At 32.7% G+C, this 57,671-nt stretch carries 58 protein-coding genes (2 of these 58 cut by a window edge); 17 read left to right on the top strand and 41 right to left on the bottom strand.

The features are described from left to right. The 24 genes from BM024_RS00835 to BM024_RS00720 form a co-directional block, all read right to left on the bottom strand. Positions 1-344, bottom strand: the 5' portion of a protein-coding gene (locus BM024_RS00835) for a CatB-related O-acetyltransferase (protein ID WP_090677560.1). It extends 193 nt beyond the left edge of the window; 344 of the gene's 537 nt are visible here — the first part of the coding sequence; it begins with the start codon at positions 342-344; the stop codon falls past the left edge of the window. Next, positions 341-1,459, bottom strand: coding sequence for a glycosyltransferase family 4 protein (locus BM024_RS00830; RefSeq protein ID WP_090677559.1), 1,119 nt, complete (start codon positions 1,457-1,459; stop codon positions 341-343). The genes BM024_RS00835 and BM024_RS00830 overlap by 4 nt, the downstream gene beginning before the upstream one ends. Then, positions 1,459-2,574 carry a hypothetical protein gene (locus BM024_RS00825; RefSeq protein ID WP_090677558.1) on the bottom strand — a complete coding sequence of 372 codons (1,116 nt, stop codon included), beginning with the start codon at positions 2,572-2,574 and terminating at the stop codon, positions 1,459-1,461. Before BM024_RS00825 ends, BM024_RS00830 begins: the two co-directional genes overlap by 1 nt. Then, positions 2,543-3,340 carry a glycosyltransferase gene (locus BM024_RS00820; RefSeq protein ID WP_090677557.1) on the bottom strand — a complete coding sequence of 266 codons (798 nt, stop codon included), beginning with the start codon at positions 3,338-3,340 and terminating at the stop codon, positions 2,543-2,545. The genes BM024_RS00825 and BM024_RS00820 overlap by 32 nt, the downstream gene beginning before the upstream one ends. A 113-nt stretch (positions 3,341-3,453) precedes the next feature. Continuing rightward, positions 3,454-4,842, bottom strand: a complete 1,389-nt coding sequence (locus tag BM024_RS00815) for a hypothetical protein (protein WP_090677556.1) — start codon at positions 4,840-4,842, stop codon at positions 3,454-3,456. Between the two features lies 1 nt (position 4,843). Continuing rightward, positions 4,844-5,926, bottom strand: a complete 1,083-nt coding sequence (locus BM024_RS00810) for a polysaccharide pyruvyl transferase family protein (protein ID WP_090677555.1) — start codon at positions 5,924-5,926, stop codon at positions 4,844-4,846. Next, positions 5,919-7,304 (bottom strand): lipopolysaccharide biosynthesis protein, encoded by a 1,386-nt coding sequence (locus BM024_RS00805; RefSeq protein ID WP_090677554.1) that lies wholly within the window; start codon positions 7,302-7,304, stop codon positions 5,919-5,921. The genes BM024_RS00810 and BM024_RS00805 overlap by 8 nt, the downstream gene beginning before the upstream one ends. A 100-nt stretch (positions 7,305-7,404) precedes the next feature. After that, on the bottom strand, positions 7,405-8,697 hold the full coding sequence (locus BM024_RS00800; protein WP_090677553.1) for a nucleotide sugar dehydrogenase: 1,293 nt from the start codon (positions 8,695-8,697) through the stop codon (positions 7,405-7,407). 12 nt (positions 8,698-8,709) lie between these two features. After that, a complete protein-coding gene (locus tag BM024_RS00795; RefSeq protein WP_090677552.1) occupies positions 8,710-10,113 on the bottom strand; it encodes a UDP-glucose 6-dehydrogenase in 1,404 nt (467 codons plus the stop codon). A gap of 137 nt (positions 10,114-10,250) precedes the next feature. After that, on the bottom strand, positions 10,251-11,174 hold the full coding sequence (locus BM024_RS00790; RefSeq protein ID WP_143077693.1) for an NAD-dependent epimerase/dehydratase family protein: 924 nt from the start codon (positions 11,172-11,174) through the stop codon (positions 10,251-10,253). 7 nt (positions 11,175-11,181) lie between these two features. Beyond that, positions 11,182-11,625, bottom strand: a complete 444-nt coding sequence (locus BM024_RS00785) for an adenylyltransferase/cytidyltransferase family protein (RefSeq protein WP_090677550.1) — start codon at positions 11,623-11,625, stop codon at positions 11,182-11,184. Positions 11,626-11,841: 216 nt separating this feature from the next. After that, on the bottom strand, positions 11,842-12,459 hold the full coding sequence (locus BM024_RS00780; RefSeq protein ID WP_090677549.1) for a hypothetical protein: 618 nt from the start codon (positions 12,457-12,459) through the stop codon (positions 11,842-11,844). Positions 12,460-12,550: 91 nt separating this feature from the next. Beyond that, positions 12,551-13,345 (bottom strand): glucosamine-6-phosphate deaminase, encoded by a 795-nt coding sequence (gene nagB, locus BM024_RS00775; protein WP_090677548.1) that lies wholly within the window; start codon positions 13,343-13,345, stop codon positions 12,551-12,553. 268 nt (positions 13,346-13,613) lie between these two features. Continuing rightward, entirely contained in the window at positions 13,614-14,486 is an 873-nt protein-coding gene (rfbA, locus tag BM024_RS00770) for a glucose-1-phosphate thymidylyltransferase RfbA (protein WP_090677547.1), read from the bottom strand. 147 nt (positions 14,487-14,633) lie between these two features. Further along, on the bottom strand, positions 14,634-14,996 hold the full coding sequence (locus BM024_RS00765; protein ID WP_090677546.1) for a four helix bundle protein: 363 nt from the start codon (positions 14,994-14,996) through the stop codon (positions 14,634-14,636). A gap of 115 nt (positions 14,997-15,111) precedes the next feature. Then, a complete protein-coding gene (rfbB, locus tag BM024_RS00760) occupies positions 15,112-16,167 on the bottom strand; it encodes a dTDP-glucose 4,6-dehydratase (RefSeq protein ID WP_090677545.1) in 1,056 nt (351 codons plus the stop codon). A 138-nt stretch (positions 16,168-16,305) separates the two neighbouring features. Next, positions 16,306-17,514, bottom strand: a complete 1,209-nt coding sequence (gene wecC, locus BM024_RS00755) for a UDP-N-acetyl-D-mannosamine dehydrogenase (protein ID WP_090677544.1) — start codon at positions 17,512-17,514, stop codon at positions 16,306-16,308. A 63-nt stretch (positions 17,515-17,577) separates the two neighbouring features. Beyond that, entirely contained in the window at positions 17,578-18,696 is a 1,119-nt protein-coding gene (gene wecB, locus BM024_RS00750) for a non-hydrolyzing UDP-N-acetylglucosamine 2-epimerase (RefSeq protein ID WP_090677543.1), read from the bottom strand. Between the two features lie 511 nt (positions 18,697-19,207). After that, entirely contained in the window at positions 19,208-20,473 is a 1,266-nt protein-coding gene (locus BM024_RS00745) for a type II toxin-antitoxin system HipA family toxin (protein WP_090677542.1), read from the bottom strand. A gap of 2 nt (positions 20,474-20,475) precedes the next feature. Continuing rightward, positions 20,476-20,754: a helix-turn-helix transcriptional regulator gene (locus BM024_RS00740; protein ID WP_090677541.1), complete on the bottom strand. Its 279-nt coding sequence runs from the start codon at positions 20,752-20,754 to the stop codon at positions 20,476-20,478. Positions 20,755-21,044: 290 nt separating this feature from the next. Then, positions 21,045-21,416: a four helix bundle protein gene (locus BM024_RS00735; RefSeq protein WP_090677540.1), complete on the bottom strand. Its 372-nt coding sequence runs from the start codon at positions 21,414-21,416 to the stop codon at positions 21,045-21,047. 437 nt (positions 21,417-21,853) lie between these two features. Next, positions 21,854-22,066 (bottom strand): hypothetical protein, encoded by a 213-nt coding sequence (locus BM024_RS00730; RefSeq protein WP_090677539.1) that lies wholly within the window; start codon positions 22,064-22,066, stop codon positions 21,854-21,856. Beyond that, on the bottom strand, positions 22,063-22,503 hold the full coding sequence (locus tag BM024_RS00725; protein ID WP_090677538.1) for a DUF5675 family protein: 441 nt from the start codon (positions 22,501-22,503) through the stop codon (positions 22,063-22,065). The genes BM024_RS00730 and BM024_RS00725 overlap by 4 nt, the downstream gene beginning before the upstream one ends. Then, positions 22,503-23,258, bottom strand: a complete 756-nt coding sequence (locus tag BM024_RS00720; protein WP_090677537.1) for a hypothetical protein — start codon at positions 23,256-23,258, stop codon at positions 22,503-22,505. Before BM024_RS00720 ends, BM024_RS00725 begins: the two co-directional genes overlap by 1 nt. Positions 23,259-23,456: 198 nt before the next feature. Here BM024_RS00720 and BM024_RS00715 point away from each other — a divergent pair, with 198 nt between their 5' ends. After that, positions 23,457-23,696, top strand: coding sequence for a hypothetical protein (locus BM024_RS00715; protein WP_245753838.1), 240 nt, complete (start codon positions 23,457-23,459; stop codon positions 23,694-23,696). A gap of 492 nt (positions 23,697-24,188) precedes the next feature. Here BM024_RS00715 and BM024_RS00710 read toward each other — a convergent pair whose 3' ends face one another. Then, positions 24,189-24,914 carry a hypothetical protein gene (locus BM024_RS00710; protein ID WP_090677536.1) on the bottom strand — a complete coding sequence of 242 codons (726 nt, stop codon included), beginning with the start codon at positions 24,912-24,914 and terminating at the stop codon, positions 24,189-24,191. Positions 24,915-25,300: 386 nt separating this feature from the next. Here BM024_RS00710 and BM024_RS00705 point away from each other — a divergent pair, with 386 nt between their 5' ends. From BM024_RS00705 to BM024_RS00695, 3 genes are read left to right on the top strand one after another with little or no spacing between them, the layout of a single operon-like run. After that, positions 25,301-25,753: a hypothetical protein gene (locus tag BM024_RS00705; RefSeq protein WP_090677535.1), complete on the top strand. Its 453-nt coding sequence runs from the start codon at positions 25,301-25,303 to the stop codon at positions 25,751-25,753. Then, positions 25,737-26,375 (top strand): hypothetical protein, encoded by a 639-nt coding sequence (locus tag BM024_RS00700; protein ID WP_090677534.1) that lies wholly within the window; start codon positions 25,737-25,739, stop codon positions 26,373-26,375. The genes BM024_RS00705 and BM024_RS00700 overlap by 17 nt, the downstream gene beginning before the upstream one ends. Positions 26,376-26,425: 50 nt before the next feature. Next, positions 26,426-27,226: an RteC domain-containing protein gene (locus BM024_RS00695; RefSeq protein WP_090677533.1), complete on the top strand. Its 801-nt coding sequence runs from the start codon at positions 26,426-26,428 to the stop codon at positions 27,224-27,226. A gap of 140 nt (positions 27,227-27,366) precedes the next feature. Here the strand turns inward: BM024_RS00695 and BM024_RS00690 are convergent, their stop codons facing one another. Then, positions 27,367-28,494 (bottom strand): helix-turn-helix domain-containing protein, encoded by a 1,128-nt coding sequence (locus BM024_RS00690; protein ID WP_143077691.1) that lies wholly within the window; start codon positions 28,492-28,494, stop codon positions 27,367-27,369. Between the two features lie 1,962 nt (positions 28,495-30,456). Between BM024_RS00690 and BM024_RS00680 the strand changes: the two genes are divergently transcribed. Together BM024_RS00680 and BM024_RS13780 are read left to right on the top strand one after the other, a co-directional pair. Then, positions 30,457-30,849, top strand: coding sequence for a hypothetical protein (locus BM024_RS00680; RefSeq protein WP_090677530.1), 393 nt, complete (start codon positions 30,457-30,459; stop codon positions 30,847-30,849). Between the two features lie 230 nt (positions 30,850-31,079). Beyond that, on the top strand, positions 31,080-31,487 hold the full coding sequence (locus BM024_RS13780) for a hypothetical protein (RefSeq protein ID WP_143077690.1): 408 nt from the start codon (positions 31,080-31,082) through the stop codon (positions 31,485-31,487). 226 nt (positions 31,488-31,713) lie between these two features. Here the strand turns inward: BM024_RS13780 and BM024_RS00670 are convergent, their stop codons facing one another. After that, positions 31,714-32,541, bottom strand: coding sequence for an anti-sigma factor (locus BM024_RS00670; protein WP_090677528.1), 828 nt, complete (start codon positions 32,539-32,541; stop codon positions 31,714-31,716). Between the two features lies 1 nt (position 32,542). Further along, the gene (locus BM024_RS00665) at positions 32,543-33,031 is read right to left on the bottom strand and encodes an RNA polymerase sigma factor (RefSeq protein WP_218148697.1); all 489 of its coding nucleotides are present in this window, start codon (positions 33,029-33,031) and stop codon (positions 32,543-32,545) included. A 174-nt stretch (positions 33,032-33,205) separates the two neighbouring features. Here BM024_RS00665 and msrB point away from each other — a divergent pair, with 174 nt between their 5' ends. The 4 genes from msrB to BM024_RS00645 all read left to right on the top strand — a co-directional run bounded on the left by msrB (position 33,206) and on the right by BM024_RS00645 (position 36,070). Then, positions 33,206-33,724, top strand: a complete 519-nt coding sequence (msrB, locus tag BM024_RS00660; RefSeq protein WP_090677526.1) for a peptide-methionine (R)-S-oxide reductase MsrB — start codon at positions 33,206-33,208, stop codon at positions 33,722-33,724. 186 nt (positions 33,725-33,910) lie between these two features. Continuing rightward, a complete protein-coding gene (locus tag BM024_RS00655; RefSeq protein ID WP_090677525.1) occupies positions 33,911-34,480 on the top strand; it encodes a fasciclin domain-containing protein in 570 nt (189 codons plus the stop codon). Positions 34,481-34,513: 33 nt separating this feature from the next. Continuing rightward, the gene (locus BM024_RS00650; protein WP_090677524.1) at positions 34,514-35,224 is read left to right on the top strand and encodes a ferritin-like domain-containing protein; all 711 of its coding nucleotides are present in this window, start codon (positions 34,514-34,516) and stop codon (positions 35,222-35,224) included. Positions 35,225-35,248: 24 nt separating this feature from the next. Continuing rightward, the gene (locus BM024_RS00645) at positions 35,249-36,070 is read left to right on the top strand and encodes a ferritin-like domain-containing protein (RefSeq protein WP_090677523.1); all 822 of its coding nucleotides are present in this window, start codon (positions 35,249-35,251) and stop codon (positions 36,068-36,070) included. A 149-nt stretch (positions 36,071-36,219) separates the two neighbouring features. On the opposite strand, the gene BM024_RS00640 is transcribed toward BM024_RS00645, so the two are convergent. The 6 genes from BM024_RS00640 to BM024_RS13665 form a co-directional block, all read right to left on the bottom strand. Further along, entirely contained in the window at positions 36,220-37,626 is a 1,407-nt protein-coding gene (locus tag BM024_RS00640) for a UDP-glucose 6-dehydrogenase (RefSeq protein WP_090677522.1), read from the bottom strand. Between the two features lie 139 nt (positions 37,627-37,765). Continuing rightward, positions 37,766-38,203: an adenylyltransferase/cytidyltransferase family protein gene (locus tag BM024_RS00635; RefSeq protein WP_090677521.1), complete on the bottom strand. Its 438-nt coding sequence runs from the start codon at positions 38,201-38,203 to the stop codon at positions 37,766-37,768. A 143-nt stretch (positions 38,204-38,346) separates the two neighbouring features. Then, positions 38,347-38,712 (bottom strand): four helix bundle protein, encoded by a 366-nt coding sequence (locus BM024_RS00630; RefSeq protein ID WP_090677520.1) that lies wholly within the window; start codon positions 38,710-38,712, stop codon positions 38,347-38,349. Positions 38,713-38,785: 73 nt separating this feature from the next. Beyond that, positions 38,786-39,292: a helix-turn-helix domain-containing protein gene (locus BM024_RS00625; protein WP_090677519.1), complete on the bottom strand. Its 507-nt coding sequence runs from the start codon at positions 39,290-39,292 to the stop codon at positions 38,786-38,788. 194 nt (positions 39,293-39,486) lie between these two features. Continuing rightward, entirely contained in the window at positions 39,487-40,692 is a 1,206-nt protein-coding gene (locus BM024_RS00620; protein ID WP_090677518.1) for an NAD(P)/FAD-dependent oxidoreductase, read from the bottom strand. Positions 40,693-40,760: 68 nt separating this feature from the next. After that, positions 40,761-40,916, bottom strand: a complete 156-nt coding sequence (locus BM024_RS13665; protein ID WP_177190132.1) for a hypothetical protein — start codon at positions 40,914-40,916, stop codon at positions 40,761-40,763. A gap of 308 nt (positions 40,917-41,224) precedes the next feature. On the opposite strand from BM024_RS13665, the gene BM024_RS00615 reads away from it, so the two are divergent. The 5 genes from BM024_RS00615 (at position 41,225) to BM024_RS00595 (ending at position 48,035) form a co-directional block, all read left to right on the top strand. After that, the gene (locus BM024_RS00615; RefSeq protein ID WP_090677517.1) at positions 41,225-41,650 is read left to right on the top strand and encodes a hypothetical protein; all 426 of its coding nucleotides are present in this window, start codon (positions 41,225-41,227) and stop codon (positions 41,648-41,650) included. 95 nt (positions 41,651-41,745) lie between these two features. Continuing rightward, on the top strand, positions 41,746-43,134 hold the full coding sequence (locus BM024_RS00610) for a TolC family protein (protein WP_090677516.1): 1,389 nt from the start codon (positions 41,746-41,748) through the stop codon (positions 43,132-43,134). Between the two features lie 8 nt (positions 43,135-43,142). Continuing rightward, a complete protein-coding gene (locus BM024_RS00605) occupies positions 43,143-46,322 on the top strand; it encodes an efflux RND transporter permease subunit (RefSeq protein WP_090677515.1) in 3,180 nt (1,059 codons plus the stop codon). 11 nt (positions 46,323-46,333) lie between these two features. After that, positions 46,334-47,458, top strand: coding sequence for an efflux RND transporter periplasmic adaptor subunit (locus BM024_RS00600; protein WP_245753837.1), 1,125 nt, complete (start codon positions 46,334-46,336; stop codon positions 47,456-47,458). A gap of 10 nt (positions 47,459-47,468) precedes the next feature. Continuing rightward, positions 47,469-48,035 (top strand): TlpA family protein disulfide reductase, encoded by a 567-nt coding sequence (locus BM024_RS00595; RefSeq protein WP_090677514.1) that lies wholly within the window; start codon positions 47,469-47,471, stop codon positions 48,033-48,035. 201 nt (positions 48,036-48,236) lie between these two features. Here BM024_RS00595 and BM024_RS00590 read toward each other — a convergent pair whose 3' ends face one another. From BM024_RS00590 to BM024_RS00575, 4 genes are all read right to left on the bottom strand, one after another. Further along, entirely contained in the window at positions 48,237-48,674 is a 438-nt protein-coding gene (locus BM024_RS00590; RefSeq protein ID WP_090677513.1) for a carboxymuconolactone decarboxylase family protein, read from the bottom strand. A 39-nt stretch (positions 48,675-48,713) separates the two neighbouring features. Continuing rightward, positions 48,714-48,908, bottom strand: coding sequence for a hypothetical protein (locus tag BM024_RS00585; protein WP_143077689.1), 195 nt, complete (start codon positions 48,906-48,908; stop codon positions 48,714-48,716). 96 nt (positions 48,909-49,004) lie between these two features. Continuing rightward, complete coding sequence (gene pnuC, locus BM024_RS00580) at positions 49,005-49,586, bottom strand: nicotinamide riboside transporter PnuC (RefSeq protein WP_090677511.1); 582 nt, start codon at positions 49,584-49,586, stop codon at positions 49,005-49,007. Positions 49,587-49,965: 379 nt separating this feature from the next. Further along, on the bottom strand, positions 49,966-51,381 hold the full coding sequence (locus BM024_RS00575; RefSeq protein WP_090677510.1) for an aminotransferase-like domain-containing protein: 1,416 nt from the start codon (positions 51,379-51,381) through the stop codon (positions 49,966-49,968). A gap of 86 nt (positions 51,382-51,467) precedes the next feature. On the opposite strand from BM024_RS00575, the gene BM024_RS00570 reads away from it, so the two are divergent. After that, on the top strand, positions 51,468-52,349 hold the full coding sequence (locus BM024_RS00570) for a DMT family transporter (RefSeq protein ID WP_090677509.1): 882 nt from the start codon (positions 51,468-51,470) through the stop codon (positions 52,347-52,349). Between the two features lie 152 nt (positions 52,350-52,501). On the opposite strand, the gene BM024_RS00565 is transcribed toward BM024_RS00570, so the two are convergent. Beyond that, complete coding sequence (locus BM024_RS00565; protein WP_090677508.1) at positions 52,502-52,828, bottom strand: hypothetical protein; 327 nt, start codon at positions 52,826-52,828, stop codon at positions 52,502-52,504. Between the two features lie 276 nt (positions 52,829-53,104). Between BM024_RS00565 and BM024_RS00560 the strand changes: the two genes are divergently transcribed. After that, positions 53,105-53,653 (top strand): ferritin, encoded by a 549-nt coding sequence (locus BM024_RS00560; RefSeq protein WP_090677507.1) that lies wholly within the window; start codon positions 53,105-53,107, stop codon positions 53,651-53,653. Between the two features lie 71 nt (positions 53,654-53,724). On the opposite strand, the gene bshA is transcribed toward BM024_RS00560, so the two are convergent. Together bshA and BM024_RS00550 are read right to left on the bottom strand one after the other, a co-directional pair. Next, positions 53,725-54,855, bottom strand: a complete 1,131-nt coding sequence (gene bshA, locus BM024_RS00555; RefSeq protein WP_090677506.1) for an N-acetyl-alpha-D-glucosaminyl L-malate synthase BshA — start codon at positions 54,853-54,855, stop codon at positions 53,725-53,727. Positions 54,856-54,985: 130 nt separating this feature from the next. After that, positions 54,986-57,671 carry the 3' portion of a serine hydrolase domain-containing protein gene (locus BM024_RS00550; protein ID WP_090677505.1) on the bottom strand. 194 nt of this gene lie beyond the right edge of the window, so 2,686 of the gene's 2,880 nt are visible here — the last part of the coding sequence; its start codon lies off the right edge, out of view — the gene reads right to left on this strand; the stop codon is at positions 54,986-54,988.

Raw genomic sequence — 57,671 nt, 5'->3', positions numbered from 1 at the left:
GTAACCCCTTGTTTTATAATAGATCCTGCAGCTATCCATACATCATTACCTATATTTGTTTTTTTATTAGCAATTGCTTTATTACTAAGAAATGTTGATGTTGAATGCCACCAAAAAGGATGCTCCATACCTCCTATTTGCACACCAGGAGCAATTGAACAATAGTTTCCTATATTAGTGTTATTCATAACAATATTACATGCTAAATAACAATACTTACCAATACATGTATTTGAAATTTTATTGTTATTTGAAACTCTAGTAGAATAATGAATTCTATTCTTTTTTATATAATTTAAAGGAATTCTTAAAATATATAATATTAGAAAATAGTATTTTCTCATTTTATAATTTCTTTATATATCTGTTTATATTTTAAAGCAATTTCACTCCACGTAAAATTATTAAAATCAATCTCTCTAATTGATTCATATTTTTTTGAAACTAATTTTTCTAATTGATTTGAAATATTCTCTATACTTTTAGAATCTACACTTTCTCCTACTTCAAAATCAAACATACCGTCGACACCCTGATTTTTAGTAAATAAAATAGACTTACCTTGACTTAATGCTTCGATAAATACTAAACCAAAAGTCTCCATATGTGAAATCATTGTAAAATAATTGCTGTTCATGAAAATTTTATGTAATTCAGTTTTATCATAAACCTCACCATAATACTTAATCCACTTATTTGCTTCAATTACTTTTAAAACTTTAAAATGATTTACTCCTTGACCACCCACCACATTCAATCTAATTGCAAGATTATGTTTTTCTTTAAAAGATTTTAACCCTTTAATTAAATTCTCAATATTTTTATTTTTGTCAAACCTTCCAATAAATAAAAAAGTATATTCACTTTGGTTATTTTTATAAGGTTGAATATTCTTAATCCAAAAATCATCTATCCCATTATTCAACACAATAATTTTAGAAACAATTTCAGAATATATACATTTAATAGGATTTAAATCTAAAAAACTTTTTTTATTTGATTCACTTATAAAGATAATTTTGTTAGCATTTTTAAGAATATCTATTCCAAGCGCCGTTAATTCTTTTCTTCTCTTAAAATAAAAATTGATATCTGTGTTTCTAACAGCAACTATATAAGGAATATTAAAATTTTTAAATAATTTATATGCTACTGCGCCATCACTAAATAAAGTAGTCGCGTGTACTAATTCAATTTGTTTAACATCAATTTGCTTGATTAAGCACTTATATAAATTCAATATTTTCCATGGAAAAATTATCTTATGTAAAATATTAATTTTTTCAGAATAAACAAAAGATGAATTATTGCAATTAAATTCAAAATGATTTTTACCAATCTTATTATTATCCCTTAATGGAATGTAAACTTTCTGCTCAAAACCTAAGAGATCTAAATTAGTATATAGTTGCTTATGAACCTTTGTTAGATTATAATCATTAGTAATATGTAAAATCATTATAAATAAATCGAATTAAATTGTGATTCAAGAAAAGAATTCTTGATATTATTTTGATGAATTTTTAAACTATTTTGAAAAATTGGATATAAAGATTTATCCATATAAATTAGTTTATACCATCCATCAGATATTTTCCAGCCTGTACTTTTTCCATTATTTTCAAAAGTTCCATCTACATTATCTGATATATTGTGCGGTTTTAAAATTTTTATTTTAAGTGTATTAATTAAATAACTGAAATTAAATTCTGTCCAATTCCTATTTTTTAGTTCTTTAGATTTAAGCAAATATAATACCACATGATTACCATGTGACACATCTTGTATAAGAGTGCTATAGTTTTTAATGTTTTTTAAAGCCTTACAAAACTTCTCTGGATAAGAACTACTCCATACATAAAATTTTTGTCCATTTTCTTCCTTTAACTGCAAAGCTTTTTCTAACTGATTATCAAATATATTTATAAAAGTCATGTAGTCTTTACTATTTTTAGAATCGAATTTATTCAAATATAAAGCCACGATAGCCCAATTTGCTCCAATGTGTAATCGTTGGTGGAATAGCAATGAATAATCACCATACTGTTTAAAACTTTTATCTTTCCATTTACTAAAAGAATTTATCAATCCACTACATATAGATGATTGATATTGAATGAAAATATTATTTTCCGAAATAATATCTAAAAACTCACCAATGTATCTAAAAAAATAACCTTCAGAAATTAAATGCTCCCGTCCATTTACTATTGCATTTTGATTATTCTTTGACACATTCATTTTCCATTTATTTTTATTGTAATTATTTACACTACTACTATCTATAAGAATTGGCTTTATTATCTCAAGATTATTATATAAATATAATATATCACCCGATTTTAGGTACATGTTATTATTTGCATTTATAAAATAACCTAATGTCATAAAATTATATGCATTGTTACTTTTAGACATTTCTTTAAATTTATCTAAATTAAAATTTAAAGAATTATTTAGATTTGAATCAAAAGTATTTTTATTTTGTGAATAAATAGATAGACTTACGAATAAAAAAAACACTTTCAAAATATGATTGGATTCATTCAAAAACTTTATCTTCATTAATTTCATAATACTTAATTAAATTTTTCAATTGGATATCATTACCGTTTTTACCCAGATTCTCAACACTCAATTTAAATATAGCTTTTTTGTCATAAATAGGAATTAGATTTGAAAAATAATTTGTTTTAATTGTTTTAGTACCTGACAATTGAGCCATTATATTTAACCAAACATCATCAGCATAAAAGCTTAATTTTTTAAATACTTCTTTATTTAATACTTCTTCATTAAACATTTCTTTTTTATATAATGTACCACCTCCGCTCGTATGAAAAATTTTAAAAGACGGACCAAATTTTCCATAATTTTTTTCCCATAAAGTATAACTTTCTAATTTATTATTTTTATTTTTTGTTACTGTGTGTGCTCTGTGGCAACAAATTGTATTAGGGTGTTTTTTATGTGTTTTTAATAAGTCAGATATAATATTTGAAGGATAATAAATATCATCATCAAGTGTTATAATTACATCTTTTGGAAATTTTTGAAAAGCATAATAGTACTTTTTATGTGACCTAATATCTTCATCCAAAAATACAATTTCAAGAACATTGCTTTCCACGTATTTTGTTAAACTTCTTGGTAGATCTTCCATTTCATTAGGAAACTGTCCTTTAGAAAGCCATAGAATAATTTTATTTGGTAATGATTTTTGTTTTAATATACACTCAATAACCAACCAAATTTTTGGTATCCTTTGCGGAAAGGATGTAATAGAAACAATTATCTCTAATCCATCGTTTTTAGGCAAAATAATTTCCTTTTTCTTCATTTGAAGATAAATTGGTAATATTATATTACAAATACTTCGTGTAAGATATCTTAAAAAGGATTGTTGTCTGTTTTTTTTTCTCAATGAAGAGTAGTAATGATCAAAAAAATCTATCATAATTTCAAATAAAATATAAAAATACTTATTAGTACATAAATTAAAAAATACACAGTTAAAACCTTTTTCTTATAAGAACTACTCAATTTATTATAAATAAATATAAAGTAAATATACATTATTGGATAAACAGGCAATAAACGTCTAAATTCAGGTGAAGAACTGGAAGTAGCAAATAAAAAAACAAGAGAAATTATAACAAACACTCCTAATAAAGAATTTGTTTGTTTTAAAAATTTTCTTTTATAAAAATTTAACAAAATTATTATATCAATATAAATCCAAAATATTGTTGAAAAAATCAAAGGAAATAATAATAATTGATTATCTCGAATAGTATTTACAAAAATAGCCTGAGTAGCAGGTAAAGGTGTAATTTGAGATAGAAATATAAAAGCAAATGGTCTGACTATTACTGGTAGGTTATAGACTGTTTTTGCAAATCCACTTCCTTCTTTTAGAACTTGGTCATGGTAATCTGAATAACCCTCGGCTTTACGCTCAATTTCGCCTAAATCAATCAAGCTACTACTAGAAAACACTACAGCAATACCAATAAGCAATATTAGAACAGTTAATATCTTTTTTTGTGTTTTATTCTTTTTCCTTAATATAAATTTATAAAAAAAAGTCAGAATAAATATTAAAGAAAATATTCCATTAACTATTCTAAACTGAAATATTAAAAAACAAATTAAAATTAATACTATTAAATTAAATATACTATTTTTCTTCGTCAATATAATAAATGCTAGTAAATATAAAAATACAATATGTATATCACGAATTAATATTGCAGAAAAAACAAAAAAATGAGATAATAATGCAAAAATAAATATATAATTAAATAATATTACCACATCTATTTCGCGCAATAACCTCTTAGCTAAAATATAAGTGTATACTATTACAGAAGAGTTTAGAAAAACAATATGTATTTTATGTAGAAAAGATGTAGGGTAACCACCTAATATATTTGAAAATAAATTGAAAAAATAAACTAAATATCCATAACCAAATGAAAACCTATATTCAAATAAATAAGAATCTAAACCAGCTTTAGCATTATTAAGATCATAAGCTAAGCCAAAAAACTTAGTACTATCTAAAGCATAAAAAAAGTCTGTTCTAAAATCTACTATATAGACATAATCAGTTACAAACGCATATAAATAATAAATCAGGAAAATGAATGAGAATAATGAAACATCATCTTTAGACCTTCCATTTAATCTATTTATCAAAAATAATCCCATCATAAAAAATAAAACAGTGAAACCTAAAACTGCTAAATTTTCAGTAAACAATGATATTAATGTTGATATAAAAATTAATATTAACTGAAATAATATTTTATGTTTTATTAAAAAAGTATGTATCACCATTTTAAAAGTAAATATCTAATTGCTTTTTAATCTTTTGCTTAAATAATCCAGGGCTAGCGCTGCTAGAAATATATTCTTTATTAAAAGTTTTTAATTTATCTGAAATCTCAAATACTAAAAGCTCCGAATGGCTTTTATAGGCAATTAATAAAGCGTGCATCCTAGCAGATAACACCTTTCTTGACCTTTGAAAAAGTTTAGAAAGTTTTTCCAAATCTGTAATATCGTGAACTACAATTTTTCGATCATTAAATAATCCTTTTTCTTTTAAATGCTCAAGAAAACAAATATTTTCGTTATAATCTGTTGATGTAGTAGAAAACAAATGAATTTCCTCATCTTCTTTTAATTCATTCTGAAGTATTTTAATCCATTTATAATAGTATTCTTCCTTATTTATTTTTTCTTTATTAAAGTTCGAATCAAACTCACTGTAGCAATATATACTCAAAGAGAAAAATTCCTTAACAGTTTTAGTAGAATCTATTAGTTCATAATCATAAAAAGCAACGTCAGGTAGAATCTCGGAAATTATGTTAAAATCATTTAATAAAGCTCTGCTACTATAAATATCTCTACAAATAACTTTTGATGCTTTATTCAGAGATTTTTTATAAAAATATCTCTCTAAAAAATTAAATTTATTATTACAACCAATACCTAAAAAAATAATTTTATTTTTATATTTTTTTGAAAAAAAAGTCCACAAAAAAATACTATAAGAAAATGAATGTGGGTAATAACTATTAGATGAATTAAATAATTGACCTCCACCTATTATTACATAATCATATTCATTTTTACATTTTCTTTTAATATGTGAAATATTTAAAAGAATCCATTTAATTATTCCAGCAACTACAAATAATATGTTAGTAACTCTTTTTTGCGTTTCAACCCTTTCATTAACAATATAATTTTCTTTTGGTAATGCTTCTTTAATACTACTTGGCTTAGTCAAAAAACTCCATTCAATTTCATAGTATTTCTCTTTAAAATATTTATTTAAAGCTACTCTTATTGCTTGATCCCCTAAATTATTTCTAATATATCCCTGATTAATTATTAATATTTTCTTACACATATTTTTTAATAAAAATGTTAATTAAATGTTTGTTAACAATAAAGAAAATAATAGCTGAAAGTGTAATCAAGAAGATTATAAAAATATTGTTATCAAAACTTATTATAAATGAAATAATAACAATTATTACTGTAGTTAACATAATTATTTTTTTCAAGTTCACTAAAAAAAAGTATTTTCTATTTAAATATAAATATCTGTAATAAAATAATACAAAAAAACTTACTATAGATCCTAATGCGCATGCTAATACCCCAAGATATTTTATAAATAACAACACAAATAATACATTAATAACACCACCTATTAAACTTGATTTTAAAATTTCTTTTGTACTTAACTCTCTCATTAAATAAACACCCAAATAACTAGATAATGAAGAAAATACAACTCCTACAAAGAGGAACATCATTGCTTCATATGCTTTAATATAATCAGAGGCAACTGTAAATAAAACCATGAATTTAGATAATGTAATAAAAAGTAAAGCTAATGAAAATTGAAAATTAATGTATTTATCAAACATTCTACCTTCATTAATCAAATTAGAATTATCCTTCTCAAGGAGCTTTTCATCTTGAAAGGCTAAAATAAATATTGAATTAATGAGAATTAATATTATTGGATATTTAGATGATATAGCGTAGATTCCATTATCATCAATACTTAAAAAAGCAAGTATTAAAAATTTATCAGATGAATTAATAAGCCACCAACTCAAGGAATTTGGTACCAAAGGAATTGAATATTTTAATAAATTATTAATAAGATTCTTATCAAAAGATTTCAAATTAAAATCACCAATAACATTTGTTCTAAAAACTAATATTAATATACATATCATATTAGAGAAAATTAGAGACAAAAAAAGAGAAATTAACCCAAAATTAAAAAACTTTAATAATATAATATTTACAATTAAAATTATTGAAGCATTAAGTAATCCAATTATAGTAAATAATTTATTATTTCCTAATGCTCTTGCTAGTTTTTGGAAAAAGGGAAATAATATTGAAGTAACTAAACAAATTGAAAAGTAATAAAAATATTCATATTCTACAAATATATTTATTATAAAGAAAACTATTTCAAACAATAAAATTGATAAAAATAATAAAATAATAGAATTAGATACAATTTCTCTAATTTTAATAGTTTCTTTTTCTAATCTTATAAATTTATAAATACTTTCAGATAGTTGAAATGAGACTATTGGACTTAATAAAAGAATTAATGTCATAAGTAAATCATAAGTTCCCAAATCACTTTTATTTAAATAAAATGTCAAAAAAGGAACCAAAAGAAAAGAAACAGCTTTTGAACCGATAGTTCCAAAAGAATATATTAGGGTGTTTTTTAATAATTTGGAATTAGTCATTCGCTTTTAAACATTATAAATATTTTTAATAAAATCTAGCATTAGTGTTATTTTATTAGTTAAAAAACAACATCTATTACTATTGTTTGTTATTATTTAACTAAAGTCTACTATCTACTAATTCCCTATCTAAACAAGCTTTTGTATCAAATACAACTGCGTTGGGTTTCATCAATTGTTTCAAATCCAATTTTAAAAATTGTTTATGAGCAACTGCAACAATAACAGCTTCATATTGTTTAGAAGGTTCCTCATTAAGTATATCAATATTATACTCTGCAGCAACTTCTAATGAATCTGCCCATGGATCATATACATCAACTTCAACACCGTATTTTCTAAGTTCTTTATAGATATCCGCTACTTTAGTATTACGAACATCTGGACAATTTTCTTTAAATGTAACCCCCATTATTAGAACATTTGCTCCCTTGATATGATGATCTTTTTCTATCATCAATTGAACCGTTTTCGACGCAACAAATGAAGCCATTCTATCATTAACTCTACGTCCTGATAAGATTACCTCTGGGTGATATCCTAGTTGACTTGCTTTGTGTGCTAAATAATAAGGATCTACAGATATACAATGTCCCCCTACTAAACCTGGTTTGTATTTTAAAAAATTGAATTTAGTACCTGCCGCATCTAAAACATCATTAGTATCTATTCCTACTCTATCAAATATCAATGCCAATTCATTCACAAACGAAATATTCACATCACGTTGTGCATTTTCAATAGCTTTAGAGGCTTCTGCTACTTTTAGAGACGGTGCTAAATGCGTTCCCGCCTTGATAATAGTCTTATATAAATTATCTATTTCAATAGCTTTCTCTGGTGTAGAACCAGAAGTCACTTTTACAATCGTAGTTAAGGTGTTCACCTTATCTCCTGGGTTTATACGCTCTGGTGAATAACCCACATAGAAATCCTCATTGAATTTTAAACCTGAAAATTGCTCCAATAGAGGAACACATACTTCCTCCGTACAGCCAGGAAAAACAGTAGACTCATATATTACGATATCCTCCACTTTCAAAATTTTACCCAACATGCTAGATGCTGACCTCAATGGTCGTAAATCTGGTGCGTTAAATTCATCAATTGGCGTTGGAACAGTAACAATATAAACATTCGCTGTTTTTAGAACCTCTAAATCATATGAGGCTTGATATCCTAAACTAAAAGAATTTTCTTTAGCTATTTTTAAAGATTTGTTCAATTGCTCTAAATCAGCTTCTAAAGTATGATCTTCACCTATATTCAATTCGGCGACTCTTACTTCATTGATGTCAAACCCTATAACAGGAAAATGTTTTGAAAATTCAATAGCCAATGGTAAGCCTACATACCCTTGCCCGATTACTGCGATTTTATACTGTTTATTCATCTACTTTATTAATTATAAACTTCCTTTACCAATTGAATACACTTCAAATCCAATTTCTTCTAATTGCTTTCTATCTAAAATATTACGTCCATCAAAAACAAAAGCTGGCTTTTGCATTTTGTCATAAATTCTCTGCCAGTCATAGGTTTTGAACTCATCCCATTCTGTTAGAACAGCAATACCATGTGCATTTTCTAATGTGGTATACGGGTCTTGGTGAACGGTTAAATGCTTTCGGTTTGCTCCACTGCTACGTGTATTTAGATAATCTAAATCAGTCAGCATTTGTTGTTCCGTTACCTTTGGATCAAACACATGTATCTGGGCTTCTTCTTCCATTAAATCATTCGCTACATAAATAGCCGCAGATTCTCTGGTATCGTTAGTGTCTTTTTTAAATGCCCAACCTAAAAATGCTATTTTCTTATCGTTAACCGTGTTAAACAAAGTGGTTATGATACGTTCTGCAAAACGACGCTTTTGAAAGTCATTCATGATAATTACCTGCTCCCAATAGTCAGCAACTTCATCTAGACCGTAAGTTTTAGCAATATAAACTAAATTCAAAATGTCTTTTTGAAAACAAGAACCTCCAAACCCTACAGAAGCTTTTAGAAATTTAGAGCCAATTCTACTGTCGGTTCCAATAGCCCTAGCAACTTCATTTACATCTGCTCCAGAAGCTTCACAAAGCTCCGAAATTGCATTGATAGATGATACGCGCTGTGCTAAGAATGCATTAGCTGTAAGCTTAGAAAGTTCAGACGACCATACATTCGTTCGTAAGATACGTTCTTGAGGTACCCAAGCGCCGTAAACTGATGCTAACGCCTCTATAGCTTCTCTTCCTGCATCGCTTTCTTCTCCTCCAATCAAAACTCGGTCTGGATTCATCAAATCTTGTATAGCCGTACCTTCTGCTAAAAACTCAGGGTTCGACAATATTTGATAACTTACTCCATTGCCTGTTTGATCCAGAATGCGTTTAATTGCTTGAGCTGTACGCACTGGTAGTGTTGATTTCTCAACTACTATTTTATCCGTTTTTGCCACACGTGCAATTTGTCTTGCGCATAGCTCTATATATTTTAAGTCAGCTGCCATACCCTTACCCTTTCCATAAGTCTTAGTTGGGGTATTAACCGATATAAATATCATATCAGCTTCATCTATGGCTTTGTCTACATTGGTGTCAAAAAACAAATTGCGTCCTCTTGCTTCTGCTACTACTTCATCTAAACCAGGTTCGTAGATAGGCAATTTGGATAAATCAGCATTATTCCAAGCCGCGATACGCGCCTCGTTAATATCGACTACTGTTACATGTATTTGTGGATTTTTCTGCGCAATAACCGCCATAGTAGGTCCTCCTACATAACCAGCTCCAATGCAACAGATTCTCTCTATTTTTTTCATTATATAATAATGGTTAAGCTTTTCTATTTATTAATGTGCATTTTTATCGCACATACATTTTTATTGTTTTTAAAAATCGAATAACAAAAGTACTCGTTATAATTAATTTAACAATCTATTTCTAACTGAATTTTATGTTATCCTTTTGTTACCAATGACAAAGGAACTCCTATCAATTCTCCAACTATATCATATACAGATTTAGACTTAAAAGTCTTATCTAAAGACAAAAAGCTCAATCCTATTTTGGTTTCCTCATAACTTTTTCTACATCCAATCTTTTCATTGCAAAGTTTGAATTTAAAAGCCCCATTTTCTCTTACTTCTAATCTATCGTAAGTAGCACCTATCAACAACATTAAATCATAATTCGTCCACTCATTAAATCCTACTATAGTATACTGATTCCCTACATCTCCTTTCGCTAAAACCACACAAATAGCCTCTAAATAATCTTCTAGGGCTATCCAATCTCGTAATACCATAGCATCACAGGGTACTCCAAAACTTGTTTTATTTTCTAAAGATTTTATAAAACTAAAAATCCAATGACTCGGTTGCATATCTTTAGAAAGTATATTAGTGGTCTCAATTCCTATTCGATTAGTATAGTTCTCCAAAAATAACACATTAACTTCCTCTGCATCTTCTGTTATTCCACTAACTTCATCCTCAAACACCCAATCGGTTTCTATTTCTACATACAATGGCTCTAAACGAGTTGATTGAACTATTTCTAGCATTGCTCCACCTAATAAACTTTTTTGGTCATGAAGCGCTGATTTATACTCTATTGAATTGTCTTTATACTTAGACACTAAGTGCAAAACCGTATCCCAAGAATAGACTCTCCAAGCATCAATAAAATCTTTCTTATTAGAAATTTTCAACAAATGAATTCTAGTCTTTAAATCATCTTCAACTTCGTTCAAAACACTCGATTCAGTCACCCAAATTTCTATATCAGAATACTGATTTAAAAGTTGAATCACCAATGTTTTTCCAACAAAGTGTGTTTCTCCAATAATAAGAATGTGCTGAAATGACCGAATTGGCTTCACTATTAATCTATTTTGCTTTTGAAATTGATATCTCTTTGCCTGCTTCTTTACTTGCAACTTCTTTTCTTAGTGCACTGCTTGAAAATCTATGGTCGCGACGGTTATAATACAACTCAATCCCTTTGCTTTCGCAATAAGCTCTACCCGTAAAGTTTTTGTCTTTATATTCGTCTCCTAAAATTCGAACGTCAATTTTAAAAGAGCGCAATACGTCTTCTAAATCTTGTTCTGTAGCATAAGGAACAATTTCATCTACAAATTTACATCCCTTCAACTGTATATAACGTTCTACTACTGTCTGAGTAGGTCTGTTTTTCTCTGGCCTGTCCAATGTTGGATCGGTTTGTAAACCAACTATCAAATAGTCACACTCTCGCTTTGCTTCTTCCAACATTTTTATATGTCCTGCGTGCAATAAGTCAAATGCACTAAATGTAATTCCTATTTTCATAATTTTTAATAGCTAAGAAGCAAATCGCAAGGAGATAAAAAGCATCCCCAATTAATTAACCTCTGGTTCGTTAATAACGAATAACAAAAGTACTCGTTTATTTTAATTATGCAATTTTTCTAGTTGTTGGTTTTTAGTTATTGGTTGCTGTTTTTTCTAATTAGATTATCTAACATCTAACTACTAGCCACTGTTAACTAAAATTCAAAATCTAGTTTACAGTTGAACTGCTATTCCAATATTAGCAATCAAATAACTTCCTGTTGCGGATTTACCGTTGAATTTTGCAGATCCACCGTGATATCCATAATCTTGTTTGAAATTCGTCACATAAACCAAATCTAAATGAACTCTAACAGCATCACTAATTTTATAATTTGGTAATATCCCAACTTGAAAGGCTCCCATCATGTCTGTTCCCGATTTCAACTCACTCCTTCCAATCGACAATCCCGCTCCTGAGTGTAAATACAATTCAAATCGTTGTTCTTTCTGTTTGGCAATCGCTCCCACAACATCAAACATTACTTCAGCCACAAATTTGTGTTGCAACGACCCCATACTAACATCTTCTTTGTTCTCGAATTTATTATAAGCATAGGTTCCTCTAACTCCCCACAAATCATTTAACTCATAAATAGCTCCACAATAAAGACTACCTACACCCGCATAATTCTTCACCTCTACTCCTTCTCTTGGTTCTGATGGAAAATTAACTCCCACACCAAACTCAAATCTAGTTCTATCTAGAAAAGATTTCTTATTGTCTTGTGCTTGCGTATTTAAAACAAATAATCCCGTTAGTAAAGCAATGAGAATTATCGATTTTTTCATGTTTATTTAGTTGTTGGTGGTTGTTGGTCGTTGGTCGTTAGTGGTTGCTAGGTATTTGAAAGTCTATCATCTAGTATCTAACATCGAAAAACTAACAACTAATCATCTGTAAAAGAGATGCCGCTTCTTTGTCCAACACAAATTCCACATTGGAAAGTTGTTGTAAATAAGTAGCTGGAACTTCTGCCGAAATAGGATTCTGAAGTGCTTGTTGAATGATAGATGCTTTCTTTTGAGACCAAGCCAATAGTAAAATTTCTTTAGCCTGTGCAATTGTACTCACACCCATAGTAATAGCATGTGTGGGTACATTCTCCAAACCGTTGAAATCATCCACAGCTACTTCTCTAGTAAGACTGTTTAAAGTAACCAAACGAGTCGTTGATTCAAAAGTAGAACCAGGTTCATTGAAGCCAATATGTCCAGTAAGTCCGATTCCCAAAAGCTGTAAGTCCAAACCTCCTAGAGACGCAATGCGTTGTTCATAGGTATCGCAAAATCCAGCAATACCATCGATTGGAAGCATACCATTAGGAATATGAATGTTTTTTGAAGGAATATCGATATGATTGAATAAGTGCGTATGCATAAACGTCACATAGCTATTAGCATCTGTGGACTGCATAGGAAAGTATTCATCTAAATTAAAAGTGATAACATTTTGGAAAGATAAGCCCTCTTCTCGGTGTAGGCGCACTAGTTCTTTATAAACAAGAATGGGAGTATTTCCCGTTGCTAGTCCAAGAACTGCATGCTGTCCCAAGCTTTGTTTATGCGTAATAATTGCAGCAATGCGTTGCGCTACGTAAATTGATGCACTAATTTGATTTTCGTACACCGAAACTGATATGTTTTCTATACTAGTTTCTGTTTTAAAATTTGTCATGTATTCTTAATACCAAAGACCATTCCATCAGGGGCTAAATCTGATTCTTTTTAAAAAGGTGGAACGCTTTATTTTCCGTTAATAAATACTTGGGTTTGTTTTGTTTCAAAAGATTTCTCTAATGAGCGCCAAATATATGACTCTTCATCGAGAGTACAAAAAATAACTGTTTTTGTTTTAAGAAAATCGCATTTTGTGGTTGTTTATTTTGTTACAAGGTTATACTGTTATGATGTTATACAGAATCTCCTACTCCATCACTTATTAACTACATCGCAAATCGCTTTTTGATGTATTCATAATAATCTCCTTTTAACCCTTCAACATTGAATTTCACTTCTTCTTTGGTAACCCATTCGTTTGTTATAGCAATTTCTTCTAAACAAGCTATTTTCAAACTCGTACGCTTCTCAACTGCCTTTACAAATTCAGTTGCCTCTGTTAAAGACTCGTGCGTACCATTATCCAACCACGCAAAACCTCGACTCATCGTTTCTAACTTAAGCTCGTTTTGCTCTAAATAGGATTGATTAATAGATGTTATTTCTAATTCTCCTCTATTTGAAGGGGTTACTTTTTTTGCTAATTGAACTACTGAATTGGGATAAAAATACAATCCTATTACCGCATAATTAGACTTGGGTTCTTTTGGTTTTTCAACGATACTCAAAACATTCCCACTTTCGTCAAACTCCGCTACTCCATAGCGTTCTGGGTCTTCCACATAATATCCAAAAATAACTGCCTTGCTTTCTTTTTCAACTGTTTCAATGGAATTTTTTAGCATCTTTTTTAACCCTGCTCCATAAAAGATATTATCGCCTAAAACCAAACAAACATCGTCTTCACCAATAAACTCTTCTCCTATTATAAAAGCTTGTGCCAATCCATCTGGACTAGGTTGCTCAGCATAACTCAAAGAAATTCCCAACTGACTCCCATCTCCAAACAACTTTTTAAAGTTAGGTAAATCATGTGGAGTCGAAATAATCAATATCTCTCGAATTCCAGCCAACATCAAAACTGACATGGGATAATATATCATTGGCTTATCATAGATAGGCAATAACTGTTTTGAAACAGCTAGCGTTAAGGGATGTAGTCGAGTACCCGAACCACCTGCTAATATTATTCCTTTCATTTTTTTAATTTTTTTGTTGATTTGGTGATTTTTGTTGTTACAAGGTTATATTGTGATAAAGTGATGTTGTGATAAGGTTACATAAAACTCCATCACTCCTTAACTACATCACTTCCTATCTCCATCACTTCCTATCTCCATCACCTTCTAGTCATTCTTTCTATTCAAGCTCTCTATTAATCTAGAAAGCATATTCCTAATATATTTAATTTGTTCAAACAAAATGACTTCATCATCCATAAATTTCAACCGAACTCCTAATTCTAATTGAGTTTCTAATTCACTTAAAGATCCTAAAGAAATATACAAAAATCGCATCCATTCTAGATTACTTTTCCTACCTGCTCCTTCGGCAATGTTTGACGGAACAGATATAGCTGAACGCTTTATTTGACTAGTCAGTCCATACAGTTCTTCTTTTGGAAAGTTTTTTACTATCAAATAAACCTTCTCAACTAAGTCCATGCTTTCCTGCCAGACATTTAAATCTCTATGCGATTGTATTTTCATGAGTATTTGTTTTTTTAACTGTTATAAGGTTATGATGTGATAAGGTTATAAGATTACTTATAACTCAATCACTTCTTAACTACATCACTTCTTAACTACATCACCTTATAACAACCTACCTATATTGCTCTTCGTAATACTTTTGATAATCACCACTCGTAACATTATTTAACCACTCTTGATTGTCCATATACCAAGCGATGGTTTTAGCCAAACCTTGTTCAAAGGTTACAGAAGGACTCCATCCCAAATCTTTGTTTATCTTGGTTGCATCGATAGCATAACGCAAATCGTGCCCTGGTCTATCTTTTACAAATGTTATTAGTTTTTCAGATGTACCATCTATTCTTCCTAACACTCCATCCATTTGTTTGCAAAGCTCCTTGACTAAATCAATGTTTTTCCATTCATTAAATCCACCAATATTATAGGTCTCAGCATTTTCTCCCTTATGAAAAACATCATCAATAGCCCTCGCGTGATCTAAAACATAAAGCCAATCACGTGTAAACTTCCCATCACCATAAATAGGTAGTGGTTTATTATTGATAATATTGTGAATACAAAGCGGAATTAATTTCTCTGGAAAATGGTTGGGACCATAATTATTAGAGCAATTACTAATAACGTAAGGCATACCATATGTTTCTCCATAAGCGCGAACGAAATGATCTGAACTCGCTTTAGAAGCAGAGTATGGAGAATTTGGTGCATAAGCAGTATCCTCATAAAAGAAACCTGTTTCACCCAAAGAACCATATACTTCATCTGTGCTTACATGATAGAAGCGTTTACCGTCAAAACTTCCTTGCCACAAACCTTTAAAAGCCTGTAGAAGATTTACTGTTCCCAATACATTCGTTCGTACAAAAGCCAACGGGTCTGTTATAGACCGATCTACATGTGATTCTGCTGCTAAATGAATAACCGCATCAAAACGATATTCTTGAAACAGATTTACAATGAATTGTTCGTCTGTTATATCTCCTTTTATAAAAGTATAATTTGTGCTTTTTTCGATATCCTTCAAATTCGCTAAATTACCAGCATACGTAAGCGCATCTAAATTATAAATGTGATAGTTAGGATAATTTAAAACGAATTGTCTTACAACATGAGAACCTATAAAACCAGCTCCGCCTGTAATTAATATCTTTTTACTCAGACTCATATTTATAAAGTTTTTTTACTAACTACCATAACTTTTTCTAATTGTTACAAGGTTACGATGTTATAAGGTTACGCAGAGCTACATCACTTCCTAACTTCATCACTTCTTAACTCCATCACTTTATAACATATCTACTTATTACTTTAAAAAAACTCCACAAAAATCCAATACCACTTTGTCGTTTGAAATTTCTAAATCTTTAAACTCATTATGAGCTACTAAAAATACAACAATATCTGCTTTTTCAACAGCAACCTTATAATCTGTCAATTTAAACACCTTATGATCGTGTACATTCGGTTCTACTATATACATATCTGCATCACCTGAATCTTGTAATACGCGTTCAACGATATGAATCGCCGGTGATTCTCTTAAATCGTCAATATTCGGTTTGAATGCCAATCCCATCAATGCGATGGATGGCTGACATCCAAACTTTAATTCGAATTCCAAACGGGCTGTTTTTACTTTTTCTGCACACCAAAATGGTTTGTAGTTATTCGTTGTACGAGCCTGAGCAATCATGCGTGATTCCATCGGGAATTCCGATGTAATGAAATAAGGATCCACAGCAATACAATGTCCGCCTACTCCACAACCTGGTTGTAATATATTCACTCTTGGGTGTTTGTTTGCCAATGCTATCAACTCCCATACATTAATCCCTGCCTTATCACAAATCACAGAAAGTTCATTGGCAAATGCAATCTGTACATCTCGAGATGAGTTCTCTGTCAATTTACACATCTCTGCTGTACGAGCATTGGTTCTATGAAGCGTACCGTTTACAAACTGGCTGTAGAATGCGATTGCTTTTTCTGTAGATGCTTCATTCACTCCTCCGATTACTCGATCATTGTGAACTAATTCATACATCACATTTCCAGGCAATACACGCTCTGGACAATAAGCTAAAAAGATTTTACCAGCTAATTCTGGGCGTTCTGTGAAAATATACTCCATCATTTTCTCCGTGGTTCCAACAGGAGAAGTAGATTCTATAATATATAAATCTCCTTCTTTTAAAAGAGGTAAAATTGCTGTTGTAGCTGCCTTTACATAAGAAATATCAGGTTCGTGATGTCCCCCCTTAAAAGGAGTTGGTACCACCACCAAATACGTGTCTGCTATAATTGGCTTCGTATCTGCCTTTAAAAACCCTTTAGAAACCGCTTCAGCAACAGCTTTATCTAATTCTGGTTCAACTATATGTATTTTACCTGCGTTTATGGTATCTACTACATGCTGTGAAATATCCACTCCATGCACCGATATACCATTTTGTGCTATTAATGCCGATGTTGGCAATCCTATGTATCCTAATCCTATGGTAACTACGCTCATTTTTTATTTTATTTTTTTTTGCTAACTGCTTTTTTGCCAATCGCTAATCGCAAAAATGCTTAATTACAATTTTACTATAAATTCCACTATTCTCTCACATGCCTTTCCATCTCCGTAAGGATTGTGCAGAGCAGTCATGGTTTGGTATCTCAAATTATCTGTTAACAAAGAATTCGCTTCACTGATAATTAATTCTTTATTAGTTCCAACAAGAATCACAGTACCTGCTTCTACCGCTTCTGGTCTCTCGGTGGTTTCTCTCATAACCAATACGGGTTTACCCAAACTTGGTGCTTCTTCTTGAACTCCTCCAGAATCGGTTATAATCAAATATGATTGATTCATCAACCAAACAAATGCAGGATATGCCAATGGGTCAATTAATTTTATATTATTTATATCAGACAACAATTCATATACTGGCTTCTTAACGTTCGGATTCAAGTGAACTGGATATATAATTTGAGTATCCTTATTTTGCAATGCGATCTCCTTTAGTGCTTCACAAATTCTGATAAATCCATCTCCATGATTCTCTCGGCGATGTCCTGTGACCAAAATCAATTTAGCTGTTGGGTCTACCAATGCTTTCAGTTTTTCTATTTCTGCATTTTCTAGATTTTCAACGCGTTTTGAACTATCCATCAAAGCATCGATTACTGTGTTTCCTGTCACCAAAATACTTTTAGGATCAATATTTTCTTTGAGTAAGTTTTGTTCAGATGCTGTAGTTGGAGCAAAGTGATAATCTGCTATACGCCCCGTAATTTGTCTATTGATTTCCTCAGGAAAAGGAGCTCTTTTATTATGTGTACGCAACCCAGCCTCTACATGGCAAATCTGTGCACCGGAATAAAAACCAGCAATACTAGCTGCCATAGTAGTTGTTGTATCACCGTGAACATATACATAATCAGGTTGAAAATCCTCCAATACTTCTTTTAACTCTAAAATGATATCTCCCGTCAACGAATATAAATTCTGATTGGGTTTCATTAAATTCAAATCGTATTCTGGAACAATGTCAAAAAACTCCAATACTTGATCTAACATTTCTCGGTGCTGTGCTGTTACACATACACGAGTTTCAAATTTATCATTATGCTTTTTAAACTCTTGAACCAATGGAGCCATTTTAATAGCTTCTGGACGGGTTCCAAATACAATTAAATTCTTCTTCATATTTATTTATCACTATATCTTCTAGATAGCTATTCAATAAACATACAGTTTAAACCACTGTTTCTTTATGGCTTTTCTAGTAAGAATAGCAAAAGTAACCTTTTTATTTAGCTTTTTGCTAATCGCTAACTGCTAACTGCTAATCGCTTTTTTGCTAATCGCTAATCGCTAACCGCTTTTCTGCTAATCGCTAATCGCTAACCGCTTTTCTGCTAATCGCTAACTGCTAACCGCAAATCGCTTTCTGCTAACTGCTAATCGCTTTTTTGCTAATCGCTAATCGCTAACCGCTTTTCTGCTAACTGCTAACTGCTAATCGTTAATTGCTAATTGCTAATCGCAAATCGTTAATCGCTAATCGTTAAATGCTAACTGCTAATCGCGAAAATGCAGGGCCGAACGTTAAGTTTTAGTCTAGTAGACTAAAATAGAGATGGAGCCAGCAGGCGCGTCGGGTTATGAAACAAAAACGCAAAAACACAAAAACGCAAAAACGCAAAAATGCTAAAAATCAAATAACTCTAAAATCTCCTTTAATGCGTTCTAAAACTTTAGAAGGAACTCCCTGTTCTTGGGCAGTTTTACTCCAAAAGTCAATTGCTTCATTACTCCTTTTTATATAACCCTGAGCTTCTTTGATAGTAAACGCATCTGCAATCGTCATAATATCCTCTAAAGATATATCTGATCGCTTTCCGTTGATAGAAAGTGCTTGTGAAACTCTTAAATAATTAATTAAAGGATTTAGAGAATAGGTAACATCGTAAAGAGGACTAAGATTCCAAGAATCATTATCTGAATCATAAACAAAACTATGGTTTTTAAGATGATCATCCGTATTACAAAAAACAACATTAAAAACCATACGTGCAAAAAGTTCTTCAACCTGACTATGCGGTATCTTTAGATAAATCGCCAAATTAAAAAGATTCTCATATGTTGATACATCCGCAGATTTAAAGTCCCATCCAGTAAGTCCAGTTGCTGTTAAAATATGTTTTTTCTCTCCATTTATTCGATCAAACCTTGTAGTTGCAAAATGCTTTCCTTCGATCAAAAATGACTTCATCATAGTTAAACCTAAACTTGTAGCTGTAAGATAATAGCAATACTCAATAACTTCTCTGCTATATGGAACATCTCCTATATCTAACTTAACTAAATAGTGATTATAATCATTTGAAAAATTCAAATCACCCGGTATAATCTCTTTTGTCTGTTTGTTTTCTGAAATTAATATTTTAGGACGCGCTCCCCCAGCAGAAGATCCAATCTTAAAAACATTTAGTAAAGATTCTTCATTCAAATCCCTTCCTCTACTTTCTCCTTTGAGATTCAAAACCTTTTTAACAACATCAACTATCTCATTAATATCAATGGAAGAGTTCTTTGGAATTTCTTTAGCTGGACTATATTCAAGAGCCCCCATACCTCTATTTGAAACATATGCCAACTGTTCTAAAACAGTGACTCCTTTTTGCCTTCCTTTACTTAGTTCCAGCCATTCTCTAAATATAATATTACCAAACATATCAGGCAAAGAATCAGCAAAAACAGGTGGAATAGATCGAAATGTTTCTCCCGAAAATTTTTTAAAAACCTGAACCTGAGTAGTTCTTTTAATTACATTCGGGATAGGAAAAATATTTGTAAATCTATTGCTTTTCAAAAAATCAGGATTGTATTGAAAAAAGGAGATTTCATCCTTTTCATCATATCCTAATGTACCTATTTCCTGTCCAAAAACAGACACTTTTATAAGATTGTTCTTTGCCATAATCAATAAAATGAACCAAAATCTTTAAATTGAACCCGTTGCTCTTCTATAAAATCTGAGAATACAGAAAGTAAATCAAAATATTGAAGTATTAGTAATAGTGTATCAATATTGAAGTTTTTCCCATTCTCTACCTTGTGAATAGTCAACCGAGTTAAGTTGAGTTTCTCTGCTAATTCTTGTTGTGTCATAGAACGAGAATTTCGCATAGCTTTCACAAGTTCTCCAATTTTACTCCTTACATCACTAGGTTTTTGTAAGGACAAAAACATATCTTCCATTGTCAATTTTTGTATATTATACTATACAAATATACCTATTTACTTTAGATTGTAAATTATAATATACTTTTATTTGACTTTTTTGCTAATCGTTAACTGCTAATCGCTAATCGTTAACCGCTTTTCTACTAATCGTTAAATGCTAATTGCTAATTGCTAATCGCAAACTGCTAACTGCTAATCGTTAACTGCTAATCGTTAACTGCTAATCGTTAACTGCTAATTGCTAATCGCTAATCGTTAATCGCAAATCGTTAATCGCTTTTTTTGCTAAAATGCAAAAAGCAATCTCACTCCTTCATATCAATTTTAATCCTTTTACTTAAAGCTAGAATTTGATTGGTAACTTTTTCAACTTGTTCTCTTAAATAATTATATACATCTAAAATTAGATAATCTAAATCAAAAGACAATATCAAAAAACTAACAACCTCTATTCCGGAACTATATGCCTGATTTAAAAATCTTAATTTATCTTTATCTGTAGTTCGTGACATCCCCTCAGCTATATTTGCAGCAATACTCATTGTCGCTCGTCTCAGTTGTGAAATAACCCCATATTTTTCATCACTTGGAAAATCCGCCGTGGCTAGGTAAATATCTTTGACAAATAGTCTCGCATTTTGCCACACTTGTAGCTTTTCAAAATAAAATTGATGCATATATTTTAGGTTTGGGTTGTTCTAATTTAATCATTTTTTGTTAATTGCTAACTGCTAATCGCAAACCGCTAACTGCTAACTGCTAATCGCTAACCGCTTTTGTGCTAATCGCAAACCGCTAACTGCTAACTGCTAATCGTTAAATGCTAACCGCAAATCGTTAAATGCTAATCGCTTTTTTGCTAATTGCAAACCGCTAACCGCTAACCGCTAATCGCTAACTGCAAACCGTTAACTGCTAATCGCAAAAACGCGAAACTGCAAAAAAGCAGGGCCGATCGTTAAGTTTTAGTCTAGTAGACTAAAATAGAGACGGATCCAGCAGGTGCGTCGGGTTAAGAAACAAAAAAAAGGAACCTCATTACAAGGTTCCCTAATTAAAATCAAATCTCAAAAACAACATTTCTGTTCACTGTTTTCCGATCACTTATCACTTTCTAAATATCTTCTTCTACAGTTATCTGGCTCACAGCGGAAAGCACTCCTCCTGCAACCATCAAATAACCCGCCACGCTAATAATGGCTGTTGGCAACGCAATGGGAGCTGCAATAACCGCTCCTCCTACTGCTGCTAAGGTTATTCCAATGGTTCGAATGGTTTTAAAAAACTTGGGGGTTGGGGCTTTTACCCGACTTACGATTTTCTTCATATTTTTTCGTTTTTTATATAGCGGATAAATTCTTCTTCCGCTGGTTTTACAATTAATTCTACCTCGCCTTTTTCTAATAATGGAAATACAAGCTTCTTTACCTTTTCAAAAGCTACTCGCGACCTACTTCCCCATCCTTCAGCTAAAAACTGACTTACAGGTGCTATACACCCTTTTAACTCACGTTGCGCATTGTTCGCAGGATGAAACAAGATCAAACTGCGATTCGGCACTTTTTCTATATGTAAATGATCTTTAAACCGATCGCTGTATCGCTTTGTCATAGTATAGCGTCCTTCTGGAATGCAGGAAATCTGACATTGATTATAAACCCATGGTAGTTCAAGTGTTAAACAGACCGTCTGATCGTTAATCCTCAATATACCATGGGTAGCTTCTTTGAGGTAAAGCCGGTGTAGCTCTATTTCAATCGGCATTATACCTGATCGACTTTTACTATGGACGCAGCGTTAAATCCTCCGTTGTTCAACATATAATTTACACCGTTCACCTCTTGGTAAAACTCTATCCCCAATACCGTAATTACAGGATTTGTACTGTTAGCTGCTAAACTCGCGATAAGCTCTAAATCGACTATTTCCGTTTGATCCCATGGTAAAATTGTAGAGCGGTCTAATTTCAACTCATACACCTGAGTGTCAAAATCAATACTCGCCGATCCTGCTACAATGCGGAAGTGTGTAGTTCCATTGGGTACCCCAACATGCTCTTGAGGTACAAATGGAGCAAAAGTTATTTTTGATTCTCCTGTTGTACGATCCCATTGAATGTCGTAATTATTAAAAAAGCTCTTTTTTAAATTTGCCTTTACATTGAAATCGAACCCTTCCATCAAATTCATCACACCCCCTGTAACCAATCGATCTCCGCGATTATTCACAGCATCTGTTTTTACCACACTCATCAATACTTTTACAAAACGGCTTGTCAACTTACTATCAGATATCCCCATAGTAACAGGGCGAAAAGCACGGCGTATTAAACTACCTATTTTTCCAGAATGTCCGAATTCTTGCGCGTTTTCTCTTGTTCGTTTAAACGCAGGGTCTGAATGGAAACGCTTGGCATCTATACCTCCTTTTTCACGAGCCATATACCCGTCCTTAGATTTGTAAAAAGTAATATCTCCAATAGTACCTTTCAATTTGATAATTCCCTTTTGATTTGCCATGTTCTTAATTTTTTAAATGAAACAATTTGAAATCGATAATTAGCGTTGCAACGTCTTTCGATTACAGGTCAAATTTGCGGGTTTTCATCACTGAATTTAGAACACAGAATACCAACTGTCCTCATATGTCTTCATACGTCCTATGTAACACCATTTACTGATATTCAAACTGTTAAAAACAGGCTCGCTATAAATCACATGCGTAAGTCTACTATATTAGAGAAAAAAATAATTATTATGTTACTTCATTTAAATCGCATTTGTATTTACGCTAAAGACATCGCTATTATTACCGGCAAGAGCTATAGACAAGCTTGTAGAATCCACAAAACGATTCGTGATTACCATCATAAAAAATCGGGGCAATATTTAAGTATTAAAGAATTTTGCGATTATACGGGGATACCTCAAGAAGTGATTGAAGAAAAATTAAAATAGATTTTTTTGCTAATCGCTAATTGCTAATCGCTGATCGCTAACTGCGAACTGCTGACCGCTAATTGCTAATCGCTGATCGCTAACTGCTAACTGCTGATCGCTAACTGCTAACTGCTAACTGCTGACCGCTAATTGCTAACTGCTAACTGCTGACCGCTAATTGCTAATCGCTGACTGCTAATCGCTAATCGCTGACTGCTAATCGATAATCGTTAACTGCTAATCGCTGATCGCTAACTGCTAACTGCTAATTGCTAATTGCTAATCGCTGACTGCAAACTGCTAATCGCTGATCGCTAACTGCTAATCGCTGATCGTTAGCTGCTAATCGCTGATTGCTAATTGCTAATTGCTAATCGCTGACTGCAAACTGCTAATCGCTAATCGCAAAAACGCAGGGCCGAGCGTTAAGTTTTAGTCTAGTAGACTAAAATAGAGACGGAGCCAGCAGGCGCATTGGATTAAGAAACAAAAATGCAAAAACGCAAAAATTCACCTAGCATACACTATTTTCATCGGATGTAATTTTTTGTTATTAACATATACTTTACCGAATTGACTTCTACTGTTAAAAAACAATAATTGAGCTATAACCAATGTAATTCCCTCCGTTTGAATAGGACGTGTTTGAAAACTGCGTTCTTCCTGAGTCTGTTTGTTTTTTAAAAGTGTCCATTGAATCGTTTCCACAATGCAACCCGATACATTGCCCTTTGGAATATGAAGCATTATCAAATGTAAATCCACACTCTCACAGTCTTTGGGGTATCTCAAATCGTAAAGAGTTTCTAAACTTGATAAATACACTTTTAAACCAATTTTTAGATCTCCAGAAACGTTTAAATCAGATATGAAATATTTTGAAAAAGGCGAATTAACATTAAACTCAAAACCACTTAATCCCGACAAATTTGCACTAAACAAATCCCCTATCTCTCTCTTTTGATTTTCCTTTGATTTTAAGATTTTATAACACCCTGCTTGTAGTCGAACTGGCATTTTAGAATCATAATTCATTCCTAACCAAGGTTTTAATTTCGTCCTAACAATAGCAGCTTGTTTGCTACAAATCCCAAAGAGATTTGCATTTTCTAATGTGCGCTTTGGTACAATGTCAACTTTTGATCGTTGCTGTACTACTTGTTTTCCATTCATAACTCGAAAAACTAAATTGCCAACTACTCCACGAATTAATCCTCTTGAATCTTGCATTGCCATACTGTTTACCTTTAAAATTAGCCAGCAATATAAAAATCCATTATCTCGGTTGTTAGCCCTCCCCTTTTTTAACACTTCTGGTATCAAATAGTGATACTCCTACATGCCAGCCATTTGACAGGCATCTGACTTCTAGTAAAAATCGCTTACATACCGCTAGCACTTCGAACACATATGGCTGACATTACGCTCGGATGTAGAGGGAGACTAGGGGTTGACAAGAGGGAGCTGTGAATAAAAGAGTACTTAAGTAGAGCTTCTAATTATTCATAATTCATAAAAAATCTTTCACAAAAAAAGGATTTTAACACACCCGCCCCAAGGTCTGCCCCAATTTTTTACAAAAAATTAATTTTAATTAGCTGAATTATTAAAATCATTAAATCATGAATTACGTACAACATTTAAATCAGTTTCTCGCAAAAGTGGAAAAAACTGATAAGGTTCAACCTACACACATTAGCTTATATCTCGCTTTGTTTCAACTCTGGAATCAAAACCGATTTCAAAACCCTGTCACTGCTTCACGATCTGAATTGATGCGAGTTAGTAAAATCAGTTCTTATACCACTTACTACAAATGTATACACGATTTGAGTTCCTTAGATTGGATTGTATATACTCCATCTAACAGCATCTACAGAGGAAGTTGCTTTCATTTAAAACCTTTTAGAACAATACCATTAAATAATACTTCTGCTGATACTGGTGGTGGTACACCTCCTGATACTGGAAGCGGATTGGAGATGGTATCATTTAGTAAAACAGATAAAAACATTTTAAACACTATAAATAATAAACCTAATCAAAATAAAAAAAATTATGAAGAACAATTCTAAAATCAGTTTTGAACAAACCTATGTCATCGATGAAAAAGCAAAAACCTACTATCTACCGCGTTGTTATCAATATTTAGAACAAAAAGGCAAAGAATTGTATGGACCCGCTTTTAAAATTAATAGCGAACAAATATCGTCTATTCAAAAAATTCTCACCTATGCCATTCAAGATGAAAACAGTAGCAATAAACTGGGCATGAGCTTAAAAAAAGGTTTATTTATAAACGGCCCTGAAGGATCTGGAAAATCCGCTATCATGCACTTGCTCAAACCCTTTTTTGGAAAACGTTTTTCATTTGAATCTAAATCTTGTAAAACAATCTCATTTGAATATGCTCGGAAAGGTTTTGAGGCACTCCATCCTTATCTACATCAATCTGGAAAATATACCAGACCAAGAATATACTGCTTTGATGACTTCGGCACAGAGTCTATCCAAAAACACTTTGGAAATGAATGCGATGTAATGAAAGAAATAATGTGCGTTCAATATGAAGAGTTTATCGAAAAGGGCCATATCTCGCATATCGTTTCAGAATTAACACCGAGTGAAATCGAAAAAAAATATGGTACCAAAATGCGTAATCAACTTAGAACCATGTACAATCTTATTAATTTTTAATATAAGTGAATCATTCTCTAAACAATTTTAATAACCTTCAAAATCAAATAATGAAACACGAATCAATTAATTTCCACGAACAACTTTTACAAAAAATTGAAGTGTTCCAAGCAGAATTACCAAATTCAATACACTTGATTAAAAAAACATTTGACATGGTGAAAAAAGAAGTATCAGCCATGAATGAATGGCAAAACAATCACAATTTTATTGATGAGGAAGAAGAAATCCATTTTTTAAAAACTATACGTCCCTCCATAATTTCTCAATTCTTGTATTATCAATCTTTGTATAATTGGGAGTCTAAAGCTCCTTTAACCGATGCCGAACTCGCTGTTTACTACAATGAAAAACACGTAGATGTGAAAACTAAATTAGAAAAACTCAGCTATGTTAAAACCTATATCAAATCAGAAGAAAACAAACTTTTCTCCATCCATAATAAAACCAATGGTCAGACCTGCGTATCGGAATCCGATAGAAAAAATTGGCGTCCATGTTTACAACATTGCATTCCATTAGCTGAATATATGAGTTATGAATTACAACTAGACTATTTGAAAATAAAATATTCTATGTATAAAAAGCCAATCGATTCACATAAAACAAAAATACCTTGGAATAGAAATCTAGTTGACTTTTCTGAAATTCTATTCGGGTTATATCATCTCGGAGTTTTTGGAGATATGTCCCTTAAAGAAATTGCCATTAAATTGGAGTCTATATTTGATGTAGAAATAAGTCAGGATCTCGTTAAAAGATGGCGAGATATAGCTAAAAGAAAACAAGAACCAGCAAGATTCCTTAATGAACTTGCAGAGGTTCTTAAACGGCAAATTTTAAACTCATAACTCTATTCAAAACATCAAATTCCTAAACAAATTAGGCTTGCGTTTCAAACGCAAGTCCTATTTTATAAGAAGCTAAATAGCGAATTTGCTTTTTTGTTAATCGCTAACTGCTAATCGCTAACCGCGAAAATGCAAAAAAACTACAAATTCAATAGGTCCGTACGCTTATTTATACCAAGGGTTTCAAATATAATTTTTAGATGATATTTCACCGTATTTTCCGACACAAACAATTGAGCTCCTATCTCCTTATTGGTTTTTCCTTGCTTTACCAAATCAATAATTTCCAATTGACGCTCTGTTAAATTGTAATTCTTACCATCTATTTTATTCGCATTTACTTCTCCTAATTCAAAAGAAACCTTATCTAACTCGTTTTGAATTTCCTTATTTTTCTCTTGAATAACAATACGCTTTTTCTTACCTGAGTTATAGAGAAAATACAGTATCCCCAACCCCAATAAAGAAATGCTACTGAAAATAATAAAATAGAACTGATTCTTCTTACTCCTACTCTTCTCTACTGATGTTAGTAATTCTTTTTCAACTTGATGTAGCTTACCACTTTTGTTTGTATTGTCGTAAAAAGTGTTTAACTCATTTATTTTATGCTGCGTTCGCAAAGCATTTTCGGTATCTCCTATTCTGCTATAAAAAGTAGAGATATCCATATACATTCCTATAATATATACATCTATATTATATTTCTCTGCGTAATAAAGTCCCTTTTCAAAATTCTCAATAGACTTGTCATATCGATTTAACCTTCTATTTAGGTCTATCTTCTTTCTGTAAATTAAAGGAAGGTGCATCGGATTATCCTTATGTAATATAACAAGTGCTTCGTCTAAATATTTTTCTGCTTCTTCATATTTTTCCGCTTTTGTAGCCATGGACCCTAATACCGATAAATAGAGCGCATGTGTATAAGGAGGTAGAAAATCCAGATTCGTTCCTGAGAGTCTTTTGAGAATCTCTTTTACATTATCAAACTGCTGTTGATCATAGTACAAAAACAATTTCTCTACATCTATACGAACTCTAATTTTTTGCTCATCATGACTCTTTAACCCATATTTCAATGCCAGCTCTAAATTAGCTAGTGCCTCCGTATAATTAAAAATTCTTTTATAAGTTGTATACTTCATAAAATAGGCATTATACAGATCCATCGGTTTTGATTTATCATCTAGTATAATGGTTTCTAATAATCGTATTGATTCCTCATGTTGATTAGAATTATTGAACTCACCTATTTGATCATTCAACGTTTTATATGGATCGACCTGTGCAACGACCCCAGTCGTTATAAAAAAGACAAGAAAATAAATAAACAAGCGAGACAATGAAACCTATTTTTATATTTGAAACTTTACGAAAATTCTTTTATAAAAGAAAAAGTCCGCAAATGTAATTCTTTTAATGTAACACTCAAAATGAGATTTATATCAAATTAACACTTTGTATACTTCCAAACATTTAAAGTTCATGTCAACCTCTTGTATTCAAATCTCTATTTCCAAAATGACCTTATATTGCTTTACACAAATCTAAAGAAACCCCATAAACACCAATCAACTAATACACAAGAAGATAAATACAGCTCACTCTATAGAGTAGTCCGAAAAAACAGTCTCTCACCTTCACAACTACCCCTATACTACCCTCTTGTTTTTCACTTTTTGTTAGAACTATACTGATATTTGCAATCGCAATAAGTACTAAAAAAACAACCTAATAGGTCATTATTACTTTCTATTACTGTTTTAATTATGAAAAATTAATAAAACAAACTTTTGGAGTATTAAAAACAAACAGTGCCAAATTCAATCAAATGCTTCAGTATCTAGCAAACGAAAGCATTTTAGAGAATATATAAAACGTTCATATATATTAAAGCGATAACGGAAAAATTATCGCTATTAACAATCGTGATAAAATAAGAAAAACCAACATAATTATAAATTATGTTATCATCGTTATCAGTGGTCTATTAGTAATGTGTGGCCACTGAAACGTTGATTGTGAAAAATACGCTTCTATATAAGTATATAGAATATCTGAAAACTCTTAAAGGCTATAAGTGTGAGTTTGTTTTTTCGAATTGTTGGAACGTGAATTCTGGATGTAGTTCCATCCTGTCATTGCGTGCTTGACTCGCAATCTAATTACAACGTTCTACTTTATGCAAAACCGTAAAAATGCTAGTCGCTAACCGCTAATCGAAAAATGCCACACGAGCATAGCGAACTGACGAAGTAAACCGTAGAAATGCAGAAAGACAAAAACATAAAATTGTCCATTTCGCGATTTCCAAAGCAAAAATAAAATATCTCAAAAAAAAGTTAAAATATTTATATCTCTATTTCAAAAACATTTCATCATATTTGTAGTATTATTAAAAAGCAATAGTTTTATTTTAAAATCAGCAATAAATTGCAAAATAAACACAAAAAACTAAGATAAAACTAAAAAACACTAAACAACATTATTTAAAAACATATAAAAACATATAAAAACATATAAAATAATTTAAGAATCACACTAATTAGAATCATTATGATGTTTAACTATTATAGTCTAATTACACTATTACCTTTAAGTAATCTAGAGAAAACCACCATTTGCGTATTAATTGTAACCATACTCTCATTCTTATTTAATTTATTGAATTCTATTAATAAGAAAAGAAGGAAATCTAGAATGCAGAGGGACCTCATATACATAACAGAATACAAATGGAATGATTTGATAAATATTTTGACTTTTAAGAATCATATTCATCATTCTGATATTCAAAAAACCTTACAGATAGATTTTAAAAAATTTGATTCCAAATATAAAAATATACTGTACCAGGAGCTTTATAGAATTAAAAACTACTATGACATAAATCCTCACAACTGGAAAACATTAGTTAATATGATCTTCGAAGAAGGAAAAGAAACTTCAATAAAAAAAGTTTCTTACTAAAACCTCTTAACAATAAATTGAAAACAGAAAGTATTATTAAAAATAACCACTAATGACAAAATTATTAAAATCTAACAATCAAGCGTTTAAATAATGTCCACCTAATGTCCACCCCTTAATTTGATAAAAATTAAACTAAAAATGTACATTCGCCACACTATTTAAAACCACATATTGCGAATAAGATTTTCGCTTCATTGTGAAAAATTACGAAACATGAATATAACTATTGCAAATAATCTGAATATAACAACCAAATGAACTATTTCCTTTTCCTATCAATATTATCCCCACTTAGTGGTCTTGAAAAATTAACTCTGTGTGCTATACTAGTAATTACCACAATCTTATTGTTAGATCTTGTGAGAAGGAATGTAAAGAAAAACAGAGACTCTAAAATGCTTAAAAACTTCTTATTCGTAAAGAATAACAAGTGGAATGATGTCGTTGATTTACTTACAAGTCCAAACAACATTGGAGCTTCAGATATACATAATAAACTGCAAATAGATATTTCGAAATTTGATTCTAGACACAGAGAACTTTTATACTATGAATTGACAAAAGTGAATCAAAACGAGAATGTCAACTCATTGAATTTAAAAATGTTCGTAAATACATTGTATAACAAGATCCCTAACCAAGAGTAATAACGTTCACAAACAATTTAAAATGATTCTACCGTTATTTAAGTATAACTGAGTCATTTCAAAATTAGAATAATTTCTTTTTTTAAGTGATGAAGCGAATAGCGAATGTTGATGGAAGAAACGAAAGTACTGGTTCGTTTATTCTGGAGTTTGCTGTTCTGCCGATTCGTTTTTCACCTTACTAACACTGGGTAATACCAAGACAAGGTAATGACAGAATCCACTTAAACTTGACAACCATTATGCCCCATTATTATTTACAGCTATATCTAAACACAGTATTTTTTTTAGAAAATGACTATTTATTTTTAATCTCGATATCCTCTTTATTAGCACTTATAGGATATCTAATTTTTAAAATAAATGAGAAGAAAAAATATTCAAGGATGATTAGCGATTATTTGCTGATAAAATTTGCTAAACGCACACAGCTTATAGGACTAATGACTGCGGAGAATGGTATAGTGGTTTCGGATATTAAAAATTCGCTTTGTATAGATATCACAAAGTTTGATTCGGAATATAGAGATATTCTTTATCAGGATTTTTTAAAAATAAAAAAAGAGTATGACGTTAACCCAAGAAATTGGGATTTGTTTATTAAACTTCTTTACCTCAACTCAAAAAATAAGATTTAATAAAATATTTTCAATAACCTAGCTTTAGTTGTTATTGAAAAAAAGAGAAACACTTTGTGGCTAAAAGTGTGGTTTTGTTTTGTTGAAAGAACTGGATGGACAATCCAGTTCTTTTACTTTTTGGCTTTTCGTGTTTTCGCTAGTAGTGAAGATACTATAGCCACTAACAACACAAGCGTAGATAACTGTAAAAGTAATAACCCGAAAGCAAAAGATAATTATCCTTTTAAACGGCTCCTATAACATACATATTTTCCATTGTAGGAGATTCACTTCCACCCTCTTTTTCTAATGTAATAGCAAAATTCTGTGCTCTTTCTATAATTGAAAGCGGTGTTACGCTATCTGAATTTTCAGTATATAACCCTGCACTTATTGGTTTACCATCCACTATAGCCCAAAGCTGATATTGCATTCCTTTTGAGACTTTAGGTAAATTCTCTGCATTTAAATAAACTTCTTTTGTCTTTTCGTTCCAAAAAACCATAGCCTTTGACCCAGTGTGTTCTGCTACTCCATTTAAAGTAATTGCTTTGATGTCGGGATTGGAAAGCATGTCCCATTTTTCTTCCGCTTTTTGTAAAGCCACACTCTGCAATTTCATGTTTATTTGTAACTTTTCAATTTCGTTCTCCTTCTTATTTTGTTTTTTCATCCAAAAAACATTTCCTCCAAAACTCACTAAAAATAAAAACGAAGCTGCTATTGTATAATTCTTCCAATTATTTGATAAAAAAGTATTTAATGTAGATTCCTCAATTATATTATCATCTAAATCTGTCGTTTCTGATTTCCCTTTTTCATTTAAAACTAGGTTTTCAGAATTTACTCCTTCATTTATCTTGTCCCAAATCTTAGCTTTCAATTCTGTTGGAGGTGTTATTGCTTGTGCAGTTGCTAACTTTTCAAAAATTAGTTGTGATTCCTCAAAAGCTTTTTTCACTTCCGCATTGTTCTTCATAACGCACTCAAGTATCCCTGCCTCTTCCTGAGAAGCAAGACCAAGAATATAAGATTCTATGATTCCTGACGATATGTATTCTTTAGTATTCAATTTATTTATATTCTTTTAATAAATCCTCTAATTTTAATAAAGCATTTCTAATTTTTGTTTTCACCGTTCCTAAAGGTAATTCTAATTTTTCTGAAATTTCTATGTGTGTATATCCCTCATAGTAAGCAAGTTTTATAAGCTCTAACTTATCTGTTTCTAATCCTTCCAATAATTTACTGAACCCAATATAATCAGTAGTATTCGAAACGGAAAACACCTTGGAGTTATATACGAAATCTGGAACAGTCTGATTTTTTAATTCATTCTGAAAACCTTTTGACTTAAGATAGTCGATGGCTGTATTTCTAGCAATATTGATAATCCAAGTATAAAACCTGCCTTTGCTAGCATCATATTGAGAAATAGAATTCCAAATTTTCACAAAGACATCCTGAATTATTTCTTCAGTATACTCTTTTGACAAAACAATACGCAAAACAACACCATATAATGCACTAGAATAGTGATCATATAGATAATTAAATGCCACCTCGTTCTTTTCTTTTAATAAAACGATAAGCTCTTCTTCTGAATATATTGTTTTAATAGGACTTAGATATTTTTATAACAAAACAAAAATAATCAATTATTAGTTTCAAAATGAAATCCATTAAAACTTTTATTTCGTAAATGATTTTATGTTAAATACTAAATTTTATATATCATGAGACTTTTTTATAAAATACTCTGGGGTTTAATTCTAATAATAAGTTCATGCAATACTATTGCACAATCTCAAAATTTCAAAACTAAAAATCCTTATTATTCTCGAATTGACACTAAGATTCTTGATGTTCCAAATTCGGAATGGAAGAAAATATTGAATAGAGAGCTTTATCAGGTGGCAAGGCAAGCTGCCACAGAAACTGCATTCGTAGGTAAATATTATGAATTTGATGAAAAGGGCACCTATTACTGCGCCGTTTGTGGAAATCCACTCTTTTTATCTACTGCCAAGTTTGAAACCACTTGTGGTTGGCCTTCTTTTTATAAGCCATTGAGAAAAAACAGCGTTACCTACAAGGAAGATAATTCCTATAATATGATACGTATCGAAGTACTTTGTGGAAGATGCAATTCTCATCTAGGCCATATTTTTGATGATGGTCCAGAACCTACTGGAAAAAGATTTTGTATGAATTCCATCTCTTTAGACTTTGAACCTCTTCAAAACAAAACATGACATAATCTCACTAATAGTAACCACCAATCATCTAATCATAATAAAAATAGCACAATCTGTATAGACAACCCATTTAATGAGTTAATAAATATTTTAAAATTAAGTTAACAAAACAAATCCAAAAACAGATCCTTCTCGTAAATAAGAATTGTAACTAACCTTTTAATCAATTAAAAAATTAAACTAATGAGAAAAAATCTAAAAATCGTTGCATTTACAATGATGTCATTAACATTAGCATGCAGCGCAGATGCAGTAGCACAAAAAATGAAAGAAAAAACAGTTATGGTAGGTGGTGCAGCAATGTATCCTTCTAAAAACATCATAGAGAATGCTGTTAATTCAAAAGACCACACAACACTAGTTGCAGCCGTAAAAGCAGCAGGATTAGTGGAAACCTTACAAAGCAAAGGTCCTTTTACCGTTTTTGCACCAACAGACCAAGCTTTTGCAAAATTGCCAAAAGGGACTGTTGAATCACTTGTTAAACCTGAGAACAAAAAAATGCTTACCAAAATTCTAACGTATCACGTTATTCCTGGAAAATATAGTTCAAAGCAATTATGGGAGGCTGTTAGAGCAGGAAATGGTACTGCAAAAATGAAAACAGTGGAAGGTGAAGACCTTGTTTTTTGGATTGAAGGAAAAGATTTATTTGTAAAAGATATAAAAGGTAATAGCTCAAAGATAACCATTGCAGACGTTAACCAGTCCAATGGTGTAATACATGTAGTTGACAATGTATTAATGCCATAACAGTGCTATCATAAAAACCTAAAACAAACTATTATGAAAAATTCAATTATTAATGTGTCCAACGATCGCGCAAGCTTGGATACAAGCAGACGAAATTTCCTAAAAATCAGTGGTGCGGGATTGGCACTAATTGGTCTAACATTAGTTGGTTGTGAGGATGACGATACAACAATCATAGACAATAAAGTATTTGATCTTGGTTCCGGTGATGTTGGAATTCTGAATTATGCGTATGCTTTAGAACAACTAGAAGCTGACTTTTACACTAAAGTGGTAAATAATTTTTATTCTGGAATTTCTAGTAAAGAAAAAGAACTCTTCACTGATTTGTATCACCATGAAGTAATTCATAGAGATTTCTTTAAAGCAGCGATAAGCGGAGCTACATCTTCAATCCTCCCTACTCTAGAGTTTCATTATCCAAATGTAGATTTCAATAATAGAAATTCTGTTCTAGCAACCGCAAAAGCATTAGAAGATACTGGTGTGGCTGCTTATAATGGAGCTGGAAAATACATTACTAATCCAGATTATTTAGTAATTGCTGGAAAAATAGTTTCTGTTGAAGCAAGACATGCTTCTGCGATAAGAGATTTAATTAATCCAGGCTCGGGAGATTTTTCTGGTGATGATGTAATCGATGCAAACGGTTTAGATCTAGCCAAAGAGCCAAAAGATATTGTTATGGTAGCTTCTGGTTTTATAAAAACACCTTTTACCTGGAAAGAACAGGGAATTCAATAATTATTCATTTTTAAATCTATTATTATGAACATTCTTAAATTATTAGATAAGCTTTCCAATGATAAATTTTTCAGCACAGAAGCTTCAAGATTAGATGCGATAAAAAACATGGCAAATTTCAGCTCAAATGTTGCCATAGCAGCAGTTCCTCTGGGATTTGGTGCTTTAATATCTTCTTCTGCTAAAGCAGAAAATAGCTCTGATCTCAAAATTACATCAACTACATTATTTGATGATAAACTGATAGAGGCCTTACAACTCGCTTTAACATTAGAGTATTTGGAAGATGAATATTATAGAATTGGATTGGATACTTCAGGATTAATCTCATCCTCTGATAGAACTGTTTTCATGCAAATATCAAAACATGAAACTGCCCATGTTGCGTTTTTAAAATCGGCCTTAAATTCTTTAGGGGAAACACCTGTTCCTAAACCAACTTTTGATTTTACAGTGAGTGGAAATTTTAGCCCGTTTACTGATTACAATCAATTTCTTGTTCTTGCACAAGCATTTGAGGATACTGGTGTAAGAGCTTATAAAGGACAAGCTGGAAACGTTATGGGGAATAAACAAATTTTACAGGCTGCTCTTCAAATTCATTCTGTTGAAGCTAGACATGCATCTCAAGTGAGAAGAATGCGAGCTAATAAAGGTTGGATAGAATTAAATCATGGTGGAAATATGCCTGAAGCTACTTATCCCGTTTATGCAGGAGAAGAGAATGTAAATCAAGCCGGTTTTAATACAGCTACTGCTTTTGGTCCTGAAGCTGGGTCTGCGGCTTATGATGAAATTCTAAGTGGAAGCGATGCCGCAACTATTGCTGGCTTATTTATTGTTTAATTTATCAAAAAGGGAGATATCTAAACAAGATTCTCCCTTTTTAATATACTTTATTGCAGACTACTTCATTAAAATAGTATCTAAAAATATCTCTTATCATTTTTGCAGTTTCATGATTGGCTAAATCGTGATAAGCGATTGATCTGTTATTATTTAATATTTGCTGCGCCTATTGAATACACTTCGAATCCAATTTGTTCTAATTGCTTTCTGTCTAAAATATTACGTCCATCGAAAACAAAAGCTGGTTTTTGCATTTTGTTATAAATTCTCTGCCAGTCATAGGTTTTGAACTCATCCCATTCTGTTAAGACAGCAATACCATGTGCATTTTCTAATGCGGTATACGGGTCTTGGTGAACGGTTAAATGCTTTCGGTTTGCTTCACTGCTACGCGTATTTAGATAGTCTAAATCTGTTAGCATTTGTTGTTCCGTTACTTTAGGGTCAAACACGTGTATCTGGGCTTCTTCTTCCATTAAATCATTTGCTACATAAATAGCCGCAGATTCTCTGGTATCATTGGTATCTTTTTTAAACGCCCATCCCAAAAACGCAATCTTTTTATCGTTAACCGTGTTAAACAAAGTGGTTACGATACGCTCTGCAAAACGACGCTTTTGAAAGTCATTCATTATAATCACCTGCTCCCAATAATCCGCAACTTCATCTAGACCGTAGGTTTTAGCAATATAAACCAAATTAAAAATGTCTTTTTGGAAACAAGAACCTCCAAATCCTACAGAAGCTTTTAGAAATTTAGAACCGATACGGCTATCCATACCAATAGCTTTCGCTACTTCATTTACATCTGCTCCAGAAGCTTCACAAAGCTCCGAAATAGCATTGATGGATGATACGCGCTGTGCTAAGAATGCATTAGCTGTAAGCTTAGAAAGTTCAGACGACCATACATTCGTGCGTAAGATACGCTCTTGAGGAACCCAAGCGCCGTAAACTGATGCTAACGCTTCTATAGCTTCTCTTCCCGTATCGCTTTCTTCTCCTCCTATCAAAACTCTATCTGGGTTCATCAAATCTTGTATAGCCGTACCTTCTGCTAAAAACTCAGGGTTCGACAAAATTTGATAACTAACTCCATTACCCGTTTGATCTAGAATTCGTTTTATTGCTTGAGCTGTACGCACCGGTAGCGTTGATTTCTCAACTACTATTTTATCCGTTTTTGCCACACGCGCAATTTGTCTTGCGCATAGCTCTATATATTTTAAGTCAGCTGCCATTCCCTTGCCCTTTCCATAAGTTTTAGTCGGGGTATTAACCGATATAAATATCATATCAGCTTCGTCTATGGCTTTGTCTACATTGGTGTCGAAAAACAGATTGCGTCCTCTTGCTTCTGCTACCACAGTATCTAAGCCAGGTTCGTAGATAGGCAATTTGGATAAATCAGCGTTATTCCAAGCCGCTATTCGCTCCTCATTAATATCGACTACTGTTACTTGTATTTGTGGATTTTTTTGAGCTATAACTGCCATAGTAGGTCCACCTACATAGCCAGCTCCAATGCAACATATTTTTTTAATTTGCGTCATGAGCAAATGCTTTTTATTTTGAGATTTCGAAAGTAAGCTTTATTAAGAGAAATAGCGAACAATGACTAAAAATTATACCTTCATTAGGATATGATTTTTAAATGTATTCTTATCTCCTATTATTGCAAATACTTCAAACTTATTTTAAACTTTTGATCTTACCAGTATTCTCTTTATTCGCGACTTCTTTGCGGAGTGAACTGCTTGAAAAACGATGATCGCGACGGTTGTAATAAAGCTCTATACCTTTACCTTCACAATAAGCTCTACCCGTAAAGTTCTTGTCTTTATATTCATCACCTATGATTCGTACGTCAATTTTAAATGAACGTAGTATGTCTTCTAAATCTTGCTCCGTAGCATAAGGAACAATCTCATCCACGAACTTACAGCCTTTTAATTGTATATAACGTTCAACAACTGTTTGAGTTGGGTGATTTTTATCTGGTCTATCAATTGTCGGGTCTGTTTGCAATCCCACGATTAAATAATCGCACTGACGCTTAGCCTCTTCTAACATTTTTATATGTCCTGCGTGCAATAAATCAAATGCACTAAAAGTAATTCCTATTTTCATTTTTGTTAATTCGTTAATTTGGTTATTCGCTAATTTGGTTATTCGCTAATTCGTATATATAGCTATAATCGCATCCTATTTTAGCCTCTTATTAAAAGGATTACAAAACTATTATTTAACGCTGGTCTCCATCATTAACGATTTTATATTGCTTCGTCTAACTTATTTTTTAATGAATTCAATTGATTTGTTATTTTCTCCAACATCTCTCGCAACTTTGTATATTGATCTTCTTCTAGAAAATCTAATTCCCTTGCTAAAATCAGATAGTTTAAAACTTCTATTGCAGAACTAAACCCTATATTAATAAAACGAGATTTATCTTTATTAGTGTTTCTTGACATTCCTTCAGCAATATTAACACCGATTCCAACCGCTGCTCTGCGAATTTGAGACACTAATCCAAACTTCTCTTCATTTGGAAAGTCGGCAGTTGCAGTATATCTCTCTATTGCAAAGGACTTTGAATGCTTCCAAACATCTAATTTTTCAAAATAAAAAACTCTCATCAATATAATTATAAGTTATTTTTATTCACAAATATACGAATTCACAAATCAACAGATTTACAAATAAACAAAATCACATTCCCTCATAAACAATCAACCCAACTTCCAAATGTTCAACTTGGGTAGTTAGATAAACCTTTCTATCTAAAAGTTCACTTGCTTTCTGGCTTAGTTGATCCATGTAGTCTGTATTTAGATTTTTTCCAACTACTACAACTTCAATTGGTCCTGCGGATTTACCCTCTGCGTAATTACCTGTTATAGCGATTTGCTCTACAGCTCCCATACGGCTTACGACCTTTTCAACGATCTCGTCTAATCCAACGTATTTTCTAACAATATCTTGTAATGAACCAAAAAGAGGATGGTGTATATTGGCTTTATATCTCACCCGATTTTGTACTTGTTCTTTTTCCAAATAACCTGCTTCAGACAAATTATTTAGCTCTTTACGTATGGCATTGGTCGATTCGTTGAACTCTGTGGCTAAACCCCTTAAATGCCCTTGATTACCTGCATGAATGAAGAATTTCACGAGTAATTTTAAACGGGTTTTAGAGGTAATTATAGAATCTAACATCTCTTTGTGGCTGTGTTTGTGTTTTGTATAACAAAAGTACTCGTTTTATTTAATTCAGCAAACTTATTTAGAATGCTGGGATGTGGTAATATTTGACCCTGTATTTCTGCGGTTTCGTGTTTCACCAAATCATCGAATTCACGCATTCACGAATCAACAAATCATCGCATTCACAAATCAACAGATCCCCTTACCTACCTCCCAAACTTAAACCACTCATTCAATGGATGTTTTTTTCCTGTGAGCCAATTTGATACCATTTCCATTCCTGTAACCGAAAATGTGATTCCATTACCCCCAAAACCAAGAACAAAATAGCTATTCTTAAAATCTTTATGACTACCGATATAGGGTAAACCATCCTTTGTTTCACCAAATGTTCCTGCCCAAGCAAAGTCTAAATAAAAAGGAATATTGGGTATTAACTTTTCAAATGTTTTCTGCAACTTCTTCTCTTTTTGACCTATTAGCTCATCTCGCTTTTCAGGATTTCTAAATTCTTCATCTTCTCCACCTATCAAAAACCTTCCATCATCCGTTGTACGGATATAAATATAAGGGTCGGCTGTGTTCCAAATCAGAATATCATTAAACTCTTTGCTAAGTGTTGGGTTTACTTCTGACACAATTGCATAAGTACTTATAAGATCAACAAATTTCTCTTTAATCATAGTAGTACTTTCGTATCCAACACAATACACAATTTTATTAGCTTTGATTTTTGACCCTATACTTGTAGTAACCTCAGAAGATCTACTCGTATTAGTAACCTCAACTAATTCTGTTCTATCAAACACTTTTAATCCTCTTCTTACATTGAATTCTAGTATCTCATGCACCATCATAAATGCATCCACACTTGCTCCTTGTTTAGATAAAATACCTCCTTGAGTATTCTTTAGCTGAAACTTCTTTTCAATCTCGTCTGCCTCCATCCATTTCACCTCAAAGCCCGCTTTTTTTCTTGCTTCGAATTCTTCTTTCAACTGGCTTACATCCTTTTTAAGTGCTGCAAAGTAGAGAGATTCCTTTTTCTTAAAACCTGCTTTTGATTTTATTTGCTTACAAATATCTTGCAACTGATCAATCGATTTAGAACAAGCTTTATAGCTCGCTATTGCCCCCTTTTCTCCAATCATATCTATGAGTTTGTATAAAGGTGTATCGATTTCATATTGCAACATAGATGTAGTAGCAGAAGAACTTCCATTAGCTATCTCTCGTTTATCGATTAGAACAGTATTAAATCCATCTTCCATACATTGGTGTGCAATAAGACTACCTGTTATACCTCCACCCACAACAAGCACATCACAATTGATGTGTTCCCTAAGAGAAGGATAGCTATTGATAATACCATTTTTAACCAACCAGAATGGTTCATTTGATTTTAAATCCATAAGAGCATTTATTAATAGTAAATTGAGCAATTTGCTCATCTATTGGAACTAATTGAGCAATTTGCTCATTAAACATTTAATTCTCCTTTTCGTCTACTCATGGACATAGCATGTACATAAGGACTTTGCTTGGGATAGGTACATAACATACCAACATCAATTTTATCGACTAGTTGTTGAAGCTTTGCAATTGCTTCATTATTATGTGGTTTCTCTTTAGTCATAACTTTTTGTTTATATATTAAATATACCAAACAATTAAGTTAAACAACTGAAATTCAATATTAAATTTTGGATTCGAGCGGTTTTGCATTTTTGAGATTATCAGACAGAATGTCAATAAACAGTCTTGTGGACTGTTTTAATGAATAGACCAACAGGTACGGGTGGCGCTTAGCGATTCGAGAATAGCGAATAAACAAATTTACGCATCAACAAATCCACGAATAAACAAATTCACTCATCAACAAATCAACAAATTAAAGTTTCAACACTTGCGCTCTACAATAAATAATACTATTTTAGCACTCACATGAAAAAAATTACACCAAATATTTCTATGAACTACAGGCGACTTCTCTTCGTATTCGCCTCTGCTCTTTTGGTGTTACTTACATCGTGTCCAATTAAAAGCAATTTAAAGACGTTAATAGATATTCCTTTAAATTCAGATGTTGGTTTACTTCAAGGTAGTAAAGTATCTTCCTTAACCCCATCAGAGGTATGTGCTCAAATTGGAGATATAGATATTCATTCTTCCCAAAAAACTTCTTTGGACATTAATGATATTCTCCCTGCTCTTTTTGCAACTATTACGTTATTATTTCTTTTTAATTTTGGCGGTTTAAGTAGAAACACCAGGCATCCACTTTATACAAATAGTGGAAAAATCAGGTATTCAATTCCTCTTTTCTTGGAATACCGAAAACTTCTTATTCATCAAGGTTCTATCCTTTAATCTATTTAGTCATTTCTGACCTATAGATACAATTCCCCCCCTATTTTAAATTAAAAACGTAGGTCTCCTTTGCGACCTCTAAATTGTATTATAATATGATTAAACATATTATGGCAACTGCATTGCTGTGGCTTGCCCTAGTTGAGACTTGTTCTATATATGCTCAACAACAAACAGAAAAACACACATTGGGTAATCTATGGCCCAAGGTTGAAGATAATTATCCAGGTATTCGTTCAAAAATGGCTGCAATCGATGCTTCAAAACTCAATGAAAAAGCTGTAAAAAGTGCTAGGTTACCACAGATAAAAGCACAGCTACAAAACACCTATGGTTCATATGAAGGGAGCTCAGGAGCCTTCTTCTCTCAACCGGGTATGTTTAACGTAAATGGTTCAACATTTGCCCTAGAAGGAAGTTCTGCGGCAACTAATAGCTTTGGATCAGCCACTATTGAATTGGAGTTGTTTTCCTTTGGAAAACTCCATAAACAAAACGAAGCTGCCGAGATGCTTTACAACAAAGCAATCAGTGAAAAAGACGCTTATCTTCTAAATTTAAAGAAAATACTTTCAACGCGATATATTGCCCTTTTGTATAATGAAACCAAGTTAAATTGGACTGAAAAGAATGTAGAGCGTCTTGATCTTATACGCAAAATAACTAGTGGGCTTTCTGCTTCAGGTTTGCGACCTGCCGCGGATAGTTTACTTGCTTCATCCTCTTATATGCAGGTGTTAGGTGATTTCGACAAATGGGAGGGTTTTAAAAACGCTTCGATTATCAAGTTGTTGGAATTGTACGGTGAGGAAATATTTGATTACACATCCTCTATCGATCGATTTAACAATCCTCCAATCTATAATTTGTATCAAAGAGACACTGTAAGTTTATTACATCCCATTCTAGAATCATTAGACAATCAATCTGAATATTACTCTCTAAGTGGTAAAGTACTTAAAAGGGAGTCATTACCGTCTATAAATTTAATGGGAGGTTATGCCTACAGGGGAACGGGGATTAACCCAGACGGAACTGTTTCAAACGCGTGGAAAGATGGTTTTGGCAACACAACTAATAATTATCTTGTCGGAATCGGAATCACTTGGAACATTACGAATCTGCGTACCAACAACTTAAAAGGAGAAGCACTTATTAAAGAGGCAGAAAGTGCAAAGCTCTTACACACTCAATACAAACAAGCTATGCAAGCTGATTTATCAGCATCACAGGCTAAGATTCTGCACCAATACGAACAACTTCAAAAAGCAAATCAAGCAGTAAATCAGGCACAAAATGCTTATGAGATGTATTTGGCACGTTACAAAAGTGGTTTAATCACTTTAAGCGAACTATTGCAAATACAACTATTACTGGAACAAGCGGAAAGTAGTCATATTGAAGCTTCTCTTGATTATTGGACGTTGCTTGCTTACGAAGCAGAACTAACTGCAGATTTCGATTTTTTGTTTAACAATCTTTAATAACAGCTATGAATCTAATAAGATTTGCGTTAAGAAAACCAATTGCGATTATGGTTTTAGTACTCGCTATTGTTTTCTTTTCCTATAATACCGTAAAAAAAATAAATGTAGATATATTTCCAGAAGTGGAATTACCTGCAATGTACATAGCCATGCCTTATGGAGGACTATCTCCTGCTTATATGGATGGGTTTATGGCAAACGAATTTCAAAAAGTACTTTTATTCGTTAGTGGCGTAAAAAACATTGACTTTAAAAGTGTTCAAGGTTTAACATTGATGAAATTAACCTTTTATCCTGGAACTAACATGGCACAAGCTGCCGGAGAGGTCTCAACTTCAGTTTCCAGGGCAATGGGGTTTCTTCCTTCAGGTTCCGTACCGCCAATGGTAGTTCGATTTGATGGTAGTTCGCTACCAATAGGTCAACTGGTATTTGAAAGTGACCAGCGTTCGGTTAATGAGTTGCAAACACTTGCCATTACTAGAGTTAGACCCATGTTTGTGGAAATACCCGGCATTACTTCTCCTGCTCCATTTGGTGGTAATATACGCTCAATTGTAGTGAATATTGACCCAGAGGCAATGCAGGCAAACGGATTGAGTCCTGAGGAAATAACCATTGCTATTACTAAAAGCAGTCTTCCCTCTCCCGCTGGAAATATTCGAATAGGAGATGAAAATCTAATGGCTCCTCTTAATTCCATGGTAAAAGGACCTGATGAATTATTAAAAACTCCTATTAAAACAAATGACAACAGAACAATTTATGTAGGTGATGTAGCAAGAGTGGAAGATGGAGCTGATCAAACAGTTGGATATGCCCTTATTAATGGGAAGAGATCTGTGTATTTACCAATAATTAAAAAAGCAGATGCCTCTACCTTAGACGCTGTAGAAAATTTAAAGGCTTCCATCCCATTGATAAAAAGTCAGTTGCCAGAAGATGTAAAAGTTAGTTATGAATTTGACCAGTCGACCTATATAGAAAGTTCCTTATCAAACCTTATTCATGAAGGTATTCTAGGTGCTATTTTTACTGGATTGGTTATATTTTTATTTCTTGGAGATACTCGTGGGGCTATAATTGTAGTATTTACTATACCTATCGCTCTTTTATCAGCCGTTACTGTTCTATATCTTTTTGGTCAGACCATCAATATAATGACCTTGAGTGGTCTTGCCTTGTCTATTGGAATTTTGGTCGATGAAGCCACAGTGACAATAGAAAATATACATCAGCACATGGAATTGAAAAAACCCAAACAACGCGCAATTATAGATGCTTTAATTGAGATTTCAATTCCAAAATTGCTTATTTTATTGTGTATTCTGGCTGTTCTTACTCCTGCTTTTATTATGTCAGGAATTCCAAAAGATATGTTTATGCCTTTATCTATGGCAGTTGCGTTTGCCATGATAGCTTCCTTTTTAGCTTCACAAACTTTTGTTCCAATATTGGCAAACTGGATGATGAAAGAAAAACACAATGAGAAAATAAACACTCCTAGGAAAAGAGCATTCTTTGAGAAATTCAGAGTAAACTACTCGTTTAAAATGCGTAAATGGTCTACAAAAGCGTTACCTCTTTTTGCTGTATACTTACTTGTTGCAGGAATGATATCTGCAATCCTATTGACTGTTGTGGGTACAGATGTAATGCCTGTTTCTAATAACGGAGATTTTCAACTGCGCATACAAGCACCACAAGGAAGCAGAATTGAGAAAACAGAACAATTCGTTAGAAACATTACTGAAGATATTAAAGCAGCTCTTCCCGAGAATGGTCTAAATATCACCTCTGCATTTGTGGGAACTCACCCAGCAGGTTCTCCTATTAATCCTATTTTTCTCTTTACGAGTTCATCACACGAAGCTGTTTTACAGGTTTCTGTTAACCAAGAAGTATTTAAAGGGTCAATAGAAGATTTTAAGGAAGAAATTCGAAACACAATTAGCAAAAACTATCCAGAAATCGTGTTCAATTTTGAACCCATGGAACTTACAGAAAAGATTATGAGTCAAGGTGCAATGACTCCTATCGAAGTTAAAGTGAGTGCTAATCAGATAAAAAGCGCATTTGAACATGCCTCTAAAATAGAAGAAAAGCTTAAAGAGGTTCCCTTCTTACGCGATGTTCGCATTGCGGAATCAATTGCATATCCGAACTTAGAAATCGAAGTCGATCGCGATTTAGCAGGTCAATTCGGGTTAACTATGCAAGACATTAGTCGAAGCCTTGTAACGGCAACATCTTCTACTCGATTTACGGATAAAAATTTGTGGATTGATCCAAAGTCTGGATTGGTTTTTCAAGTGCAAGTTCAGATTCCAGAACAACTTATGCAATCAGAAGAAAAATTGCGTTCACTTCCATTGAAAAAAGGGAGTATGCGTCCTGTTTTAGAGGATGTAGCAAGCATACGCAGAGTTTTAGCACCTGCACAAGTAAACCGCAAAGGTCCTAACCGATATGTAACCGTAGTTGCGAATGTATATGGTAAAGATTTAGGTACAGCATCTAGAGCTGTTAAACAAGCTATTGAGGAAGTTGGAGAAGCACCTCGTGGAACTACCGTATGGACAGAAGGTACTCTACAGTTATTAGATGACACTTTAGAAAGTCTTTTAACGGGACTAGGTGTGGCCATTATCGTAATATTTTTAATGCTGGCTGCTTATTATCAATCTTTTAAAGTTCCTCTTGTAATTCTATCTGTATTACCAGCTGTTATTGCGGGAAGTTTATCCTTGCTGTTCTTAACTGGAAGTACTCTTAACCTCCAATCGTATATGGGGATTATAATGTCACTTGGAGTATCTGTATCCAACGCTGTGTTGTTGGTAAATCAGGCCGAATATTATCGCAAACAATTAGCACTTAAACCTGCCAATGCCGCACGATTGGCAGCTTCATCCCGATTGAGACCAGTGTTGATGACCGCTGCTGCTATGTTTGCAGGAATGTTACCCATGGCAATAGGTTTAGGAGATGGTGCGGAACAAATAGCTCCATTGGGAAGAGCTGTTATTGGTGGTTTAATCGCATCCACTGTAACTATCTTACTCTTAGTTCCCCATTTCTTTTCTTCACTAATGTCTAGGTCGACAATCATTAGCCCGTCGTTAGATCCAGATGATAAGGATAGTAAATATTACGCGGAACAATCTGAAAAACAAACGATATAACAAACACTAAAATGAGAATCACAATGTATAAAAGCATTCTAATAAATAAAAAATCAACTATAGCATTGGCTGTAGTATGTTCACTAATGTTGGCTTTCACTTCTTGTTCTAAGAAAGAAAAGGAGATAGTTGCACAACAAAAAGAAGAGACAAAAACAACAAATCAATATCCTACAGCTTCCATACAGTTCATCAATCCGGAATACAGCATATCAATTCCAGCGGAATTGAAACCTTATGAACAAGTAGCAATCTATGCAAAAGTCAATGGATTTGTAAAACAGCTATTCGTCGATAGAGGCGACCATGTTCGAAAAGGACAACTACTAGCTATATTAGAAGCTCCAGAAATGGAACAACAGTATTTATCTAGCAAATCCTCTGAGCAAAAAATTTACAGTGATTACCTATATTCAAAACAAGCCTATGATAGACTTCTAGAAGCTTCTAAAACCAATGGAGCCGTAGCAGACATTGAGCTTGAAAGAGCAAAAAGCGTGATGGAAAGCGCGAAATCTGCACATGACGCATCCAAAGCAGGAACGGCACATTCATCACAACTTCAACAATATTTGCGAATTACTGCCCCTTTTGATGGTGTTATTACTCAAAAAAATGTTTCTGTAGGTGCTTTAGCTGGAACTGGTTCTAATACCCCTTTACTAATGATGGCACAAGGAGCAAAACTAAGACTAACGGTTTCTCTTCCAGAAAAACACGCTTCCTCAGTGAGTAAGACTTTACCAGCGACATTTACCGTAAGCTCTCAACCGAATAAAACATATAATGCAACGCTTTCTCGTACCTCAGGTTTACTTAATAAAGACGACCGTTCTTTAACTCTAGAGTTCGATGTTGACAATCTATCAGCGGAGTTACAAGGTGGAGATTACGCACAAGTGAATCTCAAATTGCAGCGCAAGGCTCCTTCTTATTGGGTCGACAGTAAAAGTATTTTGCGAACACAATCTGGCATTTTTGTCTTGACATTAAAAAATGATGAAATAAAACGTATTAAAGTAAATGAAGGAATACGAATGGAATCATTAACTGAAGTATTTGGGGATTTTTCTTCAGAAGACAATGTACTATTAAAACCATCAGAAGAAATCAAAGAAGGTCCAATTAATCTATAAATATCCGAATATGACAATTAATTTAAATAAGAGAATTATGATTACACACTTTATATTGATTTTGGGAAGTCTTATTTTCACGGCTTGTAACGATAACAAACAAAATCAACAATCTACGCAATCAGAAATACTAGAAAGTACAGCACCCCGCATAAAAAAAGACAATAACAATTTGGCTTTTAAAGATAAAAACGGGAAAACTATAACTCTGAATTCTCTAAAGGGAAAAGTAGTATTTATAAATTTCTGGGCTACATGGTGTCCGCCTTGTATACATGAAATGCCTTCTATAAATGAGCTAAAGAAGACTTTTCAAGATAATGATAAAATAGAGTTTCTTTTAGTAGATGTCGATAACAAAATAGAAAAGTCGAATGCTTTTATGGAAAAGAAAAATTACGATTTACCAGTATATGTTCCTACAAGTGCTATTCCTTCTGAATATCTAGGAAATTCAATTCCAACAACAGTTATACTTGACAAAAATGGCAAAATAGTTACTCGAATAGAAGGTGGTAGAGACTATTCTAGTCCAGATATAATCAAACTACTGAACGATTTGACAGAAAGTAAATAACTGAAAATTCAAAAATTGTTTTATATATCGATTAGGGCTTGAAACTTCTTGGTTCAAGATAAGTTTGGAGGAGTTTTAAAATTCTATTCGAAACACTTCTTTATCAACAAGTTCAAATAGAAAAAAGGCTGTTTCATTTAAAATGAAACAGCCTTTTTAATTATTATATATACTAATAGCTTTTTCTAGCTATTTCAAAAATTATGCAATAGGTTTATTAGTACTAATAGCAATTCTATTCCACGCATTAATAGTTGCCACCGCCATAATTATTTGAGCAATATATTGACCATCAAATAACTTTTCAGCCATTTCATAAGTTTCATCACTCAAACCATTCTTACTTATCAGTGTCACCTCTTCTGTTATAGCCAAAACAACTCTTTCTTCTTCAGTAAACAATTCTGTTTCTCTCCAAGCGTTTAACAAAAATAATCTTTGAGGAGTTTCTCCTTGCTTGAGCGCATCTGTTGTATGCATATTGATGCAAAAAGCACAACCATTTATTTGAGAAGCTCGTATTTTAATTAGCTCAAGATGTGTTTTCGAAAGTTCAGAATTATGTAAATATGATTCCAGAATAAACATAGCTTGATAAGCTTTAGGTTCCATTTTTTCAATATCGATTCGTTTTTTCATTTTACTTTATTTTTTAGTTTACTATTCTTCTCCGCTTATTTAAAAAACTTGTAAGTTTCCTTTTTTTAATTCGTCTATAGTAAATGTACGAGTTTCTGATTGATGTTTTATTGAGAAATATGTGTTTCCGAATTTCTGCGATTTTGCGTTTCTGCGGTATCGTATTTCTGAAGTATCGTATTTTTGCGGTTTTGTATTTTTGCGGTTTCGTATTTCTGCAGTTTCGTGTTTCAACGAATTCACGCATTTACAAATTCACGAATAACCGAATCAACAAATTCACGAATCAACAAATAACCGAATCAACAGATTTGCCTCTTTTCCCCTTCTCTATCCTTTTTTAAGAATCTTATTCCATTTAATAAAACCAGAAACTGCAACAATAAATAGAAATGCACTCAACAAAGCGTATAAATACAAGTCTTTGTGAATCAATAAAGGAATAGAAATAATATTGCTGATATTAAGTAAAATCCAATTTTCTAATTTACGTTTTGCCATCAACCACATACCTGCCCATGCAAAAGCACTGACTAAAGAATCCCAAATTGGGACATCTGAATCGGTGTAATGAGTTAGAAAAAACCAAAACATTGCAAAAGTAGAACCAACGATACCTATTACAATTATCCTTTCTTTAAAAGTCGTAGTAGATATTTTGACCTCTTCTTTTTGCTTGCCATACTTCCAATATAGCCATCCATAGATACTCATAATCAAATAATAAAGATTTAGAGTAAATTCAGCATATAGCTTAGCCACAATCATAACATAAAGAGTTAATGAAACTCCGGCTATTCCAAAAAGATAATTGGTTGATTTATTTCTTGAAGCAAGTACCACTTGAATCATTGAAAAACAAACACCAAGCCATTCAACCCAAGTAGTTTGTTGTAAAATTTCCTGCATCATAATAACTTAAATAAAGTAAATGATGAGATGATAAGTTTAAAATCCCTACGCTAGCATTATCTAGATCAGGTGTGGAAAAATTTCCAGGGTATCATCTCAGCCACTTTACAGTAGCACCCCCTTAATGGTTCAAAGTTGATGTTTTTTTTTAATACTAAAAACTTAATGATGCTCTTATTTTTTAGAACCTTATAAAACCTAGTTTGCTCTACTTTTAAATACTTTCAGCAAAATTGTATAGTTCTTTTATTTTAATAATTTTATCCTCTGATTTTTAAAAGAAAACGTCTTTTAATCTCAATAGACTTATGGAAAAAGAATTAATCCCACTCGATTACATATCGAAATTTGGTGAATGAGGTAAAAGAAAAATTAATACTTAAAATGCTTTCTTACTCAAAACACCTATTCGTTTTAGCTTATCCTCTACATCGTTAGACCACGGTAATCCAATACTTATCCTTATACAATTTTGGAATTGCTTTTGAACCGTAAACATTCTACCCGGAGCAATACTTATTCCTTCCTTAATACACAAATCGTATAGCTTTATTGTATTGACCTTTTCATCAAACTCAATCCATAATGATAGCCCGCCTTCTGGTCGAGTTACTTTAGTGTTTTGGGGAAACTCATTGATTATTATATCTAGTATTTTTTGATAGTTTGCAAAAAGCTTTCTTCTTAGTTCTCGCAAGTGTTTTTCATATTTTCCAGATTTAATAAAGCTAGCGACAGCTTCTTGAAGAAGAGGGGGGGATGATATAGAATGTATCAATTTTAGTTCTATAATTTTGTCTTGATATTTCCCTGCACTTACCCAACCTACTCTATAGCCTGGAGCTATTGTTTTAGATATTGAACTACACCATAATACATTTCCAGTAGTATCAAAGGCCTTACAGCAAGTGGGTCTTTTTCCATTGAAGTTTAAGTCTCCATAAACATCATCTTCAATTAAGGGAATATTGTGTTGGGCGAGTAATTCCACTACTATCTTTTTGTGCTCTGTAGGCATACAGCTTCCCAATGGCGTATTATAATTGGAGATTAAAAGGCAAATATCAATTTCATTTAGAACTTCTCTTAGAGCATCAATCTTCACTCCAGTTACTGGATCTGTTGGTAGTTCTAAGACTTTAAATCCTAAATCTATTGCTAATTGAAAGATACCAGGATAACAAGGACTTTCTATAGCAACTGTATCACCAGGTCTACCCAACGCTAACAAACAGAGAGAGATTGCATTAATACTTCCATTTGTTGTAACGATATCTTCTTCAGTCAGATTACCACCCCATGTAGATGAACGCGATGCGATCATTCTTCTTAGATTTACACTTCCTTGAACAGACTCATAATCCACTCCCCCATTATTCAATGTCTTTATCGCAAGACCTATTTCTTTTTTCATTTGATTTGTCGGTAAGAACTCCCCATACAGAGCGTTGATCGAAAAAAGAGTTAGATTCTTACTCCCAATATTAGAATATACTTTATTGATAATGTCTTTCGGCACATCACTATCCGCAAGTAGCATTGGATTACTTGCTTTCGGAAGTGGATAGTCTGAATAGTTAGCACTACTTACAAAGTAACCAGATTGAGGGACAGAAATTACTAAAGACTCCGATTCGAGTTCAATATAAACCCTTTTGGCTGTATTCATACTTATATCGTATTCATCACAGAGACCGCGAATAGAGGGCAATCGATCTCCCTTCTTTAAAACTCCATTTCTAATTTGATTGGCCAACTTTTGGGCAACATTCAAATAAATATATTTATGCTTCATAATAAAACTGTATCCATATAAATATACAAAACTGCGACTGTAATTATATATATAAAGTACCTAATTTTGAAAAAAATAAAAGAAGTATGAATACCACAACAATTTCTTCTAGTCAAGCTTCAAATGGCTGGTTAAACGGTTTAATAGGTGTATTGTTATTCAGTGGCTCTATGCCAGCTACAAAAGTTGCTGTATTGAGCTTAGATCCCATTTTTGTAACGGTAGTACGCGCTTTAATAGCTGCTATATTGGCTGCTTCATTTTTGATTATTTACAAAGTAAAAATTCCAAATAAAATTCAGACTCAGTCTATTCTTATAGTATCTGTGGGTGCGGTTATAGGTTTCCCTCTTTTATCTGCAATTGCCTTACAACATATGTCTGCTGCGAGATCTCTGGTGTTTTTAGGTACATTACCTTTGAGTACGGCTATTTTCGCTGTAATTAGAGGTAAAGAGAAACCAAAACCCGTTTTTTGGTTGTTCGCCTTGTTGGGTAGCTCTTTAGTTGTTGGCTTTGCTTTAATGCAAAATAGTCAAAGCTCGTTAGAAGGCGACTTACTAATGATTGCCGCTATCATTTTATGTGGGTTGGCTTATGCAGAAGGTGCAAAACTTACAAAGACTCTTGGTGGAAGTCAAGTTATTTCTTGGGCGATTATTTTCGCTACGCCGATAGTTATACCTCTGTTCTACTTTTATTTTCCAAGTAGTGTTGAGACAATAACAATAGATGCATGGACTAGTTTATTCTATTTAGGAACAATGAGTATGTTTACTGGTTTTATATTTTGGTATAGAGGTTTGGCTCAAGGTGGTATTGCTTCAGTTGGACAATTACAACTCTTGCAACCTTTCTTTGGTTTAGTATTAGCCGCTTTTTTATTGAATGAATACGTATCTACTCAAATGGTTTTTGTTACTATGGGGGTTGTACTATGCGTGGCAGCTAGTAAAAAGTTTGCATAAATATTTTGTGAAAGGTTAAATGCTTTATCGCATATTAAACTCAATAAAAAAGCCGACTTCAAATTGAAGTCGGCTTTTTACTTTATATAATCTTCAAATTAATTCTTTATTCCAATAGTCTCAACTATCTCTATAATTACAAATTCAATTATCTATCGAGAAGTATTCATAAAAGACTGTAAATCTGAATCAAAGGTAGTTTCCTGCATTAATTCAAGTGCTTTATTTCTCATAATAACAAATTCCTTCTCGGTAAAATCTTCTGGAAAATGTTCTTTAAAAAAATTGCCAATTACTCCAAAAACACCATTTATCTCTTCCTGACTCACTTCTTTTACTAAGCTAAAACGACCTCTTAGTACTCCTCCCGCTACATAAGAACCAATTTCTATTAAGGTTTCAACATTCAAAGGTTTAACCTCACTTTTCTTTAATAATAGATAATCTAAATGTTGTATAATCAGCTGTTGTATTTCCATGATGCTATTTTTTAATCTTGATTGGCAAATATACATATTTTAAGCCTTAGCTATAGATTCTAATTAGAAACCAAGCTTATTATAACTCCCTAAAACCGCTCTCTTTCTTAAGGTTTTCCTCATCATCACATAGTTCAAATTCACTTAAACACATTGATTCTTAAATATTTAAAACTAAGGTTAGCTGCTAAATAATACTGTTTTAACTTCTGTTTTAGAATTAAAACCCTTAATTTTAAGGGTATTACTATCTAACAATTCTAAAAAACTTAAACTATGAAAACTTCTAGATTATCAAAAACGCTTTTAAAAGCATTGAACGACCAACTCACTTTAGAAGCTAATTCTGCCCAAGCCTACCTCATGTTAGCATGCTGGGCAGATGATGCCATGCTTGGAGGAGTTAAAAACTTTTTAATGAAACACTCGCAAGAAGAACGTGTTCATATGGGTAAAATTATGGAATACATTCAGGAACGCGGTGGCAAGGTTACTATTGAAGCATTGGACAAACCTGGGCCAGAACCAAAAGACATTCTAAACTGTTTTGAAATGGTATTGCAACAAGAAATTACCAACACAGAAGCCATTTATAAAATTGTCAACCTAAGCATGGAGGAAAAAGATTGGGCGACATGGAACTTCTTACAGTGGTTAGTTAATGAACAACGCGAAGAAGAAAAACTAGCGTTGGAATTACTCGACCGAGTGAAACTAGCTGGAGGTAAAGGAATGACCGATACAGCTCGATTTGAATTTAATAAATCAATGGCAACAACTTCTCAGGAATTTCCTGTTGCTGATGATATTAACCCTTTTGAATGAATAGAAACAAAAAGTCCTACTATAAAAATTTTATAACTTTTATAGTAGGACTTTTTCTTGTTTTTCTATTTCTATTTTATCGCTTCTAAAGCCTTAAAATACAAGTCTTCATACAATGGTACTATTTTCTCAATACTAAAGTTCTTAGATACCTCTTTAGCCCCTTCTTTAAACTTAGCAAGTGTTTCTTTGTCACGAAGAATCTTTAAAGCATTTTCAACCATATCATCGATGTCTCCTACATTGCTCAAATAACCAGAAACACCTTCTACATTCACTTCTGGCAATCCACCTGTATTACTTGAAATTACCGGTACTGAACTCGACATCGCCTCTAAAGCTGCTAATCCAAAGCTTTCTGTTTCAGATGGCAATAAAAACAAATCGGAATAGGAGAGAATTGGATCTATCTCATTGCTATTACCAAAGAATATTATCTTATCGTAGATTCCTAAATCCAATGCTTGTTGTTCTGCTCTTTCTTTCTCTGGTCCATCTCCAACCAACATAAGTTTAGCAGGAATCTCTCTTTGAATTCCATAAAAAACAGAAATAACATCTTGAATACGCTTTACTTTTCTAAAGTTACTAATGTGAGTTATAATCATTTCCTCTGGTTTTGCCATAACAATTCTACGGCACTGAGAAATGTCAAAATCTACATTCTTTTGTTCTATAAAGTTTGGAATCACATGTATTTCCTTCTTTGTATCAAACAATTCGTAGGTTGATTGTTTTAAATTTTCTGAAACTGAAGTAACAAAATCAGAATGATTTATACTAAAACTTACAGCTGTTTTATAAAAAGGGTGATTTCCAACTAGCGTTATATCCGTACCGTGTAATGTTGTTACCATTGGTAATTGGATTCCTTGCTCTGCCAACATTTGCTTTGCCATATAACCTGCATAAGCATGAGGAATAGCATAATGGACATGTAGTAATTCAATTCCATAAAGTTTTACCATGTCCACCAATTTGCTAGATAACGCTAACTCATAGGGTTGAAAATGAAACAATGGATATTCTGGAACGTTTACTTCATGGTAAAATATATTGGGATTCAATAATGCTAATCGAACGGGTTGACTATACGTTATAAAATGCACTTCATGATTTCGTTTAGCGAGTTCTAATCCTAATTCAGTTGCTACAACTCCACTTCCTCCAAAAGTAGGGTAACACACAATGGCTATTTTCATAAATAATCTTAACTTCTATTTTCAGTTTTAAAAATACAATATATCCACTAGAACATATGCTTTTTACATCTTTTTAATTTTGCATTTTGATGTATACATCTCAACACTTCTGTCTTTCAAGAGTACAGTCTTACTTTTCTAAAATAGACTCATAAATCAAGCGTTGTATATTCTCTCTAACATTCGCTTTTGAAAGTTTGTTTTCATTGCTATTGGGAAAGCTTCTATTTGAAAGAAATACATAAACTAACTCCTCTTCCGGATCAGCCCAGGCCATAGTTCCCGTAAAACCAGTATGTCCAAAACTACTTGAAGAAGCACATCCACAACTTGGTCCTGCATTTCCTTTCAATTGTTGCTTATCAAAACCAATCCCCCTGCGATTACCATCTTTGCAAAACACACAATCATTAAACGTATCAAATGTTTCTTCATTAAAGAACTGGTCCTCACCATATACTCCTTTGTTCAAAAATAACTGCATCATCTTTGTTACATCCAAAGCATTTGAAAATAATCCTGCATGTCCTGCGACTCCTCCTTCCATTGCAGCAGTCATATCATGAACATAACCTTGCACACGTGTATATCGGAAATAATTGTCATCTTCTGTTGGTAATATCTGAGAACTATCAAACTTCTGAAGTGGTAAATACCCCAAACTGCTGGCTCCTATTTTCTTGTAAAAATTCTTTGAGACCAATTGGTCTAAACTACTTTTATATGATTTCTCAATCACTCCTTTTAGGGCTATAAACCCTAAATCACTATACTTATATTCTTTCTTTGCTCCTAGCTTACTAGATGCTATCTCTTTTAATATCTCCTTGTTATAGTTTTTCTTTATAAATAAATGTTCAGAAACCTGCGTCGGAAAATCTGCACTATAAATATACGAATACCATTCTTTTGAAGGTTTTTGAACTGAGTCTAAGGTCGGTTTATAAAAAGCTATCCAAGGATGTAAACGAGCTTGATGGGTTAACACATCCAACAAAGACAAGTTCTTTTTATCTGTTCCTTTAAATTCGGGTATCAAATCTCCCATTTTACTATTCAATCGCAATTTATCGTCTTCTACCATCTTCATTACCATAGGAGTCGTTGCAAGTATTTTCGTAAGTGAAGCTAAATCAAAAAGATCAGTATCCTTTACAGCAATATCTTTTTCATAGGTATGAAATCCATATGATTTTTGATAGACTACATTTCCATGTCTAGCTACTACCAACTGTATTCCTGGTGTATATTGACGCTGAATTGCATCATTTGCAATAGAATCAATTTTCACAAAGTAAAGCGGATCCAGTCCTTCGTTTCTCAAACTTGAAAACCCCAATCGCTTTAGTTTCTTTGTTTTTAAACCATCGTTAACTTTAAATTCTTTATTAATTGTAACTGGCAATTTCCCTTTTGCTTCCAAAGTCCCGAAAATAATTTGTGCAACAGCGTTTTGAGCAAAATCATTATTCTGATAAGCTTGTAATACTACATCTATATTATCAAAATCATAAATTCCAGAGAGTGCATAAGCTTTAGCAAACGAAACTAAAATGAGTTTATTTTGCTCGGCTAACTTTGTTATCGCATCAATTTCTAAGGCTTGGAAATCATGATTTCTCCAAGGATTATCTACTTTATGATAGCCAATAATAACTTTTGAAAAATCTTTTGCCTTCTCTATGTCATCTATTGTTATTTCAGTTACATCTGTATATTTTCTAAGCATTTCTAAAAAATGACTACCGCTATCGTCTCCTAACTTCAAATAAGCGATAGATTCCTTTTCCAAATTTTTTATCGGAAGTATGTGATGTCCATTTTTTAAAAGAGTAATTGCTTCGTTGTATAATTTCTCATTTAAATCATCGTAAGAACTATCGTTTAAATCTTGTACTAAATTCGTCTTATCGACTGGTGTAAAACTCGTTAAGCCCGTTTTGTATTTATACTTCAATATTTTTTTTACAGAGTAGGCCAAACGGTCTTCTGTTATATCTTGATTAGCATAGGCTTCTTTTATCTTCGCAACAGCATTCGGTACGTTTTCAGAGAATAACAATAAATCATTACCTGCTTTAAAAGCTGCAAGGTCTACTTCTCCAGGTTGTAGGTAGTTTGCTGCGGCTTTCATATTCAAAGCATCTGTAAAAATCAAACCTTCAAATTTCATTTCCTCTCTTAGCAACTTAGTAACTACATTATAAGACAGAGAAGTAGGTATGTTTTTATCAGGTTCAATAGCTGGTAAACTTAAATGTGCAACCATCACGCTAGAAAGCCCTTCTTCTATTAATTTTTTATAAGGATACAACTCCACTCTATTTAAGCGATCTCTCGAAAAGTCAATAACAGGAAGACTGTAATGAGAATCCGTTGATGTATCTCCATGCCCAGGAAAATGTTTAGCAGTTGCGAATACATTTTGACTCTGATATCCTTTCATAAAAGCCAATGCACGTTCCGTAACAATTTCACGTGTTTCACCAAAAGAACGCACCCCTATAATCGGATTTTTAGGATTGATATTTATATCTACCACCGGACCAAAATTAAACTGCATGCCCAACCTCTTTGCTTGCTTTGCCATACTTACTCCCACCTGCTCTATTAAATCTAGATTTTGAACAGCTCCAAGTGTCATATTATAGGGAAAGCGATACGTAGAATCTAAACGCATACTAAGTCCCCATTCTCCATCGATACCGATCAACATAGGAATTCGAGCAAGAGATTGCAATCGATTGGTCATAGTAGCTTGTCTTTGAGGACCTCCTTGAAAAAAGATTAATCCTCCTACATGTTGTTCTTGTACC

Source organism: Myroides guanonis (assembly GCF_900114085.1).
In the GTDB taxonomy this organism is placed as follows: domain Bacteria; phylum Bacteroidota; class Bacteroidia; order Flavobacteriales; family Flavobacteriaceae; genus Flavobacterium; species Flavobacterium guanonis.
This window is presented reverse-complemented; position numbering and strand designations above follow the sequence as displayed.

Coding starts and splice junctions, on each gene's coding strand:
- BM024_RS00830 (WP_090677559.1), bottom strand. CDS start 1,459: ATGATTTTACATATTACTAATGATTATAATCTAACAAAGGTTCATAAG.
- BM024_RS00825 (WP_090677558.1), bottom strand. CDS start 2,574: ATGAAATTAATGAAGATAAAGTTTTTGAATGAATCCAATCATATTTTG.
- BM024_RS00820 (WP_090677557.1), bottom strand. CDS start 3,340: ATGAAGAAAAAGGAAATTATTTTGCCTAAAAACGATGGATTAGAGATA.
- BM024_RS00815 (WP_090677556.1), bottom strand. CDS start 4,842: ATGGTGATACATACTTTTTTAATAAAACATAAAATATTATTTCAGTTA.
- BM024_RS00810 (WP_090677555.1), bottom strand. CDS start 5,926: ATGTGTAAGAAAATATTAATAATTAATCAGGGATATATTAGAAATAAT.
- BM024_RS00805 (WP_090677554.1), bottom strand. CDS start 7,304: ATGACTAATTCCAAATTATTAAAAAACACCCTAATATATTCTTTTGGA.
- BM024_RS00800 (WP_090677553.1), bottom strand. CDS start 8,697: ATGAATAAACAGTATAAAATCGCAGTAATCGGGCAAGGGTATGTAGGC.
- BM024_RS00795 (WP_090677552.1), bottom strand. CDS start 10,113: ATGAAAAAAATAGAGAGAATCTGTTGCATTGGAGCTGGTTATGTAGGA.
- BM024_RS00785 (WP_090677550.1), bottom strand. CDS start 11,625: ATGAAAATAGGAATTACATTTAGTGCATTTGACTTATTGCACGCAGGA.
- BM024_RS00780 (WP_090677549.1), bottom strand. CDS start 12,459: ATGAAAAAATCGATAATTCTCATTGCTTTACTAACGGGATTATTTGTT.
- nagB (WP_090677548.1), bottom strand. CDS start 13,345: ATGACAAATTTTAAAACAGAAACTAGTATAGAAAACATATCAGTTTCG.
- rfbA (WP_090677547.1), bottom strand. CDS start 14,486: ATGAAAGGAATAATATTAGCAGGTGGTTCGGGTACTCGACTACATCCC.
- BM024_RS00765 (WP_090677546.1), bottom strand. CDS start 14,996: ATGAAAATACAATCGCATAGAGATTTAAATGTCTGGCAGGAAAGCATG.
- rfbB (WP_090677545.1), bottom strand. CDS start 16,167: ATGAGTCTGAGTAAAAAGATATTAATTACAGGCGGAGCTGGTTTTATA.
- wecC (WP_090677544.1), bottom strand. CDS start 17,514: ATGAGCGTAGTTACCATAGGATTAGGATACATAGGATTGCCAACATCG.
- wecB (WP_090677543.1), bottom strand. CDS start 18,696: ATGAAGAAGAATTTAATTGTATTTGGAACCCGTCCAGAAGCTATTAAA.
- BM024_RS00745 (WP_090677542.1), bottom strand. CDS start 20,473: ATGGCAAAGAACAATCTTATAAAAGTGTCTGTTTTTGGACAGGAAATA.
- BM024_RS00740 (WP_090677541.1), bottom strand. CDS start 20,754: ATGGAAGATATGTTTTTGTCCTTACAAAAACCTAGTGATGTAAGGAGT.
- BM024_RS00735 (WP_090677540.1), bottom strand. CDS start 21,416: ATGCATCAATTTTATTTTGAAAAGCTACAAGTGTGGCAAAATGCGAGA.
- BM024_RS00730 (WP_090677539.1), bottom strand. CDS start 22,066: ATGAAGAAAATCGTAAGTCGGGTAAAAGCCCCAACCCCCAAGTTTTTT.
- BM024_RS00725 (WP_090677538.1), bottom strand. CDS start 22,503: ATGCCGATTGAAATAGAGCTACACCGGCTTTACCTCAAAGAAGCTACC.
- BM024_RS00720 (WP_090677537.1), bottom strand. CDS start 23,258: ATGGCAAATCAAAAGGGAATTATCAAATTGAAAGGTACTATTGGAGAT.
- BM024_RS00715 (WP_245753838.1), top strand. CDS start 23,457: ATGCGTAAGTCTACTATATTAGAGAAAAAAATAATTATTATGTTACTT.
- BM024_RS00710 (WP_090677536.1), bottom strand. CDS start 24,914: ATGGCAATGCAAGATTCAAGAGGATTAATTCGTGGAGTAGTTGGCAAT.
- BM024_RS00705 (WP_090677535.1), top strand. CDS start 25,301: ATGAATTACGTACAACATTTAAATCAGTTTCTCGCAAAAGTGGAAAAA.
- BM024_RS00700 (WP_090677534.1), top strand. CDS start 25,737: ATGAAGAACAATTCTAAAATCAGTTTTGAACAAACCTATGTCATCGAT.
- BM024_RS00695 (WP_090677533.1), top strand. CDS start 26,426: ATGAAACACGAATCAATTAATTTCCACGAACAACTTTTACAAAAAATT.
- BM024_RS00680 (WP_090677530.1), top strand. CDS start 30,457: ATGAACTATTTCCTTTTCCTATCAATATTATCCCCACTTAGTGGTCTT.
- msrB (WP_090677526.1), top strand. CDS start 33,206: ATGAGACTTTTTTATAAAATACTCTGGGGTTTAATTCTAATAATAAGT.
- BM024_RS00655 (WP_090677525.1), top strand. CDS start 33,911: ATGAGAAAAAATCTAAAAATCGTTGCATTTACAATGATGTCATTAACA.
- BM024_RS00650 (WP_090677524.1), top strand. CDS start 34,514: ATGAAAAATTCAATTATTAATGTGTCCAACGATCGCGCAAGCTTGGAT.
- BM024_RS00645 (WP_090677523.1), top strand. CDS start 35,249: ATGAACATTCTTAAATTATTAGATAAGCTTTCCAATGATAAATTTTTC.
- BM024_RS00640 (WP_090677522.1), bottom strand. CDS start 37,626: ATGACGCAAATTAAAAAAATATGTTGCATTGGAGCTGGCTATGTAGGT.
- BM024_RS00635 (WP_090677521.1), bottom strand. CDS start 38,203: ATGAAAATAGGAATTACTTTTAGTGCATTTGATTTATTGCACGCAGGA.
- BM024_RS00630 (WP_090677520.1), bottom strand. CDS start 38,712: ATGAGAGTTTTTTATTTTGAAAAATTAGATGTTTGGAAGCATTCAAAG.
- BM024_RS00625 (WP_090677519.1), bottom strand. CDS start 39,292: ATGTTAGATTCTATAATTACCTCTAAAACCCGTTTAAAATTACTCGTG.
- BM024_RS00620 (WP_090677518.1), bottom strand. CDS start 40,692: ATGGATTTAAAATCAAATGAACCATTCTGGTTGGTTAAAAATGGTATT.
- BM024_RS13665 (WP_177190132.1), bottom strand. CDS start 40,916: ATGACTAAAGAGAAACCACATAATAATGAAGCAATTGCAAAGCTTCAA.
- BM024_RS00615 (WP_090677517.1), top strand. CDS start 41,225: ATGAAAAAAATTACACCAAATATTTCTATGAACTACAGGCGACTTCTC.
- BM024_RS00610 (WP_090677516.1), top strand. CDS start 41,746: ATGATTAAACATATTATGGCAACTGCATTGCTGTGGCTTGCCCTAGTT.
- BM024_RS00605 (WP_090677515.1), top strand. CDS start 43,143: ATGAATCTAATAAGATTTGCGTTAAGAAAACCAATTGCGATTATGGTT.
- BM024_RS00600 (WP_245753837.1), top strand. CDS start 46,334: ATGAGAATCACAATGTATAAAAGCATTCTAATAAATAAAAAATCAACT.
- BM024_RS00595 (WP_090677514.1), top strand. CDS start 47,469: ATGACAATTAATTTAAATAAGAGAATTATGATTACACACTTTATATTG.
- BM024_RS00590 (WP_090677513.1), bottom strand. CDS start 48,674: ATGAAAAAACGAATCGATATTGAAAAAATGGAACCTAAAGCTTATCAA.
- pnuC (WP_090677511.1), bottom strand. CDS start 49,586: ATGATGCAGGAAATTTTACAACAAACTACTTGGGTTGAATGGCTTGGT.
- BM024_RS00575 (WP_090677510.1), bottom strand. CDS start 51,381: ATGAAGCATAAATATATTTATTTGAATGTTGCCCAAAAGTTGGCCAAT.
- BM024_RS00570 (WP_090677509.1), top strand. CDS start 51,468: ATGAATACCACAACAATTTCTTCTAGTCAAGCTTCAAATGGCTGGTTA.
- BM024_RS00565 (WP_090677508.1), bottom strand. CDS start 52,828: ATGGAAATACAACAGCTGATTATACAACATTTAGATTATCTATTATTA.
- BM024_RS00560 (WP_090677507.1), top strand. CDS start 53,105: ATGAAAACTTCTAGATTATCAAAAACGCTTTTAAAAGCATTGAACGAC.
- bshA (WP_090677506.1), bottom strand. CDS start 54,855: ATGAAAATAGCCATTGTGTGTTACCCTACTTTTGGAGGAAGTGGAGTT.